Here is a 57,671-nt window from a genome sequence, read left to right as displayed (position 1 = left end):
TCCATTCTAAACCAATTGCCACAAGACGCTGTTTTGTATTCTAGTCCATTGCAACGCTGTGTTATTTTGGCAAATCATATTTTAGAAAACACCAAAATCGATTCCATTATTGAAGATTCAAGACTAATGGAAATGAATTTTGGTGATTGGGAATTAAAAAGTTGGGATGCCATTCCTCAAGAAGTTTTAGATCCTTGGATGGAAGACTTTGTCAATGTACGTGTTCCTAATGGAGAATCATTCGTTGATTTGAATGACCGAATTTTAGATTTTTTGGAAAACAAACTAACAAAAGGGATTGAAAAACCAGTGATTATCGTAGCGCATGCTGGAGTTATTCGTAGTTTTTTATGTAAAATAAATGATTTACCACTAAAAGATGCTTTTCAGAATAAAGTAAATTACGGAGATGTAATCAAAATTGAAATAGCATAGGTTTTTATTTAAAAATTACTTTAAGTAGTTAAATACTGTTTATTATTCATTTTTTTTTCTAAAAGCAGCGCAAATTTGATTTTTCAATATTTTTAACTTTATATTTGCACCCGAATTAAGGTTGTGTTTTACTTTTTACGAAAACACATTAAAAGGGAAGCAAGTGATTGAGGATTGTAGATTGCAGATTAACGATTTTTGATTTAAATCAGAAATCGTTAATCCTAAATCATAACTCAAAAATCTTGCGCTGTTCCCGCAACTGTAAGCTATTAAGCTTGTTGTTATCTACAAAACCACTGTTTTAAATTGTAGATTTTAGTCCCGATAATTATCGGAACAGATTTTAGATCTAAACTCTAAAATTTTAAATCTAAAATTGTAATGGGAAGGTGAACAACAAGACGCAAGCCAGGAGACCTGCCTTTTTTTGTATTAGTATCAAACTTTCGGGAAAAAAGGTTTGGGTGTGGGTAATTTCATGCTTTTCTCCCATTTTTATCATTAAAAATATTTTATTAAATGAACAACAAAATCGTTCGTATTAGTGCGTTATTCGTATTAATAACTAACTGCATTTTTGCGCAGCAAAAAGACAGTAATGTGTCCAAAATTGAATTGGATGAGGTTGTAATTTCTGACTCTAAATTTGCTTTATCCAAAGAAAAATCAGGTAAAGTAATCACAAAAATCACTTCAGAAGATTTAAAGAAGAAAGTAGGGCAATCTGTAGCGGCTATTTTGAGTACGGTTGCAGGAGTAGAAATTAACGGAAATCAAAGTCGCAACGGTAAGGATTTAGGACTTTACATTCGCGGAGGAAGAAACCACCAAGTTTTAATCTTGATTGATGGTGTTCCAGTAACGGATGCTTCGGGGATTACCCAATCTTATGATTTGCGTTTGCTTCCTGTTGAGCAAATTGAAAGTATCGAAATTATGAAAGGAGCTTCGAGTACCTTGTATGGCTCGGGTGCAGGAACAGGAGTAATCAATATTACTCTTAAAAAGTCTGCCAAAAAAGCAATTGCAGGTAGCGCCTATATGCATGTTGGTACGCAATCAGTGGCCAAACAATCGAGTACTGACGCTTCTGATTTTAATCAAGGTTTTGCGGTAAATGGGACTACCGAAAAAGTGAATTATTTTGCTTCTTTGAACAGCACGGAAACTACGGGTATATCCGAATCAAAATCGGATAGTAAGGCTATTGATTTTGAAAAAGATGCATTCTCTAGAGTGAATTCGTTGATGAAAATTGGATTTACCCCAAATAAAAAATTAAAATTAGATTTCTTCGCGAACTACGACCGAATGAGAAACGATTTTGATGCTGGGCCTTTTGTAGATGATCTTAAAAATTATAGCTTGTCTGAGCAATACAGAGTTGGTTTTTCTCCAAAATACAAATACAATAAAGGAGAGTTTGTTCTTAATTCTGGAGCAAATTTAATGAACAGAACAATGTTTAACTTCAACACATTATATTTTTATAAATCCAGAAGTATCTCTGCTGATGCGTTTAATAAATACGAATTTGGCAAACAGTTTTTTATTGTTACAGGAGCACAATTTCAGTTTCACGAAATGTCAAACGAAAGTCCTTATGATGTTATAACAAAGGAGGTTGCCCAATTTAATATGATTGATCCGTATGTAACTGCCGTTTATAATTCAGATTTTGGATTGAATATTAATACAGGTGCTCGATTCAATATTCATAGTAAATATGGTAATAATTTGGTTTACAATTTTAATCCTTCTTTTGCTTTTCAAGATTTACCATTAAAAGTTTTAGCTTCTTATAGTACTGCTTTTGTTGCACCAAGCTTGTATCAACTTTATTCGCCTTATGGAGATTTGAATTTATCTTCGGAAAAAGATGGTACTGCTGAAGCTGGTTTTGAAGTAAGTTTGATAAATAAAAAACTAAATTTGAATGTAGTTGCTTTTTGGAGAGAAGAGCAAGATGCCATAGGTTTTGATTTAATATCGTCTAAATACTACAATTTAATTGGTAAAAATAAAGCCCGAGGAATCGAAACTATGCTTGCTTACGCATTAAATGATAAGGTTAAGTTTAATGCTAATTATACTTTTACAGAATTAGAAAGACAATCTAGCATCTTGAATCCTAAGCATAAAGTAAATGCAGCTGTTGATGTTCAAGCCACGGCTCGTTTAGCATTTAATGCTTCTTATCAATTTGTTTCAGATCGCTATTTTGAATATACAATCTATCCAGCTCCAACGTATAGCCCTGTGTTGCAATCAGAAATTTTGAAAGATTACCAATTGGTAAATGCAAATGTTCGTTATGAGTTAATTAAAAACACACTCAACATATTTGCGTCAGCAGATAATATTTTGGATAAAGATTTTGTTGAATCTAGAGGATATAGCACCAGAGGAAGAAACTTTAAATTTGGTTTTAATGTTAATTTCTAAAAGTGCATTCAACTACTATTTATTCACGGTTCTGATTTTAAAAAGAGTATCGGTTTTAAACTGATTCGTTTTTTATAAATTGCCGATTTAAAAAGTTTACCATGTAAGAAATATAAGGAAATATAAGTTGTTGTTTACATCCTAACTTAAACTTAAATGAACTTATATTTCTTACATGGATATGATTAAATGCTGTTAGTTATAGTGTACTGTCTAAATTCCATTAAAAAAGGCTTTCATCTCTGAAAGCCTTTTTTAATGGAATTATTTTTTATTTCTGATAAGAAGGAGACTGTATTTTTTGCAACCTCATTTTGTTTGCTATCATTAGTTAAGTACTTTGTTTTAATCCAAAGATTTCAAAAGTCCCGCAGGAACTTTGTCAAGATACATTTGGTTTTGTACTCCGTTTATTGATTTTTTATCTTCAAAATACGGGAATACTATACCTTTGTTTGTTTTAATCATTTTGGCAGTTCCTGTAATTTTTCCGATGGCAGTACTCAGCAAAGGTTCCGTACTTGTACCCAATACACCCAAGTTAGCTACGTTTTCCTTTAATTCGTAAGTTGGAGTTAAGCCATTAAGGTAATCGCCGGAACCAGCTGCATTTACAATTTTTAAAACTAAAGGCTGCATGGCATAACGATGATTAGGGTTTCTGTTTTCTTTTCCGAAAGTAGGGGAGTCATAAATGGTAATTGATCCTACATTTTTCCCAGTAGTATAGTCTCCAATTTGTACTACGTCAATGTAAGGTTTCAAACCGTTAATGACCAATTCACTTGCCGAAGCAGAGCTTTTTGAAGTTAAAATATAAACTTTTGTCATATTCAAACTGTTCAATGGGTCAGCTCCAACTTTGTTTGTAAACAAATTTTTCAAAGCTTCTGGGTTTTCAGATTCGAAATAAGCATTGATTTTGGCATTCCATTGTTGTTTAGAAAACACTTGATCAGTAAATTGTCCAGTTATCATACTAGCCAAACGGGTTGCTGTTTGCACAGACCCACCACCGTTGTATCTTAGGTCTAAAACCAAATCAGTAACGCCTTGGGATTTTAATGTTGCAAAAGCATCATTCAGTTGGGTATCATAATTTGGATAAAAACCGTTGTACATTAAATAGCCTATTTTATGAGTTCCCGATTCAATTACATTATTTATTAAAACTGGATTTTCGGCAAGAACTGTTTTTGTCAAGGTTACTGATTTTCCGTTAGGCGTAATTTTACCATTATCATAATCAGCTAAATTCAATGTGTAATTTTCTGTGTTTAATAAGGTTTGGTAATTACTTTTGTTGAGTTGCGTTCCATTTACTCCATAAAAAACATCTCCTCGCTTAATAGCTTTGGTTGAGGCATCTGAATTGGGTATAATATAACGTACATAACCAAAGATCTCCTCTGAATTTGTAGATTTGAGGTAAAGACCATAATCGACACCATCATTTTTTGAGGTTCCTTGAAGCATACCTTCTAATTCTAGATAATCGCTAACGATCCAACTAAAACGATCAACAGCTTCTCCTTTTTTAGGATATAGACTTACAGGTTTGTATAATAAACTTTCGAATAGTGTTTCTGGTTTTGAGTATCCAGACAAAAAATCATTTAAATCGGTTTGTTTTGCAAATCGATTGTCAGCTAAATTAGGTACATCGGCTTGCCATAAATAATATAAATTAAGACCTTTCCAGATAAAATCATTGACTTCTGAAGAGGCTGGAGGGGCGACATCATCCATATCTTCACAACTCTGAAAAATAAAAAGGCCTAAGAATGCTAAAAGTATAATTTTAAAAGATGTCTTCATATAGTGTTTTATGTTGGTATACAACGCAAAAATACTAACTTTAGTCTTATTTTAAGTTTTTTTGTAACAAATATAATGCTGTGTCGTCTTGATTGTATAACCGAAGTAATAAAAACCGATTTATGAACCAAAATGAATTCGTGCTTTTAATTAATCCATTCAAGGACAAGCTCTTTCGATTGGCCAAGCGATTGCTAGTAAGCACAGAGGAAGCCGAAGATGCTACTCAGGAAATTTTGGTAAAACTATGGAGTAAAAATGAGAATTTAGAAGCGTACAATAGTGTCGAAGCAATGGCAATGACCATGACCAAAAATTATTGTTTGGATCAGCTAAAATCGAAAAGAGCCAGTAATCTTAAAATTGTACATACTAATTATACCGATAGAGAGCCGAGTTTAGATAAAAAAGTAGAAGATAATGATAGTTTAGATTGGGTCGAGAAAATTGTCGATCAATTGCCAGAACAGCAACGATTGATCATTCAATTGCGGGATATAGAACAATGCGAATTTTCGGAAATCGCAAAAATAGTGGAGATGAATGAAACTGCCGTGAGAGTGGCACTTTCAAGAGCAAGGAAAACAATTAGAGAATACATGTTAAAAACACACAGTTATGGAGTTCAATAAAATGGAAGCGCTTTTAGAAAAATACTTTGAAGGAGAAACGAGTATTGCCGAAGAAAACGTGTTGAAAGACTATTTTTCTTCATCGAATGTAGCGGAACATTTAGAGCAGTATCGACCTTTATTCGGATATTTTGCTGAATCAAAAGAACAAAAGCTTACGAATGATGTAGCGCTAATTTCTAAAAAGCAAAAAGTAGCATGGTTGTCGATAGCGGCTTCAATCGTTATGATGTTGGGAATTGGAACGTACAGTTATTTTAATGTGAATACAGTGAAGGAAAATCAAGAATTAGGAACTTATGATGATCCTGAGGAGGCTTTAGAAGCAACCCAAAAAGCATTGGCTATGTTGTCTGATAACGTAAATGTAGGTATCGAAGGGGTGCAATATCTTCAAGTATATGAAGTAACCAAGAATAAAGCATTTGTTGAATAAAAAAAGCGAGAGTGATTCTAGAGCATTCAAGCCGAATAGTTGAATTGAATTTTTAAAAATAATCATTAAATCAAAATAAAATGAAGAAGTTAATAATCACATTAGTAGCAGTATTAGTATCAAGTCCGTTTTTTGCACAAGGAGCGTTTGATAAATTTGACGGACAAGATGATGTAACGTCAATTGTAGTCAACAAAAAGATGTTTGAATTGATGAGTAAAGTAAAAGTAGACACCTCCGATAAAGAGGCACAACAATACATGAACTTAATCAGGAAATTAGATAATTTGAAAGTGTTTACCACTCAAAGTACCAGGGTTGAAAGCGAAATGAAATCGACTGCCGAGAAATACATTAAAACCGCTGGTTTAGAAGAGCTGATGCGTGTAAATGACAAAGGTAGAAACATCAAAATCATGGTGCGTTCTGGAGCCAAAGACACACAAATAAAAGAGTTGTTGATGTTTATTGAGGGAGGAAAAGAGGAAGATACGGTCTTGATGTCATTGACGGGAGATTTCGATTTGAATGAGATTTCGGTCTTGACAGATAAAATGAGAATTCCAGGTGGAGATGATTTGAAAAAAGCAACTAAAGGTAAAAAGTAATATGAGAGTTATTTTGTTTATAACCACGCTGCTAGTTGGTTTGGTTTTTGGAAGCTGTAAATCAGAACCAACTTTACAAAAATACTTTGTTGAAAATACAGAGAACAAAGATTTTGTAGCCTTGGATATTTCATCAAACATTTTGAATGTTGATCAAGCAAAATTGACAGTAGGACAGAAAGAAGCTTTGCATTCTTTTGACAAGATGAATGTTTTGGCTTTTAAATTGAATGATAGAAACAAGGCTCAATTTGAAACAGAACGTGCCAAAGTTAATTTGATTCTAAAAGACACGATCTATCAACAGCTGATGAAGTTTGGTTCTGGGAAACAAGGCGCTTCGGTAAGTTATGTTGGGGCTGATGATCATATTAATGAGTTTGTGTTTTTTGCCAATAAAAACGATGCTGGCTTTGCTGTAATACGAGTTTTAGGAAAAGACATGAATCCAACGAATATTATGAATATGATTTCGGTGCTAAAAGAGTCAAAAATTGATTTGGAACAATTAAAACCCTTGCAGGAATTAATCAAGAAATAAAACTGAATTTAAATTTTAAAAAAATAAAACCTGTCTGAAATTTTTTTCAGACAGGTTTTGTTTTTTATTGGAATTGCTCCAATTTTAAATTGGGCTAAAATTTAATTGATTTATAGCGTTCAATGCTTTTTGGTGAAATTTGAGACAAACTATATTTTTCAAATAATTTGTCGAAGTATAATTTTGATTTTTTAAAATTACTGCATTCGAAATAATAATTTCCTAAATATTCATACATTTCAACGGACTCATAGCCTTTGCTTGTGATTCTTTCATACGTTTTATGAACATCAATCAGTACGTATTTTTGTTTGTTAATGGAATCATAATGGACTTTTTGTGCTTTGGCATTGAATATCGCTAAAAAAACACAGGAGAATGTAAAAAATGGCAATAAATTAGTTTTTGTAGGTTGTGTAGTTTTTTTCATATTTATATTATTTAAGGGGTTGTTAATTAATAAAATATATATTTAAAACAAATTTACATTTTTATTTGTAATAATGGTGTTAATACACTTCGTTTTCAGTTGTTTAGCTACTAATTAATGATGGTTTTTGAAGACGTTGTAGTTTTTTTTAACTTTAAGGGGTTTTTGATTTAATACGATTAGTTTTATTTTGAATGTAATTTCTGTTTTTTAGATCCAAATAGGAGTGTTTTTTTGACGGGGTGTTAGAATAATGTTTTATCGTAACTGATTATTAAACAGTGATTTTAGTGGGGGCTTTATTAGTTTTTAAATAAAAAATCCTGTCTGAAAATTAATTTTAAGACAGGATTTTTTAGTGTAATTGTTTCAATTTTTAATCAACCTAGAGTTTGATTGTTTTGTAACGTTCAATACTTTTTGGTGAAATTTGAGATAAACTGTATTTTTGAAATAGTTTGTCGAAGTATAATTCTGATTTTTTAAAATTTTTACAATCGAAATAATAATTTCCTAAATATTCAAACATTTCAACAGACTCATAGCCTTTGCTTGTGATTCTTTCGTACGTTTTATGGACATCAATTAGTACATATTTTTGTTTTTGAATGGAATCATAATGGACTTTTTGTGAATAGGCATTAGACAGTCCTAAAACTAAAAAGGATAAACTAAAAAACAGTAATAAATTGATCTTTGAAGTCTTTTCCATACGAAGAGATTTTTTATTAAATGGTTAAAGCTATTTGGAGGCGTTTTTATTCTTAATTGTCTCTTAAAATAGTTTGTTTTTTTGGTGCTCTATGGTTTTAAATGTGATTTTGAGTTATTGTGATTGTATTGTTTAAATAATAAATCGGCGGCTAAAGTACACTAATTTAGTTAATTAGCAATTTTATCCGTCAAAATGTTACTCTTATGGTTGGTATGTGGGGATTGAATTGTTAATTGGAGGTTTTTTAAGTTGTTTTTCGGTATGGTCTAAAACAAGTAGAGACGTTGCACTGCAACGTCTCTACTATTTTGTGACCCGACTGGGGCTCGAACCCAGGACCCCATCATTAAAAGTGATGTGCTCTACCAACTGAGCTATCGAGTCTGATNNNNATTTTGTGACCCGACTGGGGCTCGAACCCAGGACCCCATCATTAAAAGTGATGTGCTCTACCAACTGAGCTATCGAGTCATATTCTTTCCTTGAATGCGGGTGCAAATATAAGGACTTTTTTTTGAAGTTTCCAAGCAATTTTATTATAAATTTGTCTTTTTTTAGTAAAAAAACTTAACGCCTTAGTACGTAGGCTCTTATTCAGATGGGAAAAATTATATTATTAGGGTATATGGGTTGTGGCAAGTCCACAATTGCCAATACCCTTTCGAGAATGGTTCAAATTCCGTATGTTGATTTAGATGAATATATCGAAGAAAAAGCAAAACAGACCATAAAAGAGATTTTTGAGACTCATGGGGAAATCTATTTTAGAAAATTAGAGCACACCTTTTTTGTCGAATTATTGAATACGCCAGGAAAAATTATAATCGGTTTGGGAGGAGGAACGCCTTGTTATGCCAATAATCATGAATTATTAAATGGAGAGGGTGTGACTTCTATTTATCTTAAAGCATCAATAGATACCTTATTTAATAGATTAGTGGCTAATAAAAGCAAACGACCGCTTATAGCAGATAAAAACGAAGCCGAAATGAAGGAGTTTATAGCCAAACACCTTTTTGATAGAAGTTTCTATTACAACCACGCTCAACACAAAGTGAGCGTAGATGACAAATCAATAGAAGAGACGGTAAATGATATTTTAAATCTATTGTAAAGGTATTGAAATAAACTATGCGAAATTTGACGAAGTTGTTTTGGTCTTTTTCAAGGCAAAAAATCTTTGAATAGCTGGGCTATTGAAAGGTTTTTTAACGAAGAAAAAGGGCGAAAGAACGAGACAAATTGCAGGGTTTATTTTGATACATTTACTTAGCTTAAACTGGCATAGCTATCGCCATTGGCATCAAAAACAACATCTACATGCTCCAGTAGGGAGGTAGAAAGAGAAATTCCTTTGAAATCGGCTTTTATGGGGAATTTTTTGTGGTTTCTATCTACAAGAACAACTGTTTTAAACTTTTTTAAAGGAACGTCTAGAAAATGTCTTACCGCATATATTAATGTGGTTCCAGAACTCAATACATCGTCAACAAGGATTAAGCCTTTATTGCTGTATTGTTTCTTTGTTAAGGAAGTGGTTATAGGTAGTTCTGGTTTTTGTTTGTTGATGTGAACCTCGCAAAGCGAAATCTTGATAGGTGAAATAGTAGCCAATACTTGAGCAATCTTTTCGGCAAACGTATAGCCATTAGAAGTGATTCCTGCTATCACAATCTCTTCTTCCTCTACAAAGGTTTCGTAGATTTGGTAAGCAATTCTCTTGATGGTGTGTTCTATTTGTTGATTGGTAAGGATGATATTTTTGCTCATGGAAATTATAGATTTTTGATTTTAGATTAACGATTTCTGATTTTAGATTTTTTTAGAATCCTCTAAATTATAAATTTAAGTTTTATTTTTAAATTTATTTGGCTTTCTACCTAATGTTATTAAGTTAAGAGATTTTAGATTAACGATTTGTGATTTATGATTTGGTGTTGGTAAATATTAAGATTTTAGATTTTACGGGCTCTATCACATCTGCAATCAAAAATCGTTAATCAAAAATCTTAAATAATTTACAGATTATCTCTTAACTTAATGACATTGCCCTTCTTCCTTCTTCCTTTTTAAATTTAATCCTATTCCTCCGTTTTAATTTCATTGCCAAATTCATCAATATCCCGTCGGTCTTTTTTGGTAGGTCTGCCGGTTCCGGTTTTTCTATAATGTTCTTTCGATAGTTTTAATAATTCTAAGTGGGCATATACTTCGGCTGGTGTTTCGTTTTTGCGATACATGTCAACGAGTTTAGCGCCTATGCGATTATCTGGAATGTCTAGAACGGTAATGATTTGAGTGATTTGGTCTTTTCTAAACGTAATTTTATCAGTAGGAAAAACTTCCTTGGATGGTTTGGCAACAATACCATTTACGGTAATGTGGTTTTTTTTGCACGCCTCGGTTACCATGTTTCTGGTTTTGTAATACCGAACGCACCATAAATATTTGTCTATTCTCATGAATTTTCTAAAATCGAAGTTAAATACTTTACAAAAGTAAATCATTAATGTATATTTGCGACCTAAACCGTACCTATAATGAGCAAAATTAAGTTTTATTTTATTTTATTGATTGCAACAGTCGTTACAATATGTTCGTGTAATAAAGATGATGATAAAGATACTCCTAATGTACCGGCTAAGCCCTTTGCTGAGCAATACCCTATAGATAGTCTGGCTATACACAACTATTTGAAAACGCATTCTATTGTTGTTACCGAGAAACCTGGAGAAACTGCTGATCAAGATGTGAAAATTGACGCGATACTAGTTGGGGGAACTAAGCCTTCTATATGGTCTTATTTAAATAGCCCTACTTTTCCAAAACTTTTATATAGAAATGTTGAACTTCATGGTATAACTTATAAATTATACTATTTAGTAATACGTGAAGGAATAAAAGATGTTAGTGGTGTTGGAGGAGAATCACCTTCTAATGTAGATGCAGTATTTGCCGCTTATAAAGGAACCTTACTTGATGGTACTGTTTTTGATTCTTCGGATAATGGACAGAATCAATTTAATCTTGACGGATTTAAAGCACATGACGGTGGTGCGCCTGTGATAACAGGATGGTCGGAAGCTTTTCCTAAATTCAAAACAGGGCAACTTGTGTCAAATACTAATGGAACTGTGGCGTATGCTAATTTTGGATCTGGGATGATGTTTCTTCCTTCGGGATTGGGGTATTATAATAAGGCTGATACAAAAATCCCCGCTTATTCTCCTTTGGTGTTTAGTGTTAAATTGTACTCCGTAAAAAGGTTTGACCACGATGCAGATGGTATTCCTTCTTATCAGGAAGATGTAGATCCTTTTCATGATGGTTATATGTATGTTTTTGCAAAGGGTGTTGAGAATAAAGATGATACCGATAAAGATGGGATTCCTGATTTTTTAGATTTTGATGATGATGGTGATGGCTATGCGACAAGAGGGGAAATCAAGGATGCCAATGGGAAGTATTATCCATATGACGGTGCTTTAGTAGATGATCCTTCAACTCCTAATATTAATGAAACTTATGGGATTCCTAGAAAGTATAGTCTTAAATATCCAAATTTGCCTGAGTCTGAAACTAATCCGAGAGAACCTAAACCTGAGGATTTTACAGATCCAGCAAGATTAAGAAGGCATCTTGATCCGACATGTTTTCCGCCGTATCAAAAGTAAAAATAAAAAATTCCCGTTTAATCAAACGGGAATTTTTTTTGCTATCTATTCGTTTAGTTCTGAATTAGGGATGCATAAAAAAATCCCATCTCATTTTTTACAACGAGATGGGATTTTATATTTATAGAGAAAGATTACTTTCTTTTGATCACTTTTTCTACAGCTTCAACAATCGCTTGATTGTTTAATTTGTATTTCTCCATTAATTGCTCTGGTGTTCCAGACTCTCCAAAGCTATCATTTACCGCTACAAACTCTTGAGGAGCCGGAGTGTTTAATGCTAATACTCTAGAGATGCTTTCTCCAAGACCGCCAAGAATGTTATGCTCTTCGGCAGTAACGACACATTTGGTTTTTGCCAATGATTTCAGAATCGCTTCTTCGTCTAATGGTTTAATGGTATGAATGTTGATTACTTCAGCAGAAATTCCTTTGGCTTCCAATGCTTCGGCAGCAATAAGAGCTTCCCAAACTAAATGTCCCGTTGCAACAATTGTTACATCGGTACCTTCACTTAAAAGAATTGCTTTTCCAATTACGAAAGGTTCGTCAGCTGGCATGAAATTAGGCACCACCGGACGACCAAAACGCAAATATGCTGGACCATGATGATCAGCAAGGGCTAATGTAGCGGCTTTAGTCTGATTGTAATCACAAGTGTTGATTACAGTCATTCCAGGTAGCATTTTCATTAATCCAATATCTTCCAGGATTTGATGTGTAGCTCCGTCTTCTCCAAGAGTTAATCCTGCGTGAGAAGCACAAATTTTTACATTTTTATCTGAATAGGCTACTGATTGACGAATCTGATCGTAAACTCTTCCTGTAGAAAAGTTAGCGAAAGTTCCTGTAAATGGAATTTTCCCTCCAATAGTTAATCCTGCAGCGATTCCAATCATGTTTGCTTCTGCAATACCAATTTGGAAAAAACGCTCTGGGTGATTTTTCTTGAAATCATCAAATTTTAATGATCCAATTAAATCAGCACAAAGTGCCACTACGTTTTCATTCTTTTGACCCAATTCAGTCATTCCCGCTCCAAAACCCGAACGAGTATCTTTACTTCCTGTATTTGTATATTTTTTCATTTGTTTCTTTTGAGGTTCTGAGTTACTAAGACTCTAAGTTTTTAAAATCTAAAATCAGAAATCGTTAATCTTCAATCTAAAATCTAGTAGTCAATCTCGTCTTCACAATAGTTTTGGCTTAAAGCCTCAGCAAGTTGAGCATCATTAGGCGCTTTTCCGTGCCATGCATGAGTATTCATCATGAAATCTACACCATTACCCATTTCAGTATGCAATAAAACACAAACCGGTTTCCCTTTTCCTGTTCTTGATTTTGCATCTGTCATTCCGGCAATAATAGCCTCGATGTTGTTTCCTTCTGTAATTTCAAGAACATCCCAATCAAAAGCTTCAAATTTTGCACGGATACTTCCCATACATAAAACTTCGTCGGTAGTTCCGTCAATTTGTTTTCCGTTAAGGTCAATAGTTGCAATAAGGTTGTCTACTTTTTTGGCAGAAGCATACATGATCGCTTCCCAGTTTTGACCTTCTTGCAATTCACCATCTCCATGAAGAGTGTAAATAATGTGGTTGTCACCGTTTAGCTTTTTAGCCTGTGCAGCACCAATTCCTACAGATAATCCTTGACCCAATGATCCAGATGCGATACGCACTCCCGGTAAATTATCATGAGTTGTTGGGTGTCCTTGTAATCTTGAATTAATAAGACGGAAAGTTGCTAATTCCTTTACTGGGAAATAACCGCTTCTTGCCAAAACGCTGTAAAATACAGGTGAAATGTGACCGTTTGAAAGGAAAAAAAGATCTTCCCCAATTCCGTCCATGTCAAATCCTTTTTTGCGATCCATAAGGTTTTGGTACAAGGCTACTAGAAATTCAGTACATCCTAGAGATCCTCCTGGGTGACCTGAATTGACAGCATGAACCATTCGAAGAATATCTCTTCTTACTTGGATAGTTAAATCGTTTAATTGTTGTGTGTTAGGCTTCATTGTGTGTATAAAAGTTAAACTGCTGCAAAAGTAATTTTTATTTTGGCGTAAGACAAATGATTTCAATAGCAATTTCAATGACAATGGCAATTTCGATAAGAAAATTCAATTTCAAGGGCAATTTTGTATTCGAAATCATCTGGGCGTGCCACCATAAGAAAAAGGGGCTGACTAATGTTACCGCTTAGTCGCCCCTTTTCCTTATGCTGTCGGGCTATCCGCACTACTTTGGTAGCTAGCTTTTATCCCTCACGCAAACCGTTAAATTAGATGTTTAGTGAATAGTTTTAATCCCTCATTTTTGAATTGCTAATTAATTACTAAGGACTTTTCACTAATCATTATAAACTATATTTTACTTTGAAGACTTCTCCATCCATCACCATTATGGACATCCATATAACCATGCGTTTTAAGGATATTTTTTGCCCTTGCGCTTCTCATTCCCGAGGCACAACAAGTGATAATGGATTTGTTTTTGTCTTTTAATTGAGACAAACTATTTTTTAAAATATCGACAGGGATATTTAGAGAACCTTCTATATGTCCACTGGCATATTCTACCTTGCTTCGTACATCTAGGATGATGGCACCTTGTTTTACGAGTGCTGCATAATCCACAGTAGATCCGAAACCGAATATTTTTTTTAGTTTGTTTAACATCTTATTTTTTATTTGGATTGATAATAATTGACGTCTAACCACGAACCTCCATTGTGACAGTCGATTCCATTCTGGGAAAGGTATTGTTGCGCTTGCCCGCTTCGGTTTCCCGATGCACAACAAAGCACTAAGGGCGATTTTAGGTTTTGCATTTCTTCGATTCGATTTTGTACTTCTCCCAAAGGAATATTTATGGATCCCACAACATGGCCTCCCATAAATTCCTCCCGTGTTCGCACATCTATAATCGTACCTAGTTTTTCTTTGATTATATTCTCTAAAGTCATAAAGATTAGTTTTAAAGAGTGTTGTTTTATAATGCAAAATTACAAAATCAATTAGGTTTGACTGTAACTTTTGTTACACAAGTTCTTTTATGCAAAGTTGTTGCTTAGAAAGCAGTAGGTTTGGCTGTATTGTTTGAGAGGTGAAGAAAAAAACAAATGGTGTGGAAATAAAGAAAGGTAGCATTTTTTTATAAAAGAAAGAACTCGAAGAGAATGATTCCCTATAAATACTAAGATTAACCCAACTTGCAGGATTGAACGACAATGAAAGTTAATTATTTGTTAAATAAGTCATTTTCTTAATCGTCTGTTTATATTTTTTATCTTAAAAATTGTGTTTTTATATATGCGAAACAAGTGTTTTTTAGTCAAATTCCGTTTTAATGTTCAATTTAATGCAAACTGTTCAATAGAACTTCAAGAGTTCAATTTCTTCCAAAATAAGCAAATACTTTATAATAAAAATAGATTAATAAAAAAGCAAAGTAATGGGAAGAATTGCATTATAAAAAAAAAAAAAAAAATAAAGATGACTTTTTATTTCAAAAAATCATCTTTTTTGTACGCTGGATTAGGGTATTTGTAAAATCCTTCACCTGTTTCCACGCCTAGTTTACCTTTGGCAATAAAGTTTTCTTTTAAATATTCTACAGTTTTAATTTTTATTGGATCTTGTGTAGCATCCGCATCCATTTTGTTGATGTTATAAGCAGTTGTGATACCAACAACATCTAAAATTCCAAAAGGACCAACAGGCGCTCCTGTTGCTACCATCCAGGTTTTATCAATTGTTTCCACATCAGAAACTCCTTTTACCAATAAATTGGTTGCTGCATTTAATAAAGGTACTAACAGGGAATTTACAATGTAACCAGGTTGCTCTTTATATAACGGTAGTGCTACCATTCCTATAGTTTTTGCAAATGCTACAACAGCGTCAAAAACTTCGGTCGCAGTTCTGGGATGTCCCATTATTTCTGCCGTATTGTGTTTCCATATTTCATTTGCAAAATGCAATGCTACAAATTTTTCGGGACGTTTGGTAACTTCTGCAAATTGGCTTGGTAACATGGTAGAAGAATTAGTAGCAAATATGGTTTTAACAGGAGAAACTGCGGCTAATTTTTCATAAAAGTCAATTTTGATTTTTGGGTTTTCAGGAACGGCTTCAATCAATAAATCAGCATCTTTTACGGCTTCTGCTAAATCCGAAGAATAACTTAAATTGGCAAAAGTTGCCTCTAATTGTTCTTTTGTTGCCTGCAAATCGTTTTTATAGGCTTCACTTAAAATACTGAATTTTGCTTTTGCTTTGTCCAAAACTTCTTCATTAATATCATATACGGTGACATTAAATCCGTGAAAAGCAGTTTGAAAGGCAATTTGATAACCCAAAACACCGCTTCCAGCTACAGTTATATTTTTAAAGTTCATGATTTTTTATTATTAAAATTATTTATTTTGTAAAGACTTATTTCCTTAACCTAAAGTAGGTTCGTATGTTATTAAATCTGCTCTTAGCCAATCTGGGATTTCTATAGACTTTCCCTTTGTTGTATCAATTAATACTTGGATGCTTTTTCCTTTAGCATGAATGATTTCGTTGCCGTCTTTATCTAAACTGGTAATTAAATATTCAATTTCAAAACTTTTAAAACCAATGGAGGAAGTTCTTATTTTAATGGAGGGTTTTATGGCGGTTATCTTTATTTCTTTGAAATAATCACACTCAATATGTGCGATGACAAACATATTTTTTGTCCAGTCCCATTGTTTACTGGCTGTAGGCATATAATATCCTCTTCCAATTTGAAAATATTCAAAATAGTAGACATTATTAACGTGATTTAAAGGATCTAAATCATTCCAGCGAATATTTAAAGGCAATGAATATTTAAAATCTTGAAGTTCGATGTTTTGCATTATGTCTTTTCAAAAATTATGGTTGTTAATAAAACGAAACCCGTTACGATTGAAAGTTTCAATAGACAATGAGTAAAGTTAACTATTTAATTGAAATTATTGGTTTTTCATTAAATGTTTTTTTCAATAGAAACAGAAGATCCGAGGGATTTAATGAAAACATTTGATACCCTAACTAAACACGAAAAAAGCCTGCATTTGGCAGGCTTTGTATCAAAAAGAGAAACCGTAATTACAATTAAGGTTACAGTCTACTATTTGTAATGGAATTTGCCCCTGAAGCATTAATATTGATGTTAGATTGAGCAATTTCGTTCAAAGTAGCATCTGCTTTTTTTGTTCATCTAGCGTCATCGCGAGCAAATTAGCGGCCTTATTTTCGCCAAGAGTATTGGCATAAGCTTGTAAAGTATCATAGGTAGTAATTTCATATTGTTTTACCTTTTGTCCTGTGTAATAATTCTGGCATCACGTATATTGCCTATTTCTGTATTTGCGATTATGCCTCTGCTTACATTTATTAATCCTTCGATAGCTTCACATTTTTTTGCGGTGGCTTTAATACCCGTAGTTTCAAATATTTCCTCCAAGCAAGAAACATGTTCTTTCGTTTCGTTTAAATGACTTTTTAAGGTGTTGGCTAATTCTATTGATGAAGCATTTTCCACCATATTCGGTAAGGTTTTAATCAATGTTTTTTCTGCGCAGTAAATATCTTTCAACCCAACTTCACATAAGTCTCTTAAACTTAGTGCTGCTTCTAATTTTGCTTCCGCAACTCCTTTAGCTTCTTGTTTTCTATATGCAGTTCCCATGATTGTTGTTTTTTAATATTAATTTTTGAATAAGACAAAATCGTTCGTAACGTCTTATAAATTCACAATTTTATTTTTGTTATAATTTTAAAGTTCATAGATTCGGGCTTTACTATTTATATAATGTGAATTCAAGTAAATTGTGTACTAAATAGCTGTTAATTAACTAATTGAAAACGCGAATAGCGTGATTGTAATGAGGGGATACAGAATAGTAAGGCCATGAGAATCGGATGGTTTTATCCATGAGATTAGTGCTTTTTTTATTCAGGATGATAGGTTAGGAAAGATAATTAGTATTTCGATTTATCGGAAGGTGTTTTTATAAAGTTACTGTGTAACTTCTTTGAAATGTTTGGTTTATACCGAAAGAGATTTGCTAAGTTGTGATCGTTAGATTTGTTTTTAAAAAACAGAAAAAGTACATTAGCAATGAATTTGTTACAAATAAAATTATCATGAAGTCAATTAGTGTTTTTGGTATTCTGACCATTCTTTTTTTGTCGTTTGGTATAGAAACAAAAGTTTTTTCACAGGAGGATAAAAATAGCCAATGGTATAATTCGGCGAATCGCCATAAAGACAACAAAGCCCCCGTTAAGGATGTTTACCAACAAAAGGGACGTGTGGTCTTGGAGCCGACCGGGATAGATTCAACTTGGCAAAAAATGAAAGTAGGTAACGTACTTTCTTCATTTGGGCACATGGTAAAACCCGAAGGCATTACCATTGAATTAGAAAAAGGGGATCGCATAATGAGTTTGGTTTTAGCCCAAAACAAGAAATTTTTGGTGCTGAAAACGGACAGTCATTTATCCGTTGTCGATGCCGATAATTTTAATCTACTAAGTCAAAACATATTTCCCGATAAAGAGGATGGTGGTTCAATGTATGGACTTGCCTTGGCTAATGATGATACTACAGTTTATTATACGGGCATGCAAAAAAACATGTATATAGGAACCGTAAGTAAAAACGGAACTTTCTCACACACAAAGACTATTGATTTATCCATAGATAAAAAGTTTACTAATCCTTTGGGCATTGGCTTGTGCAATAAGTCTAATATTGCTCTAGTAGCTTTGGCAATAGCCAATCAGGTGGCGGTGGTCGATTTGAAAACCGCTAAAGTAGTGCGAAACATTCCCGTTGGCGTTTGCCCGTATGCCGTTGTCATAAGTAGTGATGAACAGACTGCTTATGTAAGTAATTTTGGAGGGCCAATTCCAGGCAGAGGCGATAGGACCGAAAAATCGGCAGGATCGGACGTGGCGGTTGATGAAAATTCTATAGCCTTGCGGGGGTCTGTTTCTATAATCGATATAAAAAACAAAAAAGTGATTGCCGAAATTAATACCGGAATTCATCCCGAATCGATGGTTTTGTCTCCAAATGGGGAACTTTTATATGTAACCGATGCCAGCGGTGATGGTATCAGTGTGATTGATGTTGTGAAGAAAAAAGTGATTTCTACAATTGATACCAAACCGAACCCAAGTTTGCCCTACGGTAGTTTAACAACTGCACTGGAGTTTAGCTCGGACGGGAAAATCCTGTTTGCGGCCAACGCCGGGAATAACGCCATTGCACTAATCAACCCGAAAAAACCACAAGATGGGCCGTATGGATTTATTGCTGCAGGCGGTTTTCCCGGAGCCATTTGTGTTGAAAATAACAACCTGTTTATTGGGAATGTTGTCCCGTTGAGGGGTGCCTTGCAAAAAGTAACAGTACCATCGAGCAAAACCGAATTGGATAAATACACCCAGAATGCCGAAAAAGGTTTTCACCTCATCGATATCATCAGGGCGCAGGCTGTGGCTCAATCTGATGTGGCTCCAAAACCTGTACCTACCCGAGTTGGGGAACCATCGGTAATTAAACATGTCGTTTATATAATCAAGGAAAATAAAAAATTCGATCAAGTACTCGGAGACATCGGAAAAGGAAATTGTGATTCTACCCTAGTCGAATTTTCAAAAGAGGTAACCCCAAATACGCATGCTTTGGCAAACCAATTTGTATTGCTGGATAATTATTATTGTAATGGGATTCAATCCAATGATGGGCATCAATGGGCAATACAAGGAATAACGACACCTTACCGCGAGAAAGATTATGCGAGTGTTCATTGTTCATACGATTTTGGTACGGATCCGCTTTGTTATGCTGCAAGTGGTTTGATTTGGGATCACCTCCTTAGAAAAGGAATATCTTTTAGAAATTTTGGGGAACTTGATTATCCAGTTTTAGTCAAAGGGAAAACTTGGACAGACTTTTACTCCTCATGGGCAAACAAAACAAATACGGCCGAATTTGAATGTGTGTATTCATCGGACATGCTACGAAAGTACAGTGATTTGCGTTTCCCTGGTTGGCAAATGAACATTCCCGATCAAGTCAGGGCAGATGCTTTTATCAATGCCTTATCAGAATATGAAAAGGCGGGTAGTTTACCTGAATTTATTGTGATTTACATGCCCAACGATCATACCAATGGTCACAGCACAGCCAATCCAACTCCCAGAGCCTACGTGGCTGATAATGATTTGGCAACGGGACGGGTGGTCGATGCGCTTTCTAAAAGTCCATTTTGGAAAGACATGGTGGTTTTTATCAATGAAGACGATCCACAAACGGGTACGGATCATGTCGATGGACACCGTTCCTTTTGTTTGCTGGCGGGACCTTATGTAAAACGCGATGCCCTAATAAGTAATTTTTACAATCAATCTTCGGTATTGCATACGATTTGTCAAATATTTGGAGTTCAGCCTATGAATCAAATGGTGGCCCTGTCTCCGCTAATGACAGAATGTTTTCAGGATACGGCCAATTATGAAGGTTATACCTTTCTTGGGTCAAACATCGCTTTAAACGAAATGAATCCTGAAAAGAAAGCCATGAATTCTAAAACTCAGTCGCGTTTGGCTCCTAAAACTGAAAAATTAGATTTTTCCGGACCAGATCGTATAGATAAGGATGCTCTGATGTTTAGTAAATATGTGTGGTCTACCATTCATGGAGATAAACCTTTTCCATCCCAATATTTTGGGGATCATGGGAAAGGCCTCAAGCAACTGGGTTTAAAAACAGACCCTAATGCTAAGAAGGATTTGGATGATTAGAAAGTTTCTGTTGTTTTAGTTTTTTGTTATTTCTAAATTGGACAGCGTAAACGCGTTTAAAGTTTTTCGCGACGAATTTTACGAATTTCATCTGTTTTTAATTGAATTTGTGAAATTAAAACGTATGATTTTTCGTGTAAATTTGTGTAATTCGTGGCGGACTTTTTTTAAAAGCGTTTGTCCTGCTAAATTGGATGTTTTTAGGATTAATTGGGTAGATATTTGTTATGAAGAATAATTATATACTAAATCGTAATTCTTAAATTTTAAATAAATTATCTTTGCCGTCCCGAACGGTCGGGAGAAAAAAGTATTTATGAAGTTTGATTTATTAAAAACAGATCCTCAATCGAAAGCTCGTGCGGGAAGCATTACCACAGATCACGGTGTGATTGAGACACCAATATTCATGCCTGTGGGTACGGTTGCCTCTGTAAAAGGGGTGCATCAAAGGGAATTGAAACAAGACATAAACCCTGATATTATTCTAGGAAATACATACCATTTATACTTGCGTCCACAAACCGAAATCATCGAGAAAGCGGGTGGATTGCATAAATTCATGAATTGGGATCGTAATATTTTGACCGATTCTGGAGGGTATCAAGTGTATTCTCTTTCGGCAAATCGTAAAATTAAGGAAGAAGGAGTAAAGTTTAAATCGCATATTGATGGTTCGTATCATTTTTTCACACCAGAGAATGTAATGGAAATTCAACGTACCATTGGCGCCGATATTATTATGGCTTTTGATGAATGTACGCCTTATCCGTGTGATTATCGCTATGCACAACGCTCGATGCACATGACCCACCGTTGGTTGGATCGTTGTATCAATCACTTGGAAAAAGTGCCTGTGAAGTACGGTTATGATCAAACTTTTTTCCCTATTATACAAGGGAGTACGTATAAAGATTTGAGAAGACAATCGGCGGAATATATTGCCAATTCTAATCAGCAAGGAAACGCTATTGGTGGCCTTTCGGTGGGGGAACCTGCAGAAGAAATGTATGCCATGACCGAAGTAGTTTGTGAAATTCTGCCTGAAGACAAACCACGTTATTTGATGGGAGTGGGAACGCCAATTAATATTCTGGAAAATATCGCACTTGGAATTGATATGTTCGATTGTGTGATGCCTACGCGTAACGCTAGAAACGGAATGTTGTTTACCGCCAACGGAACCATTAATATCAAGAACAAAAAATGGGAAGCCGATTTCTCTCCTGTAGACGAAATGGGAATTACCTTTGTTGATACCGAATATACCAAAGCGTATTTGCGTCACTTGTTTGCTGCTAATGAATACTTGGGGAAACAAATTGCAACCATACACAATCTTGGTTTCTATATGTGGTTGGTTCGTGAAGCCAGAAAACATATTTTAGCCGGTGATTTTGTGACCTGGAAAGAAATGATGGTGAAAAATATGAACCAAAGATTATAAGAATTGAAGCGGGAAGTTTGAAGCGGGAAGTGTTTGACGGTTAAAATTTGTTTTTTATCCTAAACTTCCATCTTCCATCTTCCATCTTCCAACTCCTACATTATGAGATTAACAATAATAGACAAATACATACTTAAGAGATATTTAGCCACTTTTTCGGTGATGCTTTTGTTATTTGCACCTATTGGGATTATTATAGATATTTCGGAGAAGATCAATAAAATGATTGAGAATCAAGTGCCAGTTTTGAAAATTGCCATTTATTACTATCATTTTACGATTTACTTTATGAACAATCTTTTTCCAATATTTTTGTTTATATCGGTCATTTGGTTTACGTCGAAGTTAGCGAATGATACAGAGATTATTGCTATTTTAAGCTCTGGAATTTCATTTACGCGGTTCATGAGACCTTATATAATTGGGGCATCCATAATATCTGTTTTTGTTTTGCTGATGGGGTTTTATGTGATTCCAGTTTCTAGCGAAGGATATAATAATTTTAGATACACTTATCTAAGAAACAACGGTAAGGAACTCATGCGGGGCAATAATACGGATGTGTATAGGCAAATAAGCGACAATGAGTTTATCTATGTAAATAGTTTTAATAATGAGTCTCAAATGGCTTTTAATTTTTCTTTGGAAAAGTTTAAAAAAGAAAAATTAGAGTATAAAATTACAGCCAGTAGAATCAAATGGAATCCAAAAGACAAGACTTATTCTTTATATGATTATACCAAAAGAAGCGTAGGTATTGAAGGCGATGTGATTGAAAAGGCACCCGAAAAGAAGATGAAATTTAGTTTTGATCTGGAAGATTTGGCGCCAGTGGTTTATATCGCAGAAACATTAAGTTTAGGAGACTTGAATGCTTTTATAGATAAAGAACGAAAGAGGGGATCGTCTAATATTAATGTCTATTTGGTTGTTTTGTATAAAAAATACAGTGTTCCTGTATCGGCATTTATTCTAACAATCATAGCCGTTTCTGTATCTTCAATGAAACGAAGAGGAGGGATGGGAGCTAATCTAGCCATTGGAATAGCAGTGGCATTTTCATTTGTGTTTTTGGATAAAATATTTGGTGTATTGGCCGAGAAATCATCGTTTTCGCCACTTTTGGCGGTTTGGTTGCCTAATATTGTTTTTGGAATTTTAGCTATTTATTTATTACGAAATGCAAAACGATAATTTAAAAAGTTACCTTAGTTTACACTTCATTGTTTTTATATGGGGTTTTACGGCTATTTTAGGTGCGTTAATAACGATAGATTCTGATTTTTTGGTTTGGTATCGAATGTTTTTTGCCGCAGTTTTTATAGCTGTTTTTATAGGAATCAAAAAGAAATCTTTTCGAGTATCTCCTAAATCTTTTTTAAAACTGATTGTTGTAGGCTTACTAATTGCTTTGCATTGGATTTTCTTTTTTGAAGCCATAAAAATTTCGACGGTTTCTATAACTTTATCCGTTTTCTCCTTGGGGGCATTTTTTGCATCACTTTTGGAACCTCTTTTTTTTGGAAGAAGAATACTTTGGTATGAAGTGTTTTTTGGTATGATAATAATAGCTGGTTTGGGACTGATTATGCAAGTAGAGATTCATTATTTGAACGGAATGGTATTGGCTTTGGTGTCTATAATACTGGGTGTTTTATTCACTTTAATGAATGGTAAATTAATTAAAGATCATGATCCTTCGGTAATTTCGTTTTATGAATTTTTAGCTGGATTTTTCTTTATCACAATTTATTTTTTATTTCAAGGTAAATTCACGTCTGACTTTTTTGTGATGACAACAAAAAATTGGATTCTGATTTTAATTCTGGCTTCAGTTTGTACGGCTTATGCTTTTACGGCTTCGGTTATGGTAATGCGACAACTTTCTCCTTATACAGTGATGTTAACTACAAATTTAGAGCCTGTCTACGGTATTGTGTTAGCTTTTTTCATTATTGGAGGAAAAGAAAAAATGAGCACGGCATTTTACATTGGTGCAGTCATAATTGTCATAACAGTTATATTAAATGGGGTAATTAAACACTATAGAAAAGAAGATCAATTAGAGTAAAGAGTTGATATTATTTTTACACTTTTAAAAAAAACAAGTATAGAACGATATTAAATTTTATATTTGCAGTTCCAAAACGAAAAATTAAAACAATAATAAAACCGCACAAATACTATGGAATATTTAGATTTTGAGCTTCCAATAAAAGAACTTGAAGAGCAATTAGATAAATGTGTTGTTATTGGTCTGGAGTCAGATGTTGACGTTACAAATACCTGTAAGCAAATCAATAAGAAATTAGAAGATACCAAAAAGCAAATTTATAAAAACTTAACGGCTTGGCAACGGGTACAGTTATCAAGACATCCTAGTAGACCTTATACTTTAGATCATATCAGAGGGTTGTGCGGTGAAACTTTTCTGGAGCTACATGGCGATAGGGGTTTTAAAGATGATAAAGCCATGATTGGTGGTTTGGGTAAAATAGGCGGTCAATCTTTCATGATTATTGGTCAACAAAAAGGATACAATACCAAAACGCGTCAGTATAGAAATTTTGGAATGGCAAATCCAGAAGGATATAGAAAAGCCTTGCGTTTAATGAAAATGGCTGAGAAATTTGGTGTACCGGTAGTTACTTTAATTGATACTCCGGGAGCTTATCCAGGACTGGAAGCCGAAGAACGTGGTCAAGGAGAGGCCATTGCCAGAAATATATTCGAAATGGTACGTCTTAAAGTGCCTATTATTACAATTATTGTTGGAGAAGGTGCTTCGGGAGGCGCATTGGGAATAGGTGTTGGAGATCGCGTTTATATGCTTGAAAACACTTGGTATTCTGTAATCTCCCCAGAGTCTTGTTCTTCTATTTTATGGAAAAGTTGGGACTATAAAGAAAAAGCTGCAGATGCATTAAAGTTAACTTCTGCCGATATGAAAAAGCAAAAATTAGTCGATGATATTATTCCGGAACCTCTTGGAGGAGCTCATTATGATAGAGAGACTACTTTTACTACAGTGGAACAATATATCATGAAAGGATACAATGAACTCAAAGATTTATCAACAGCCGAATTAATTGCTCAAAGAATGGATAAATACTGTAAGATGGGTGAATACAAAGAGTAAAATCTTTTTTTATAATCTTAATCCGTTTCCTCTCGTTCTAAAAATGGGATGAGACGGATTTTTTTTTGGGTTATAAACAATAAACAAGTATTTATAAACAATTAATAGTAATAACTCAATAGCCATCTTTTTATAATTTTAGTTACTTTCGCTACATGGAAAATTTCAAGAATATAAGTCCAGTTAAAGTGGATAAAACAACTATAATAAACCTTGAAAAAGGAAAATTACCCCCACAAGTACTAGATCTGGAAGAGGCAGTACTTGGTGCAATGATGATTGATAAAAAAGGAGTAGATGAGGTAATTGATATCCTGCAACCTGATGCTTTCTATAAGGAAGCACACAAACATATTTTTGAAGCCATAGTTCAATTGTTTACCGATACACAGCCAATCGATTTATTGACCGTTTCGGCTCAACTTAGAAAAAATGCCAAATTAGACCTAGCGGGTGGCGATTTTTATTTAATTCAGCTTACGCAAAAAATTTCCTCTTCGGCTCACATTGAGTTTCACTCTAGAATTATTCTTCAAAAGTTTATTCAACGGAGTTTGATTCGGATATCCTCTGAAATTATCGAAGATGCGTATGACGAAACCACCGATGTATTTAATTTATTAGACCAAGCAGAGTCAAAATTATATGAGGTTACTCAAGGAAACATCAAACGTAGTTCTGAAACAGCTCAAAGCTTAGTTTTACAAGCCAAGAAACGTATTGAAGAAATTAGCAAACAGGAAGGACTTAGTGGTGTTGAGACTGGTTTTACTAATTTAGACAAGCTTACCTCAGGCTGGCAACCTAGTGATTTAATTATTATTGCCGCGAGACCCGCAATGGGAAAAACAGCATTCGTACTTTCTATGGCTAGAAATATAGCTATCGACTACGGACATCCAGTTGCCTTGTTCTCTCTAGAGATGGCATCTGTACAGTTGATTACTCGTTTGATTTCGTCTGAAACAGGCTTGTCTTCAGAAAAATTACGTACAGGAAAATTAGAGCCACACGAATGGACAATGTTGAGTACCAAAGTGAAAAATCTAGAAAAAGCCCCGCTTTTTATTGATGATACCCCTTCTTTATCCATTTTTGATTTAAGAGCAAAAGCAAGACGTTTGGTGTCACAACACGGTATCAAAATCATAATTGTCGATTATTTGCAATTGATGACGGCAGGAGGAAACGGAAAAGGTGGAGGAAATAGAGAGCAGGAGATATCGACTATCTCTCGAAATTTAAAAGCATTGGCCAAGGAATTGAATGTTCCTGTAATAGCCCTTTCCCAGTTATCGCGTGCTGTAGAAACGCGTGGTTCTAGTAAAAGACCTTTGCTTTCGGATCTTCGTGAATCTGGAGCGATTGAGCAAGATGCCGATATTGTTTCATTTTTATACCGTCCCGAATATTATAAAATTGATGAATGGGATGATGATGAAGCGTCTCCAACTGCTGGACAAGCCGAGATTATGATCGCCAAACATAGAAATGGTGGTATAGAAAACGTTCGTTTGAAGTTTATTGGACATTTGGGTAAATTTGATAATTTAGATGATCACAGCGGTGGTTATGATGATTTACCATCTAGTATGAACCATGACGAAAGTTCGTTTGTTACCAAAAATCTTCCTTCGGCAAATGAGGCTTTCGGAAGTAACTTTAATAATGATGACGATGATGATGGGGATGTTCCTTTTTAGGAAAAACAAAAAAGGCTGCCTAGATGGACAGCCTTTTTCATTTTTAATTTCTGCAACTTCTATTCAGTTCGTTTTCAGAATTACTTTGTAGTTAATTCTGAAAACTATAGCTGAATAGTAATAATTCCTTTTATTATTTTTTAATAATCAGTTTTTTAGAAACAATCTTAGTTCCGTTGGTTGCACGTAAATAATAAGCTCCATCGCTTAGGGACTCTATATTTATGCTGTTGTAATCACTGTTCAATACTTTGAATGTTTTTACAGTTTTTCCTAGTTGATCCGTGATTATGAAAACTCCTTCAAAATCAGATTTGATATTCAAGATTCCTTTGTTTGGATTAGGGTAAATAGTTAAAACTTCTTCTTTCTCAAAGATATCTTTTCCTAATATGGTTACAGTGACACAATCGGAAGTTGCTAAACAGCCATTCAAACTTATCCCAACAGCATAAGAACCCGTACTTGTTGGAGTAATACTTTGATTTGTTTCTACTGACAATAGTTCACTAGGGCATTTGAACCATTGGTAACTAGCTCCAGTTTGATTTGCCATTAGTGTGTTTCCTGTTTGTGTAATTGTTTTATTTATTACTGTAATTGAAACTGATACTTCAGTTCTGATGCTTTCGCATGAGTTTAAAGTTTGCGAAACATAATATTTATTTCCAGAAACCAGAACGGTTGAACTGGTCAATAAATTCCCATTGTTTGTGGCATCGTACCATTTGGTATCTGTTCCTGTTGCTACTAAATCAGCAACAATAGCCGAACTACAAAATGGTTGTGTCGCTGTAGCTGTTGGAGCTGCTGTCTCATTTACAGTTACCGCAGCAGTTGGATCAGATACGCAACCCGTACTAGTTTTAGTAAAAGTAAAAGTAGCCGATCCATTAGATACACCAGTTACAACTCCCGCATTGGTAACGGTTGCTACTGCTGTATTACTACTCGCCCAAATTCCGCCTGTTGTTGGTGAAAGAGCCGAAGTAGAACCTACACAAATAGGATTTGAACCCGTAATAGTTGCAGCTGGTAATGCATTTACAGTTACCGCATCAGTCGGATCAGATACGCATCCCGTATTGGTTTGAGTAAATGTAAAAGTAGCTGAACCATTAGCAACACCAGTTACAAGACCCGCATTAGTAACGGTTGCTACTGAGTTGTTGCTACTCGCCCAAGTTCCGCCAGTATTTGGCAAAACAGTCGAAGTAGTACCTACACAAATAAGATTTGTACTTGTAATAGTTGCAGTTGGTAATGCATTTACAGTTACCGCAGCAGTTGGATCAGATACGCATCCCGTATTGGTTTGAGTATAAATAAAAGTAGCAGATCCATTGGTGACACCAATTACTGTACCTGCATTGGTAACAGGTGCAATAGCTGTATTACTACTCATCCAAGTTCCGCCTGTTGTTGGCGAAAGAGTAGTAGTAGAACCCACACATATAGCATTTGTACCACTAATAGTAGCAATTGGTAATGCATTTACGGTTATTGCAGCAGTTGGAGCAGAGTTGCATCCAGTACTTGTTTGAGTAAAAGTAAAAGTTGCTGATCCATTAGATACTCCAGTTACAAGACCCGCATCGGTAACCGTTGCTACAGCTGTATTGCTACTAGTCCAAGTTCCACCCGTTGTTGGCGAAAGAGTAGAAGTACCATTAACACAAATAGTATTTGTTCCAGTGATGTTAGCCGTTGGTAATGCATTTACAGTTACCGCAGCAGTTGGAGCTGATACGCAACCAGTGCTTGTTTGAGTATAAATAAAAGTAGCCGATCCATTAGTAACACCAATTATTGTACCTGCATTGGTAACAGGTGCAATAGCTGTATTACTACTCATCCAAGTTCCGCCTGTTGTTGGCGAAAGAGTAGTAGTAGAACCTATACAAATAGCATTTGTACCAGTAATGTTAGCCGTTGGTAGTGCATTTACAGTTATTGCAGCAGTTGGAGCAGATACGCATCCCGTACTAGTTTTAGTAAAAGTAAAAGTTGCCGATCCATCAGATACTCCAGTTACAAGACCCGCATCGGTAACCGTTGCTACAGCTGTATTACTACTCGCCCAAGTTCCGCCTGTTGTTGGAGAAAGAGTAGTAGTAGATCCCATACAAATAGCATTTGCACCAAGAATAGTTGTAGTTGGTAATGCGTTTACAGTTATCGCAGCCGTTGGAGAAGATGGGCAACCCGTACTTGTTTGAGTAAAAGTAAAAGTAGCGGATCCATTGGATACTCCCGTTACGACACCCGCATTGGTAACTGTTGCTACAGCTGCACTGCTACTTGCCCAAGTTCCGCCTGTTGTTGGAGAAAGGGTAGTAGTCGATCCCACACAAATAGCATTTGCACCGAGAATAGTTGTAGTCGGTAATGCTTTTACAGTTATCGCAGCCGTTGGAGCAGAGCTACATCCAGTACTATTTAGTCTAAAAATAAAAGTAGCTATTCCATTAGTAACACCTATTGTTGTGCCTCCATTGGTAACAGGTGCAATAGCTGTATTACTACTCATCCAAGTTCCGCCTGTTGTTGGCGAAAGAGTAGTAGTAGAACCCACACATATAGCATTTGCACCAAGAATTGTAGTAATTGGCAGTGCATTTACAGTTATCGCAGCCGTTGGAGCAGATGGGCAACCCGTACTAGTTTGAGTAAAAGTAAAAGTAGCCGTCCCATTCGAAACTCCAGTTACAACCCCAGCATCGGTAACCGTTGCTACAGCTGTGTTGCTACTCGCCCAAGTTCCGCCTGTTGTTGGCGAAAGAGCCGAAGTAACACCAACACAAATAGGATTTGCACCAGTAATGCTAGCCGTTGGATTTGCATTTACAGTTACCGCAGCCGTTGGAGCAGATGGGCAACCCGTACTAGTTTGAGTAAAAGTAAAAGTAGCCGTTCCATTCGAAACCCCCGTTACAACCCCAGCATCGGTAACTGTTGCTACAGCTGTATTGCTACTTGCCCAAGTTCCGCCTGTTGTTGGCGAAAGGGTAGTTGTGGATCCCAGACAAATAGCATTTGCTCCCGTAATACTAGTAATTATAGCTTGTGGTTCAATGATAGTAACATTTTTAGTAATGCTACACAAATTAATATCAGTAATTGTACAAACATAAGGTGTTGCCGAAGCCGCTAATCCTGTTGCTGTTGCCGTTGTTTGTACAGGATTTGTATTCCAAGAATAGGTTAGAGTTCCTGTTCCGCCAGTAGCACCTACTACAGTTGCTGTACCATTGCTTCCTCCATTGCAACTCACACTAGTTTGTGTAGTTGTAGCAGTTATCGCTGGTGGCTGAGTGATATTAAAATTTTTGATAATAGAACACGTATTCGGAGCAGTTATACGACAAGTGTATGGGCCTGCAGCCAATCCTGAAGCTGTAGTTCCAGTTGCTCCTGTTGACCAAAGGTAAGAGAATGGACCAGTTACATTAGTAGGATCTACTACAGTAGCTGTACCATTGCTTCCTCCATTGCAAGTAGCAATAGTACTTGAAATTGATGCATTCAATGGCGGAGTCTGTGAGACAGCAATAGATCCCGTTGTAAATTGAGTTAATTCGCTATCTGTTATAGTACAGGTATAGGGTCCTGCCGTTAATCCAGTTGCTGTAGCTCCCGTTCCCCCAGATGACCATAAATAACTATAAGGAGGCGCACCGCCCGAAGCAGTTACCCAAGCCGTACCATTACTACCTCCATTACAAGTTACATTAGTTTTGTTAGTGATTGCCGATAATGCAGCACCGGTTGTAAAACTCAAATTAGCACCATAACTTGTCCCTCCAGAATTGATGGCATACGCTCTGTAATTGACAGTAGTGCCAGCAGGTAAAGAAGATACTAAACCACTAAAAACACCTGTCCCGGTGCCGTTTGTTATTTTGGTATTTGCCGTTGTTGGGTTTGCTGTTGTTGCCCAAACAATACCTCTTTCGGTTACTGCTGCACCAGCATCTGCGGTAACATTACCACCCATAGTGGCTTTTACAGCACCTACGCCTGTTGCGGTGGTGGTGGTTACCGTTGGTGTGGTTGCAACTGCACAATTGATAACGGGAGTTGCGTAATTACTGGGTAGTATTCCTAATGTTGCAGTAGTAGAATTTCCCCAGTTGGCGACATTATTGATACTGGCTCTAATTGCTGCAGCAGTGCCTGTAAGGGTACCTGTGTATTTATTGTATCCTGGTTCAGTGGGCTGCCCTTTTGAAAAAAGAGAGATACAATCTACTCCATTGGTAAGTCCTAATGGCACAATACTCTCGGAGCCTGCTACTGCTTGAGTGGACCATTTAGTACTGTCATTATAATTTACTGCATCTGCTTCAGCATGTACGCCAGCAATGAATGTAGGGTTGGTAGGTCTTACTCCTGTCGCGCTTTGGTATGCCAGTATTTGATCGCCAGAACCACCCAATTGGAATCCAGGACCAGCTGGTTTATAACCATATGTTACTGCTCCAGTCGCTCCTGTTATGGTGAAGGTATCTACAGCTGTCTCAACAATCGAAATTATAGTACCACAAGCAATACCTCCAGCGGGAATGGTCCATTGCAAATGAGTTTCTAAAGTATTCCAAACGTTTCCAGTGTGCCAACCTTCTTCTGCAAAATAGAGTGTCTCTCCAGCAGGAAGTGGTTTTAGGGCAATGAAGGAAAATCCATCAGAACCAGCAAAGTCAAGCCCTACAAAAGCAATATCTCCTGCTTGAAGGGTTTGTGCTTTTGTGCTCTCAAAACTAAAAAAAGCACAGCATAAGAATAGATAAATAAGTATTGTTTTTTTCATTTTTTTTCATTTTTGATTCGGAATGCTTTCACGTATTTGTAAAAGTATTTTTAGAATCGTGTTGAAGTTTGTCCTTAAATGAGGTGTTCTCTTAAACAAACTTTAAATTTTTCTTTTTGAATTTAATTTTGCAGTTATTTCATACGTTCTTTTTAAGTTAATGACATAAATAAGCATTTTGCCAGCCTCCAGCCTTAAGAGGTGCAGGCATATTTATGATTTTTTTTATAAAATTTCCTGTATTGGTTAAAGTTTCTGTTTTTATCAGGCAAGGTAAATCTGTATCACTTTTACAAACAGTATAGATATAATGGTCAAAGTTGGTTCGTTGAGTCTCTGGATCAAACCGTATTGTCCCTCTTGGCCCTGCAACGTGTAAGCGGTTCATGGTTGCAATAAGCAAAGGAGTAGGTGTATTTTGCGGAGTGTTTTCTAGTAGTGCTTTTATAATCAAACCACTTTCGTAGCCTAAAAGCGAAAAAACAGTAGGCAATTCGGAATGGTTTTCATGGTAGTTGGTAATAAATTCAAAATTTGTAGCACCTTCCGAAGTTGTAGTCGAGCAGTTTTCGTTTCCTAGCCAAGAACCCACTACAAAAAGATGGTCTTTGTTCGCTTCATTTTCTAATTCAGAGTCAAAACAAAAAGCCGAGAGGTAGTAAGGATATTTTTCGAGTAATTTATTTTCGTTCAAAAAGCGAGTGTGCTCTTGAGTATATAGCCCCGAATGAAAGGCACATATTACCTCGGGTTTATAGCTTTCAATGTCCTCTAGCATGAGTTGGGTTTCGGTTTCTCTAGGCAAAAAAGGAGTAATATAATGTCCCGAAAACGAGGTTTTGTTTTCTTCAAAGGCCTGTGTTAGGGCATCCAGAAAACCATAGCCCGCATCGTAGTAAGAACTAGAACTCACGATGCTTTTGTATTCCCGCTGCTGCAAAAATTTTCCGAGTAAGTAGCTCGACTCGTGAAGTCCGTACGAATTGCAATACACTCCTTTTAGAGTAGGCAATTGGTAGGGTAGGTTCGCCCCCAAATCGGATGCAATAAGCAATATGTCGTGGTTGGAGGCGTATTCAAATACATCCGAAAGCTTGTGGTGGCCAAAAAAACCAATGATTATCGAGACCTCTTCCTGATAATGGAGTTTTTGCATTTTATCTATAATCAATCTTTCGTCTGCACCCAAACTTATACTCTCTATGCGATAGGACACTTCTAGGGATGGCAATTTAAGGCCTCGAATAAAATCACGGTCTAGGGTTTTGAACTGCTTAGATTGTGGGAGTAAAACCCCTATTTTAGGTAGCATAGCCATCGTTGTTTGCTGTTATGAAATGGTTTCTGATTGTAAATTTGAAACTTTATTATTTGTTTAATGCCATTTAAAGATTATTCTTAAAAAAAATGCAAAGACAAGTTGATTTTTTCTAAATTTTTCTCTCACAAACAGGGCAAACGCTTTTAAAAACAGAAAAAAAGTAGCCACGAATTTCACGAATGAACACGAATTTTATACTTTTCAAATTACACTAATTTATTCAAAAACACAGAGAAATTCGTGTTATTTAATTTTTATTCTTTTTAGATTTGTGTTCATTCGTGAAATTCGTGGCTAAAAATTTTTAAAAGCGTTTGCCCTGCTATCACAAATAGAAAACCCCTTCATTTAAATACTTCAAAAAATAAATAAATGTGGGTTTTTCAAAAAAGTAGTATTAGTCCCTAGAAGGAAAAATACCATACAATGCAATACTAGTATAGATTCCTAAATATGGATTTAAGAGGGATACGGGCGCACTACCTCCTACTAGCGAAGTAGAACCGCTAATAGTTGAGCTAATACCCGAAAACTTATCGGCAGACAAAGGGGCTTCGCTATACATATTTGGAAATCCAGAACCAGCACCCAAACTGTTTTCTCCATTTTCGGTTGTGTTTGAAGCACCATTATGGCCCACATTGATTACCGTATTTACGAAAGCTGTTCCTGCCAAGCCGTGATTGTGTATTGGCATGTTAGTTTGAGTAAGCACTACTGTTTGTGCCCCCCCTTTTTCTCCCCATAGTACAGGATTAGTAAGTCCAGTTCCTTGTCCAGGGTGTACAATAGTTCTGCCTCTTAGGTCGGGCAACCCAAAATTGGTAATACCATCACCACCAAAAGTGATTCCTAATAAAGAGTATAATGCCGTATTTTGTGAAATAGAGAGTAATTGGCCGTTGCAAAATGCCCAACCCCTTGGGGTGAAGTTAAATCCAAAAGCTTGAATTTGTCCAATAAGTTGTTCCATAAAGTTTTTTTTTAAAAGTTTTTTTTAAAGTTTGAATCGGTTGTATTATTTTATATTAAAACACGTATAAATACCTGTTTTTATATGATTTCTAATTCCAAATTTTACTGTTGAAAATAGAATTGAGGATAGTAATCTATAACTGTGTCCCAATGAGCGTTTGATTACAGAGAATTATCTCTGTTTGTAAAACTAAGAAACTGTATTTTACATATATATAGAAATGGCATCAAGCCCTTTTTTTATGTCATGAAAGGGAAAAATTAAGGTTTGAAAAAACAAGCGTAACTATTGAATAAAATAGTTGAGATTCTAAGTCGCTAATTTAATAAGATTTATGAATATAATTTAAAAAAGAGCAAAATAATTATCTTACTTATTGTATAATAAAATTTATTTTTATTAGGAAAATGACTAATTGTTATTTACATTTGACTGTGTAATTCATTTAAAAGCGATAAAATGCTTGTTTTTAGACGAAAAGGGAGATAATTACTACGTGATTTGTATTTCTTTTGTTAAGCAATTAAAATAATTTTATAAAATAGATAAGGGATAGTTACTCATACTTTATAATGTAAGAATTATGGAAAAGAAATTTGAACTTAATAATTTAGATATTGTATTTAAAAACAGTATGTTATTTTCGGTAATGCGTACGTTAGAATCCGACAGGAAACGGATTGCGCATGAATTGCATGACGATATAAGTTCAAAATTGAATGTTATTTCGCTGAATTGCCATCTTCTAAAGATTCCTAATTTGTCTGCAACAGAAAGGGAAGAAATCATGAAAAACATCATTGATTACACCTCGAAAGCATTGAATAGTTCTAAAAAAATGGCGCATAGTTTGCTTCCTCCAGTATTGGATAAATTTGGACTTCATGCAGGAATAGAAGAGTTGTGTTCCGATTTTAGCAACAATGAATCGGTCACTATTGAATATGAAAACAAACTAAAATTTAATTTTGAAGAAAACGAATCTCATATACATATTTTTAGAATTTTGCAGGAGTTGTTAGCTAATTCGATACAGCATGGAAAAGCGACTGCTATTTCTGTTCTTTTTGATAAAATAAATGGAAAAAGAACTTGTATTTATTCAGACAATGGAATTGGTTTTGATTTGAATCAAATAGAAAATCATAGTGGTTTTGGGATGAAGAATATTGCAAGCAGGATAGTCATACTACAAGGAAATATCAAGATTGAGTCGGAATTGAATAACGGAGTTTCTGTGATTTTTAATTTTTAAACTGACCGCGATTCCAAATCACAATTGAAAAGCATCAAATTCTATATCGCAAATAAAAAACAATAAATATCTTCAAAATGAATGAAACTATAAAAATAATTTTGGTCGATGATGAAGTCTTATTTAGGAAAGGGATTTCGTTTTTATTAGGACGAGAAAAGAATATTAAAATCATTTTTGAGGCTTCAAACGGGAAAGAGCTTATTTCTTTTTTAAAGAACAGCAATCAGTTGCCTGATATTATTATAATGGATTTAAAAATGCCATTGATAAACGGAATAGAAGCTACCAAGATTATCAATAAAGAATTTTCGGAAATAAAGATTATTGCTTTAACTAGCTATGATTCAAGATCATTTATTGCTAATATGATTGATGTGGGGGCTGTTTCTTATTTGATAAAGAAAGCGACACCTCAAGAATTAGTATCAACCATCAAGGAAGTAGCTAGAAAAGGTTTTTATTATTCAGATCATGTTATGAGTATTATTCAGAATGACATTGGTGCAAATAAGAAATCGAAGTGTAGTTTTGATTCCAGTTTTATTACTTCTCGAGAACTAGAAGTGTTGCAACTCATTTGCAAACAAAAAAGCACCATAGAAATTGGCGAAAAATTATTTATAAGCCCCAGAACGGTTGAGGGGCATAGAAATAATTTATTGATAAAAACGGAGTCTAAAAACATTGCAGGATTGGTGGTTTATGCCATTCAAAATGCAATAGTTTTTCTAGATATTTAATTAGAAGTATATTAAAAAGTTTTACTTTGCATGATTATAAAAGGTAAAAAAGGAATATTTCAGTTCGCTTCCCCTTATCTTTACTTTAAAATAGTTTTAAAATGACACGCAAAAGACTGCTTTTTATATTTATTTTTCTTTTATCGATTTCATCCAAAGCATCTTTTGTTTTGTTGCCAATGGATGAAACTACACAACAAAATCATCTAAAAGCGTATGGAATTACCTATTGGTGTCTAGCCAAAAACTACAAAGCCAGTTGGTTACTTAATTACCGTGGAGGTTCTTTTTTATTGCCCGATGCCGAAGAAATTAGAAAAGAATGCCAAATACGAGGCGTGAGTTTTGAAGTGATTTCGGATGCTGAGCAAACCGCTATACTGAACGAAATTTCTAGCCCTTCGCAAAATATGGAGACCGTAATTCTAGAAAAAGCTCCAAAAATTGCAGTTTATACTCCAAAAGGAAAGCAACCGTGGGATGATGCCGTAACTTTAGTTTTAACGTATGCCGAAATTCCGTTTACTCCTATATATGATGAGGAAGTTTTGAGTGATCAATTGCTGCTTTATGATTGGTTGCATTTGCATCACGAAGATTATACAGGACAATATGGTAAGTTTTATTCGGCTTACAAAAATGTGCCTTGGTACATAGATCAAAAAAGAGATGCTGAGGCTTTGGCCAAAAAATTAGGATATGAAAAAGTGTCTCAAGAGAAAGGGGCTGTTGCCAAAAAAATACGAGATTTTGTAATAGGAGGAGGTTTTTTATTTGCCATGTGTTCAGCCACGGATAGTTTTGATATCGCTTTGGCAGCAGATGGAGTTGATATATGCGAACCTATGTTTGACGGGGATCCAAGCGAAGCCAATTACCAATCGAAACTAAATTATGGAAGTACTTTTGCTTTCAAAAACTTTACTTTAGAACGAAGACCAGAACAATATGAGTTTTCGGATATTGATATGACATCAAAAAGAAAGATTCCCATGGAGAAAGATTATTTTACTTTAATGGAATTTTCGGCCAAATGGGATTTTATTCCCAGTATGCTGTGCCAAAATCATACGCAATTAATCAAAGGATTTATGGGGCAAACTACGGCATTTGATTCGGAATTGGTAAAGTCGAATGTTTTGGTAATGGGAACTTGCGAGCTTAATGGTGAATCACGGTACATACATGGCGAAAAAGGAAAAGGTATGTTTACTTTTTATGGAGGCCATGATCCGGAAGATTTTCAGCATCAAGTGGGAGATCCTCCAACGGTTTTGGACTTGCATGCCAATTCTCCAGGCTATCGATTAATCTTGAATAATGTATTGTTTCCGGCGGCGAGAAAGAAAAAACAGAAGACTTAATTTTTTTATAAACACACATTTGCTTGGAAACGATTAACTACAACACAATTTTACAAGAAGTATTTCAAGAAGTAAAAATACTACCAACTATTGGAAATGTTTCTACTTCAATACCGGAATTGACTAAAGTTGACCCCGATAAATTTGGTATCCACTTGATAACTATTGGAGGAGAGGATTTTGGAATTGGTGATAGCAACGAAAAATTTTCTATTCAAAGTGTTTCAAAGGCTCTAACTGTTGCTTTAGCTTTTTCATTTTTGGACGAAAAAATTTGGGAAAGAGTAGGAGTTGAACCTTCAGGAAATGCTTTTAATTCATTAGTGCAATTAGAATACGAAAAAGGAATTCCACGTAATCCTTTTATTAATGCAGGAGCCATTGTGATTGCGGATATGTTGGTTACACACTTGAATAACCCAAAAGAGGATCTTTTAGATTTTATAAGAATGATTTCGGGAAGCCCAACAATCGATTTTAATTTAAAAGTGGCACAATCCGAAAAAGAAACGCGTTTTAGAAATGCTGCTTTAGCTAATTTTTTGAAGTCGTTTGGTAATATAGAAAATGATGTAGAAACGGTTTTAGACTTTTATTTTCATCAGTGTTCCATAGAAATGACATGCGAAGAACTAGCCCATTCATTTTTCTTTTTTGCTAATGAGGGGATTACCAAATCTGGCAAACAAGTTTTGACCAAAAGCCAAGTAAAAAGATTGAATGCTTTAATGCAAACCTGTGGATTTTATGACGAATCTGGGGAGTTTACCTACAAAGTAGGCTTACCAGGAAAAAGCGGAATTGGCGGAGGTATCGCTGCTTTATACCCTAAGAATTTTGTGGTTGCAACATGGAGTCCGAGACTTAATGAAAAAGGAAACTCGGAGTTGGGAATGAATGCTTTAGAATTATTGACAACCAAAACCGGAATGTCTATTTTTTAGAGACAAGAAGTCGTCTGTTTTTTATAGCATAATCAATTCAAAGAGAACTCAAACCAAATAGGAATGTGATCGGATACTTTTCGAGCTTCTTTTAAGGAAACGAACTTTTCATAAAACAAAATTACGTCTGATTTAATGTAGTTTATGGAATTGGTTTTATAAAACATATTGTCAAATTCAGATGCCAAGCAATTATCTCCTTTACGGTTTAATTTTAGAGATGTTTTTTGATTTTCTAAAATAGGAGCATAGCCCATTTTCTTTAAAGGATTAAAAACGGAATGCGATTGGGGACAATTAAAATCACCCGCAAAAAGTAAATTCAGATTGGGATATTCTTGGGGTAATAATTTGAAATGTTTTATTTCTGTTTCGGGTTGTTTGTTTTTGGTGATGGCATGAAATGAGGCAACAGTAATACTTTTTCCTTTAATTTCAAAAGTGGCAAAATACGGTTCACGTTCTATTTCCAAATGATATTTTTGCTCCAACCAGGGTTTGCCTTTTAGTTTTAAGGTACTCGTTTTCCAAATAAAGGCGTAACGTTCCGTTTTATAGGCGCTGCTAGATGTTGGATCACTTATTCGATAATCCCATTTCGTCCCTTTTCGATTGAGTTCATCTGCCAATCGTGCTACAGCTTGTGCCCCACCATTTCCTGCGACTACTTCTTGAATGGTGACAATGTCATAATCTTTTATCGTATTGGCTATAAAAGCAATTTCTTGATCGGATTTGGATTTGCCAAAATTCGCTATATTCCAAGATAGCAGTTTGGTTTGGGAAAATGCAATTGAGGATGTAAATAAAAGGAATACGACTATAAAATGGATTTTCATTACTTAGAATTTGGTTTAGTTTGCAAATGTATTCCATTTAGAATATTTACGATTATTTAAGTGATGTGATAATTATCATATTCATTAAGCAAATTGAAAAGTAATTTTACAAGATAAAGTTTTTAATCTTTTTTTTAATTAATTTTAATACATATTTATCCGGCTACTATTTTGAAAAACATATCTACAATTCTAGTTTTATTATTTCCCTTTTTAGTATTTGGGCAAGCACCGCAAGTAAAAGAGGTAAATCAACAAGTGCAAACTTGGGTTTCTTTGAATACGGTAACAAAGTTTAGTGGCCATTGGGGGATAGTTGCTGACGCCCATATTCGTGAAAATGGAGTTTTTGAAAGCAATAATTTTTATTTTCTAAGAAGCGGACTTTCTTATATGCCCAATACGTCTGTGACATTAACGGGAGGTTATGCCCACATGTGGTTGGCGTCAAGCAAAGAAGGATGGTCAACCTACGCAGATGAAAATAGAATATACCAGCAAGCCCAGTTAGTTACCAAAGTTGGAAAAGTTAGTGTTCTTCAACGATTGCGAAATGAACAACGATGGCAAGAAAAAATGGCCAACGACGAACCTACCGGAGAATGGCGATTTACAAATAGAGTGCGTTATTTAGCCAGTTTTACCATCCCAGTATTCAATAACAAAAAATTACCTTCTTTAGTTTTAGCCGATGAGTTGTTAATTCATTTTGGTAGGGAAGTAGTCTATAATACATTCGACCAAAACCGTATTTTTATTGGAATAAGGCAAAATATCAATCCCAAATTGAGTTACGATTTTGGGTATATGAATGTCTATCAACAAAAATATTCCGGCTATCAATACGATATGAATCATACCATACGCTTATTTTTTTATCTAAATTCGGCTATAAAACACAATACACCTAAAGCTCCAGAACATCATTCTGGAGATGAGTAATTTTTATTTTTGAGTAATTTTTGTATTCCATTATATGACTGTCCGTAACCCATACCAAGAGTCTAAATATTGAAAAATAAATTTTGCGTCTCTGCGACTTTGCGTGAAATTGGGCTCGTAAAGTCGCAGAGACGCAAAGAACAGAAAGGATAAAGTTTGTGAAAACATGCAACAACTAATTTATTCTGTGAAATGGTACTAGTCACGGATAGTCATATTCCATTAAAAAGAAATAAGGTGTACAGTCTTATTTTTCTGTAGCTAAATTGTAAGAAGATTATTTTATAAATATGGTTTAATTGTTTAGATTTGGGTACTTTAGTAAATTTATAACTTAAACATAAAGAAGAATAGTAATTTTATTTTTTGGAATGTGGTTTTTCTTTAGAATATTTTTTTAGTATTAAGAGTAGTAATTATAGGGATGAAATAAAAGTTTCAGACAAATCATAAATAAGGACTAATTAAAAAAGCATATTTAATGGAGGATAATACCGGTTATTCGATTTTACGTAATCCACGTCTCAATAAAGGAACAGCTTTTACTTACGAAGAAAGAGAAAAATATGGATTATTAGGAATGCTACCCAATGCGGTTGAAACTATAGAAACTCAGATTTTTAGAATTACAGAACAGTTAGAGAATTTTACAAAGCCCATAAACAAATACATATACCTTATGCAGTTGTTAGAAAACAATGAAACGTTGTTTTTTAAAACGATTGCCAGTGAACCCGCTAAATTTTTGCCGTTGGTTTATACACCTACAGTTGGTGAAGCCTGCCAGAAATTTGGGCAAGTCTCACGAAGGCCAAGAGGTTTGTATATTTCGATTACTCAAAAAGATAATATTAAAGAAATTATTAAAAACTGGCCAGAAAAAGACGTTCGATTTACCGTTGTGACAGATGGCGGACGTATATTAGGATTAGGCGACTTAGGGATTTTTGGTTTAGGAATACCTATAGGGAAATTAATTTTATATACTAGTTGCGGAGGAGTTCCTCCAGAATATACATTACCCATTATTTTGGATGTAGGGACCAATAACGAAGAGTTTTTGAATGATCCGCTTTATCCGGGTTTAAAATGCAAAAGAATTCGAGGCAAAGAATTTGATGATTTCGTTGAAGCTTTTGTAGTTGCAATGAATGAAGTTTTTCCAAAAATATGCATCCAATGGGAAGATTTTCCTGGAGTAGATGCTATCCGTATTTTGAATACGTACAGAAATAAAGTATGCACTTTTAATGATGACATTCAAGGAACTGCGGCCATTGCTACTGCGGGTTTTATCTCGATAAGTCGTTTGACGAAAAAATCATTTATAGACCAACGTTTTTTGTTTTTAGGAGCTGGAGCAGCAGCTTTCGGCATAGCCGATATGTTGGTCGAAAAATTTCAAAGAGACGGTTTGACCAAGGAAGAAGCCTTAAGTCAAATTTGGATGTTTGATGTAAATGGATTATTGGTGAATAGCCGAAAAGACCTAGCTGATCATCAATTGACATTTGCTCACGATAGTGAACCCTCTGATAATTTTGCAGAAGTTATACTAAAAATTAAGCCCACCGCAATAGTAGGAGTAAGTACCGTGGGCGGTGCATTCAATCAACAGGTTATCGAGAATATGAGTGCCGTCAATGAGAGACCTATTATTTTCCCCTATTCCAATCCAACATCACATTCCGAATGTACGGCAGAGCAAGCATATACTTGGAGTAAAGGAAAGGCGATTTTTGCCAGCGGTAGTCCATTTGCTCCAGTGCAATACCAAGGAAAAACATTTACTCCAGGGCAGGGGAATAATGTCTTTATTTTTCCAGCTTTAGGTTTGGCTATTTTTGCAACAGAAGCCAAAAGAGTTACTGATGATATGTTGTTGACTGCGGCGGAGGCAGTGGCAGAGCAAGTAACTCAAGAGGATTTTGAAAACGGATTAATCTATCCAAATGTGAATGATATTTTAAAAGTCTCTATTGCAGTTGCTATTACGGTAACAGAGAATATTTTTAACAGCGGATTAGCAGGTGTAGAAAAACCAGAAAACATCAGTGATTTCATCAAAAGTAAAATGTACATTCCGGAGTATAAGTAATGAAAAAGGGTTGTTATAATTTAAACTGGTTTAATTAAAACGGTGTTGTCGTGTTCGAATATAAAGTGTTGCTATAAATAACAGGGATTAACCCAAAAGTAAAATAGGTATATTTCTTAACTTGTTTAGTTGTTGATTTTCAGTATGATATAGTCGATACCGTTCTGCGTGTTAAATGTAAAATAGAGAAAAAAAATTTTTTTCCCTGATTTTTTAAAATATTTAGTGTTAAATTTAATGCTAATTTAGAATTCTCAATTTTTAAAATATTGAAAAAATGGTTGTTTGATTCAATTTATTATTTATAAATTTAATTCCAATTACTATGACAAGTTTTACAAAGATTTTACAAGAACATCCGGAATTAGCTGTTTTTTTAACACTTGCATTTGGCTTTGCATTAGGACATATAAAAATTGGTACGTTTAAAATTGGGGTTGTCTTGGGAACCTTGTTTGCAGGAGTTTTAATAGGTCAATTAGATATTCAAGTTCCTTCTATAGTAAAAGTCATTTTCTTTGATTTTTTTCTTTTTGCTACAGGTTATAAAGTTGGACCTCAATTTTTTCAAGGTCTCAAGAAAAATGCATTCCCTCAATTAATGTTAACGGTAGTTATTTGTGTTTCTTGTTTGTTAATAGCTTTCGGGGTTTCTAGGCTCTTTGGTTATGACACTGGAACTGCTGCAGGACTTTTGGCGGGTGCTTTTTCAGAATCTACACTTATTGGTACCGCTTCAGAAACAATTAATAAACTTCCTATCTCTGAAATCGAAAAAGCCCGATTAATAAACCACATGCCTGTTGCCTATTCTGTAACGTATCTCATAGGCGCAACTTCCTTTGTTTTCTTTTTAACTACAATCGCCCCAAAATTATTGGGAATAAATTTAATAGAAGAAAGTGAGAAATTGAGCGAGACATTAACAGGCGAAACAGAGCATGAACCGGGGATACAATCAGCTTACCAAAGATGGATTATACGAGCTTACCAAATAACGAATGAGAAATGGGTTGGTCTGACTATTTCAGAATTTGAAAAAAAGAATAAGGATCTGAGATTAGTCATACAGCGAATGAGACATAATCAAGAATTAATAGAACCTTCACCCAAAACAATTATTGACAAAGACGATGTTTTGGTAATTATGGCTCAACATGGAATTATTTTGAATAGTCTCTCACATATAGGGCCCGAAGTTCTAGACGAAGAATTGCTGAAATTTCCATTGGCTCACATGGACATCACAATCACAAATAAAGACATAGCTGGAAAAACAATACGCCATTTACGTAAACGATTTGGGAATGGTTTGATGTTGGATAAGATTACTAGAGAATACCAAGAAATTCCTTTTAATTTAAATACTGTTTTGCTAAGAGGTGATGTTTTGAAAGTTACGGGTAAAATGGTTTTAATAGAAAAAGCGGCCAAGGAAAGTGGGTATTTAGATCGACTTAGTTCTGCTACGGATATTGTGTTTATAGGTTTAGGTATTTTTTTGGGAGGACTTTTCGGACTACTTTCGGTTACTGTTTTCGGAATATCAATTACCTTAACAACCAGTGGCGGTGCATTGGTGATGGGATTGATTTTTGGTTGGTTGCATTCAAGAACACCTGTATTCGGAAGTATTCCGGAAGCTGCTTTGTGGATTTTTGATAACGTGGGATTGGCCACATTCATTGGACTAGTAGGACTTGCAGCTGGTCCAACTTTTATATCAGGTCTTAAAGAAATGGGCTTTAGTATTATTTTGGCAGGTTTAGTCGTTGCAATAGTGCCGCATATTATTGGATTGTATTTTGGGAAATATGTTCTTAAAATGAATCCAATAATTTTATTGGGAGCTCAAACAGGTGCAGGAACATCAACCATAGGACTGAAAGCAATTCAAGACGCATCGGCTAGTAAATTCCCTGTTTTGGGATACACAATTCCCTATGCTTTAGGGAATATACTTCTAACAGCTTGGGGACCAGTTATAGTGTCTATGATGAGTTAGGGGAAATATGTTTTATTAAAAAATATATAAATATAAGTTATAATCCAATGATAATTGTCATTATTATTTTTGAAAAATAGCATAAAATTTGTATGAGGAATTTTAATTGAAATAGGTTACTACAATAAAAACAAACATCAAATAAATACCATGGAAAATACAAGAAAAGAACACGATTTTTTAGGAGAATTAAATATTCCAGATCATTTGTATTATGGAATACAAACTTTTAGAGCGGTAGAGAATTTTAATATTACAGGGATTCCAATTTCAAAAGAGCCCTTATTTATAAAGGCTTTGGGATATGTAAAAAAAGCCGCAGCGATGGCAAACAAAGACTGTGGCGCGCTAGATGCAAAAATTGCCGAAGCGATTTGTTATGGAAGTGATCAGCTTATTGCAGGTAAATTTGATAAAGAATTTGTTAGCGATTTAATACAAGGAGGAGCTGGAACATCTGTTAATATGAATGCCAATGAAGTAATTGCAAATATTGGTTTAGAATATTTAGGACATAAAAAAGGGGAGTATAACTTTCTGCATCCTAACAATCATGTTAACTGTTCTCAATCTACCAATGATGCTTATCCATCAGCTTTTAGAATAGCGCTGTATTTAAAGATGAATCATTTCATTAAAACATTAGAAAATCTAGAAATTGCTTTTTCTGCCAAAGGAAAAGAATTTAATAGGGTTTTAAAAATGGGGCGAACCCAATTACAAGATGCCGTTCCTATGACTTTAGGACAAGAGTTTCATGCTTATGCGACCACTATTGGGGAAGACATTAGAAGAATAAAAGATGCCCAAAGTTTAGTTTTAGAAATAAATATGGGAGCCACTGCAATTGGAACCAAGGTAAATGCGCCAGAAGGATACCCAGAAATTTGTGTAAAATATTTGGCACAAGAGGTTGGTATTCCTTTAACATTATCGCCAGATTTAATTGAAGCAACGGTAGATACAGGTGCCTATGTTCAAATAATGGGGACATTAAAACGAACTGCGGTTAAAGTTTCTAAAATTTGTAATGATTTAAGATTATTAAGTTCAGGGCCAAGAACAGGTTTTAATGAAATTAATTTGCCAGCACGTCAGCCAGGTTCTTCGATCATGCCTGGAAAAGTAAACCCTGTTATTCCAGAAGTTGTAAATCAAACGTGTTTTTATGTTATAGGCCAGGATTTAACAGTAACTATGGCAGCAGAAGCAGGTCAGTTACAATTGAATGTAATGGAACCCGTAATTGCTTTTGCAATGTTTACTTCTTTAGACTATTTGTCGAATGCAATAGAAACATTAATAGATAAGTGTATCAATGGCATTACTGCAAATGAACAACACTGTTACAATATGGTAATGAACAGCATTGGTATTGTAACCCAGCTAAACCCAATTCTAGGATATGAAGAAAGTGCTAGTATAGCAGGAGAGGCCTTAAAAACGGGTAAAAGTGTGCACCAAATTGCAGTTGTAGAACGCAAATTAATTACTCAAATAAAATGGGATGAAATTTATTCGATTGAAAATTTAATCAATCCTAAATTTATTACCTCTTAAATATTTGTTTAGGATTTAAACGAGTCCTATAAACATATTAACCAAATAAAAAAAAGATGAAAAGAATTGTTATACTAGTAATGATGTCTGTTTTTGTATTACAAATACAGGCACAAAATCAACCAGTAAAAATAGCGCCAAGAATAATTATTTTGGCAACTGGTGGAACTATAGCTGGGGCAGGCGCATCAGCAACAAAAGCGGCATATACAGCTGGAAAAGTACCTATCGATGATTTGTTAAATGCAGTACCTCAAATTCATGATTATGGAAAAATAACAGGGGAGCAAATAGCTCAAATTGGTAGTCAAGACATGAATGTTGTTACATGGTTGAAGTTATCCAATAGAATCAATCAAATATTCAAAGAAAATTTAGCTGATGCGATTGTGGTTACTCACGGTACTGATACTCAGGAAGAAACTGCTTATTTCTTGGATTTAACAGTAATGTCTGATAAACCAGTAGTTTTAGTAGGCGCAATGAGACCATCTACTGCGATGAGTCAGGATGGAAATAGAAATTTATTAGATGCCGTAATGGTGGCCGCGAGTCCTAAAAGTCAAGGAAAAGGTGTAATTGTTGCTATGGATGAAAAGATTTATGACGCCAGAGATGTGACTAAAACCAGTACTACAAATTTGGAAACGTTTCAATCTCGTAATTTCGGTCCCATTGGTTTAATTTATGATGGGAAAGTAAATTACTACTATCAATCTTTAAGAAATCCTTCTAAAAAGTTTGATGTTACTAAACTGACAGTATTACCTCAAGTAGAAATAGTTTATGGATATGCCGATGCGAGTCCAGTGTCTGTAACTTGTATAACAAATTCACGTGTAAAAGGAATTGTTTATGCAGGAATGGGAAATGGTAATTTTGGTGAGCCGGTTGGAAAAGCATTGCTCGAAGCCTCTAAAAAAGGAATTTTGGTATGCCGTTCAATGAGAGCTGGTTCTGGTAGAATTACTCTGGAAAATGAAGTAAAAGATGCCGAACTTGGTTTTGTAGTATCAGATGATTTAAACCCACAAAAAGCGAGAGTGTTATTAATGTTATCCTTAACAGAAACATTAGATAGGGTCAAAATTCAACAAAATTTCTTTGAATATTAATTGTTTAAAAAAGGGAATCTTGATAAATGCAAAGATTCCCTTTTTTAATTTTAAACTAAATGGTAGTAACCTTAAAAAAATCTGTATATGATTTGGCTTGAATTTACTGTTCTCATTGCAATGATTCTCATCGGATCACAAATGAAAGGAATTGGACTAGGAGTTATGGGAATGGTTGGTTTGTTTATATTTATTTTTATATTCAAAATGAAACCAACAGACCCTCCTCTTGATGTCATGTTGATTATTATGGCCATTGTAACAACCGCCGCAACCTTGCAAGCATCTGGGGGATTAGACTATCTCGTGAGCTTAGCTGAAAAAATTATTAGAAGCAATCCTTCAAATATTACATTTATAGCCCCTTTTACGGTTTACTTTTTATGTTTATTTGCAGGAACTGCCCATATTGTCTATTCCTTATTACCAATTATTTCGGAGGTATCCGCAAAGAAGCGAATTCGTCCAGAACGACCGTTAAGTATTTCGGTTATTGCATCTCATTTAGCTTTAACAGGAAGCCCTATGAGTGCTGCAACCGCAGCTATGGTTGTAATATTGGGTTATCCAGGAGCATTGGTAGATATTATGATGATTTGTATTCCGGCCTGTATTATCGGTATATTAATTGGTTGTTTTGCTGTTTTCAAAAAAGGAGTCGAATTGAATGATGATCCTATTTTTATTGAAAAAATGAAAGACCCTGAATTTGCATTAAGTATGCAATCGGATATAGAAGGGGAAGAAAAACCATTAAAACCGGGAGCCAAAACGGCTGTTTTAATATTTACAGTTGCGATTGTTTTGATTGTAATTGCGGGAGCTTTCCCAAATTTAGTACCCAGTTTTGAACCAGGTGACAAAACACTTGCTGTTGCTGCCAATGGTTCTTTGTCTATGGTTACGATAATTAGTGTAATCACACTTACGGCTTCTGCTGCTATGATGTTAATTACCAAAACAAGTACCACGGAGGTTACTAAAGCCAGTTTATTTACCTCGATGGCGTCTGCGGTGGTGTCTGTATTTGGAGTGGTTTGGATGAGCTCTACCTTTATGCATGCCAATAATGCTGTAATACAAGAAACTTTAGGAGGTATTGTTACTGCTTATCCTTGGACTTTTGCTATAGCTGTTTTTATTATGGGTATTTTGATGTTTAGTCAAGCAGCCACGACAAAAACAATGATGCCGCTCGGTTTGGTTTTAGGAGTAGCTAATCCTGCACTTATAGCCATATTTCCTGCGGTAAACAGTGATTTTGTATTGCCGGGCTACCCAACACTTTTAGCAGCAATTAACTTTGACAGAACTGGTAGTACCAAAATAGGGAAGTTTGTAATTAACCATAGTTTTTTGGTCCCAGGCCTTGTTGCCATTAGTGTAGCAATTGCTGTTGGATTCTTGTTAGGATCGTTTTTATTATAAATTTAAAATTAGATGATTATGAAAAAATATTTTGTTTATTTAATGATTGGTTTTTTACCAATTATAACGTTTGGTCAAGTAGAAAAACAAACAAACGAAGGAGGTTTTGTTATCCAGGACTCCTTAAAATCTTTAATACCGATTTCAAAACAATCTTTGTTAAGGGATGTTGATGTGATTTTTAATTCGCGAATGGCTTATAATAGTAATTTTGTAGATGGTAGTCATACCATTTCGGACTTTAATGTAAACCAACTTCGATTTGAAATGAAAGGAAAAATTCATGATAAAGTGTATTTTAGATTCCGTAATAGATACACTAGAGAACCTATCCCAGGGAATCTTGATAACATTAGTCGATCAATCGATTTAGCTTTTATAAGAATTGATTTGTCTCCCAAAACCAATTTTTCTTTTGGAAAACTATGTGCTGATTGGGGAGGATTTGAGTTTGATTTTAATCCAATTGATATCTTAACGTATAATGATGTGATTGAGAATGCGGATAATTTCTTAGTAGGTGCCGGAATATCACACACTTTGAATGATGGAAAAAATTCATTTTCTTTTCAAGTATTAAATTCAAGAACAAAAACGTATGAAGAACAATATGGAACTTCTGCACCACCAAACATTAACCCTTCAGAATACCCTTTGGCAATGGTGGCTAACTGGAGAGGTAGTTTTTTTGATGGTAAATTTGAAACTACCTATAGCTACAGTTTTTTTAATGAAGCCAAAGGTGCTCACATGAATTATTTTGCATTAGGGAATAAGTTTAAATCTAAAAATTTCGTGTTGTATTATGATTTTCAATATAGTGACGAAGGGCTTGATCGCAAAGGTATAGTTTCGGGTATTATTAGCAGTCAATATCAATATGCAGCACAAAACGCTCTTTATGTTGAAAACTGGGTGCGAGCAGAATATTTGGTAGCCCCTAAAATCAATTTGCTTTTAACGGTAATGAATAGCAATCATTCTTGGAAAGATAATCCAGATCCAAATGGTAACTCAAAACTATCGATGAGTTATGGACTTATCCCAACGGTTCAGTATATGCCTTTCAAGGATTTCAACATAAAATTTTATGTAGCTTATACGGCTAGAAAGTATGATTATACTCGATATGCTGAAAATGCTTTTGGTGTTAAAGATTATACCACTGGTCTTTTAGGCTTTGGATTCATTGCGCCATTGTTGGTTTTATAGTTTGCCAAGTTTAATAAAGCAAAAAACCCAATCGAAAGATTGGGTTTTTTTATACGTAAGTAATTCTAAATTGAGTTTGTAAAACATTACTTCCTTTATTAACTACTTCTTTGAAAGCTTCTGAGTGATTGGTTGTTAAACCTGCGTTCGATATTGATCTTGTAGTTTTTACTTTACGTGTTAATTAAGGAAAGACATTCCTTAATTAAAATTCTTTTTCACATCGTTTTCTTAAGATATAAATATGTTTCGAAGTTGAAGAGAATTTAATTTTGCTTGTAAATTATATCTTTTTGTCTGAAAAACAGGTATTTATACGTTATGTGGGGTGGTTTAATTGTTATTTCTTTATTCTTGTTTAATTGATGCTGATAAATAACAATTAGGGGTTGTCAAAAAATATTGATAGTATAAAATCCATGGGGCAACGATTGTACCCACATTAGTTTTGCAGGAACACACAGATATTTACTCCCTACATTTAGTTTTTAAACTATTCTTTTCGCCTTCGAAAGCACCATTACAACATCTGAAAGAGTAGTGAAACATCTAATTGTAATTTTGATAACGATCCCATATTGATATACTCTTTATTCGGAGAGGAAAAACACATGGAGTTATCAGAGGATACGTGTTTAACTTCTTAAAAATATTTTAAAAGCAACTGATTTTTTAGATTAGTTAAAAACCATAAATGATATAAACAAACAGTAAGATATACATAAATGGACTTTTTATTTAATAATTTTAAAACAATCAACAATGAATTTTAAACAAAAATTAAAGCAAGTTGGCGAACAGCCAGACATGATTCTTATTATTACAGATGAGCAACGCGCCACACAACATTTTCCGCCTGGATGGGAAGAAAAAAACCTTCCTACTCTTACGTTCCTTAAAAAGAATGGATTCAGTTTTGATAGGGCTTTTTGTAACACTTGTATGTGTTCTCCAAGTCGCTCAACTTTATTTACAGGGGTATATCCTGCTAAACATGGGGTTAGCCAAACTTTAACAGAAGGAGGGCTTTTATCACCTCAAGAACCAACACTAGCTAATACTGTGCCGAATATAATGAATACGCTTTGGGCAGATGGATATGATGTACAATACAGAGGTAAATGGCACATGAGTAAAGGAGTTGCTCCCAATGGGACTAAGACCAATTACGGAGATCTAACTGCGGCAGATATTTCTTTATTTGGTGCAATGGGTTGGATAGCTCCAGATGCTGGGGAAGATGTTAATCCACTAAATTTTGGGGGAGGATATGCGAACCATGATGCAAGGTATACTGCTGAAGCAATACAATACTTGAAAGAAGTAAAGGCAAAAAGAGCTAAAGGAGATCATAAACCTTACTGTCTTATTCTTTCGCTTGTTAATCCACATGATGTTCTAGCTTATCCAAACACTGCAGGTACTTCAGGATACCATCCGGATAGTTGGTCGGGTAGAGAAATTGGACTTCCTGCTACAGTAAATGAAAATTTGCTTGAAAGCAAAAAGCCCATGGCTCAAGAACAAATTCTAATTAACATGGCTCTAGGTTTAGGCGCTATAGCTACTCCAGAAGAAAAACTGAATTACATTAATTTCTATGGTTATTTATTAAGCCATGTTGACAAGGAAATTGGCTATTTGATTAAAGAATTATACAAAGAAGATGAGAATGGAGAAAAATTAGCGGATTCTGCAATTGTTACTTTTACATCAGATCACGGTGAAATGGGACTTGCTCATGGTGGATTGCGTCAGAAAACTTTCGTGGCGTACGAAGAAGCATTAAGAGTACCGCTAGTAATTTCGAATCCTATTTTATTTAAAGACCACGGTATAAAGCAATCTATGGCATTAGCCACACTGGCAGATATTATGCCAACATTCATTGATATAGCAAATGTATCAAATCCACCTACAGGACTTGCCGGTACTAGTTTACTACCTATAATGGAGGATGGTACGTCTGTTCAGGATAGCATATTGTTTACGTATGACGACATTAAGGCGGGTTCGAATAGCAATTGGACAATCGTAAGAGCTGCTAACCGTATTCGTTGCATCAGAACTGAAAAGTGGAAATTCGATTATTATTTTGATGCATCAACTGCTTATTTTAAACAGTACGAACTGTATGATTTGGTAAACGATCCATTAGAAGTTACCAATCTTGCTTATGATCCAGCATACAGTGAAATTAGAAGGGACTTAGAACGACAATTACATGAACTTGAAGTAGAAAAACTATGGGTAAATGCTCCTTCAGATGTTTTTAGTACCGTGAAATTTAACTAGAATATTCAAAGAGAAATTTGAAAATCATTAACGTTAAAAAACAATACATTATGTCACAAAATATAGATCAAGAAGTTAATACCGTAAATTATCAGGATTTCAATAATCCTGCCACTGGACAAACAACCATTCAAGGAATAAGAGGTGTTTCAGAGTCGGAAAATGTATATATTTCAGGTAGCTTGTTAGGCCAAAATAATGTTATGCAGGGATTAATTTATAAGGGACCACTTAAGGGTAACGGTAAAGATGGGGAATGGCATGTCGTTAATTTTCCGAGCATAGGATCTGAAATAGTTACCAATACTTCATGTTATGGGCCAAATAACGGGCCGAATGGAGCCATACAATTAGTTGGCTCGTATAAAACAACAACAGCTACTGGTAAAGCGCCAAGTGGGAACCTAGGGTTTTATTATGAAGGGCCTATAGATGGTTCTGGAACTTGGATACAGGTATCTCCTAATGGAGGGAATACAAATAACGTTTTTGTTCATAGCATAATGGGAGGATTGGCCGTTGGTAACTATGATGTGGAGAATGATAAAAACGGTTACGCTTTTATATATGATGTTGCCACTAAAGAATACACTGAATTTATATTGCCAGATTCAATAACCAACACATTGTATGGGATCTGGCATAATGGAGGCAATAGCTATACATTAGCAGGAGGCTATTCCAGTCTTAAACTTGGTAAATTGAGCCAAGCATTCCTCGTGGATTATGATGCTAAAACAAAAAGTATAAGTAATTTAAAATCGTTTAGTTATAACAATGAAACAATTTTGTCTATAATTACCCATTTTGAAGGAATTACAGTTTCGCAAGATAAAGGGTATAATATGCCAGCTGATTGGTTAGCCGTAAGTGGAGAGGGTAGTGGTGCTTCGTTTGTCTCTGTAAATCGAAATTCTGACGGATCATTCGGGGAAGCAAATTGGACTGATGTTGATTTTCCTAACTCAGGTATTACAAGTGCGAACACAGTGTACAGAAATAATGTATTAGGAATTTATGGAACTAAAAGTGACTCTGATACCACGGTAATTTCTTCATTTACTGCAAAGGTAGTTATTGATAAATAGCTTATTTAGAACTACAGCTTTTGAACGTTCAATTATTAGAAACAAAAAACCCAATCGTGAGATTGGGTTTTTTTATAAGTAAGTAATTATAAATTGAGTTTATAAAACGTTTATTTTACTTTATTAAGTACTGCTTTGAAAGCTTCTGGGTGATTCATCGCTAAATCTGCAAGAACTTTACGGTTCAATTCGATTCCGTTAGCTTTTACTTTACCCATGAATTGAGAATAAGACATTCCTTCCAATCTAGCTCCAGCGTTGATACGTTGAATCCATAATGCACGGAAATTTCTTTTATTCACTTTTCTATCACGGTAAGCGTAGCACATTGCTTTCTCTACCGCATTCTTAGCAACTGTCCAAACGTTTTTACGTCTACCAAAGAAACCTTTGGCTTGCTTCATTATTTTTTTTCTTCTTGCTCTTTTTGCAACTGAATTTACCGATCTTGGCATAATTGTATTGTTTTTTTTGTAGCAGGCGTCCTGAATTAAATCAAAGGAACTTAAAAGCCATACTCCAAGGTTATTAAATTTGTTTTAACCTAAAGAATTTTTTAGTGATTAGAAAATAGTGATTGGTGATTAGCTTGAAGCTAATTACTAATGGCTAATTACTAGTTACTAATTTAGATAATTCTTAATTGTTGTTTGATGCTTTTCATATCTGTTTTGTGAACTAACGCTGAGTGAGTCAAAGCTAATTTACGTTTTTTAGATTTTTTAGTCAAGATGTGACTTTTAAAAGCATGCTTTCTTTTAATCTTTCCAGAACCAGTAACTTTAAAACGTTTCTTGGCGCTAGATTTGGTTTTCATTTTAGGCATTTTTTCCTAGTGTTTTAATTTATTCTTACTTACTTATTTTTTAGTTTTCAGTCTCGATCCTCAGTTTACAGTCTGAAAACTGAAAACTGCGACTACCAACTTCTTACTTCTTTTTCTTAGGAGCAATAAACATAATCATTCTCTTTCCTTCAAGAACAGGCATAGCTTCAACTTTACCATACTCTTCTAAGTCAGTAGCCAATCTTAATAACAAGATTTGCCCTTGATCTTTGTAGATAATCGAACGTCCTTTAAAGAATACAAAAGCTTTTAATTTAGCTCCTTCTTTCAAGAATTTTTCAGCATTCTTTCTCTTAAATTCGTAATCATGCTCATCAGTTTGAGGACCAAAACGTATCTCTTTCACCACTACCTGAGTAGATTTTGCTTTCAGGACTTTATCACGTTTCTTTTGTTCGTAAACAAATTTCTTGTAATCCATGATTTTACAAACTGGCGGCTCTGCGTTTGGCGAAATCTCAACTAAATCCAATTCAAATTGGTCAGCTAATCTTAAAGCTTCTGCAAGTTTAAAAACTCCAGGCTCAATGTTTTCACCCACAAGTCTTACTTCTTGTACACCACGAATAAAATTATTTATTCTGTGTGCATCCTTTTTTTCTACGCGAGGTTGATAACCTCTGTTGCTTCTTATTGCTATGACTTTATAATTTAAGTTAAACTGTAAATACTTTTAATGTTTTTTTGATTTCCTCGTCAACAATCGAAGCAAATTCCTCTATTGTAACGCTGATATTGCCTTTTCCTTCTTGACCATGACGACGAATAGAAATGGTTCCGTTTTTCTCTTCTTCCTCACCTACAATCAGCATGAACGGGATTTTCTGCATTTCTGCATCTCTAATTTTCTTCCCTATTGTCTCACTTCTGTTGTCAATTAGGGCGCGAATTTCGTGATTTTCTAGCAGATTTAAAACTTTTTTCGCATATATTTCATATTTCTCGCTCAAAGACAGTATAATTGCCTGCTCAGGCATTAACCAAAGTGGGAAATTTCCTGCTGTGTGTTCTAATAAAATGGCAATAAATCGTTCCATAGATCCAAATGGAGCTCTGTGAATCATCACAGGCCTATGTAATTCATTATCAGATCCTTTGTAAGTCAATTCAAAACGCTCTGGTAAGTTGTAATCTACCTGTATTGTTCCTAATTGCCATTGTCTGCCTAAAGCATCCTTTACCATGAAATCCAGTTTTGGACCGTAGAAAGCAGCCTCGCCGTATTCTACAACAGTACTTAGTCCTTTGTCGGCAGCGGCATTGATAATCGCATTTTCGGCTTTTTCCCAATTCTCGTCAGAACCGATGTATTTATCTCTGTTTTCTTTGTCTCTTAATGAAATTTGAGCGGTAAAGTTTTCAAAACCTAATGAACCAAATACATAAAGTACCAAGTCAATTACTTTTTTAAACTCTTCGTCCAATTGCTCCGGAGTACAAAAAATATGTGCATCATCCTGAGTAAACCCACGTACACGAGTCAAACCGTGTAATTCACCACTTTGTTCGTATCTGTAAACGGTTCCGAATTCAGCATAACGCTTCGGTAAATCTTTGTACGACCAAGGTCTTACATTGTAGATTTCACAGTGATGAGGGCAGTTCATCGGTTTCAATAAAAACTCTTCTCCTTCAGCGGGAGTATTGATCGGTTGAAAACTATCCGCTCCGTATTTGGCATAATGCCCAGAAGTTACATACAATTCTTTCTGTCCAATATGTGGGGTAACAACTTGCTCGTAACCTGCTTTTTTCTGTGCTTTTTTCAAAAATTGCTCCAATCGATCTCTCAAAGCAGCTCCTTTTGGTAACCATAATGGTAAACCAGCACCAACTTTTTGTGAAAAAGCAAACAATTCCAGTTCTTTTCCTAGTTTTCTATGGTCACGACGTTTCGCTTCTTCAAGTAATTCTAGGTATTCAGTTAAGTCTTTTTGTTTCGGGAAAGATGTTCCGTAAACGCGAGTTAACTGTTTATTTTTTTCATCACCTCTCCAATAAGCTCCGGCAACACTCATCACTTTCATTGCTTTGATGATTCCTGTATTCGGAATATGACCTCCACGGCATAAGTCAGTAAAGGTAGAATGATCACAAAAAGTGATAGTTCCGTCTTCAAGATTGGTTATCAGTTCTGTTTTGTAAACATTGTCTTTGTATATTTCCAATGCCTCTGCTTTAGAAACAGGACGTAATTTAAATTCGTGTTTTCCTCTTGAAATTTCAAGAACTCGGTCTTCAATTTTCTTAAAATCAGCGTCCGAAATCTTTTGGTCTCCAAAATCTACATCATAATAGAAGCCGTTCGAAATCGCAGGCCCAAGAGTTAATTGTATTCCGGGATATATTTCCTCAAGTACTTGCGCCATAACGTGCGAAGTCGAGTGCCAGAAAGCTTTCTTGCCATCAGCATCATTCCAGGTGTACAATGTAAGGCTGCCGTCCGTCGTCAATGGTGTTGTTGTTTCAATAGTTGTACCGTCAAAAGAAGCCGAAATCACATTTCTGGCAAATCCTTCACTGATGCTTTTTGCAACATCCATAGGAGTTACTGCGGGAGAAAACTCTTTAACTGACCCGTCGGGCAAAGTAATCTTAATCATTGTTTTATATATTTAAGAGTGCAAATATAAAGTATTAGCAAAACACACACAATAGATATATAAGGTTTGTTTTATATATAGGTGTAAAAACCGATTTGGGTGCTAAATGTGTACTGGAATGTAAAGCCGAATTTAAATGATTAGGAGCTATTTCCTGCTATTCGCTTGTATCTTTTTTTGAGGCGAAGAAAAATCGCCTCAAAAAAAGGATACCGCTTCTATCAGGGCTAGGGCATGAGTTCTTATAAGAAAGTTGACTGTAAAAAAGATGTACTATATATAGGAGAGTATGAAAAAGCTACACCTTATATATAGGGGAAGCAATTTTGAGTAAAAATCCGCGCCCATCCGTGTTTTTGCTTTAGTGAATCCGCAAAATCCGCGTCCCATCCAGACTCCGGTAAGCCTAGTCCAATCCTCAAACCCAAGCAAAACGGATCGAATTGTCAAAAACGGCTACAAAACAATCGTAAACTCTTAAAAGTACCATTTGTAACCTCCAACAAACCAGCCGCTTAAAAACAACTTTACGAAAAGCTTAAAAAAAGGTTGTGAAAAGTATTGTTTACGCGAATAAACCCACTACTTTTGCACCCGCAACAACGCATACGTTCATTAACAGATTGACAAGCCAAACGAATTAATACTGGAAATTTATTTTCAAAAAAGATTTCAAAAAGCTTGTGAGATTCGAAAATGAAAGTTACTTTTGCACCCCGCTAAACGCGCAACGTTCCTTGATAGACTGCTAAGAAAACGAGAAGAAAACGAAATTAAATTTTCAAAAAAAAACTTCAAAAAGTTCTTGCCAGTTAGAAATAGAAGTTGTAGTTTTGCACCCGCTTCGAGAAACGCACAATGTGAGTTAAACGAGACGAAAAATAAAAGACAAAAAGAAATTATCCGAAAGGTGTTTGAGCTTGTCGAAAACACGTTCCTAGACATATTGAATTGACAGCCGTCTCGTCCAAAAGACGAGACAAAAGAATAAGAGTAATAGAATCGAGAGATTAGAAAAAACCACTAGACCTTCAGTCAAATACAAAAAGAATTAAATTTATTTAGTTCGCATAATATACGATGAAGAGTTTGATCCTGGCTCAGGATGAACGCTAGCGGCAGGCTTAACACATGCAAGTCGAGGGGTATAAGTCTTCGGATTTAGAGACCGGCGCACGGGTGCGTAACGCGTATGCAATCTACCTTTTACAGAGGGATAGCCCAGAGAAATTTGGATTAATACCTCATAGTATATTGAGTTGGCATCAACACAATATTAAAGTTACAACGGTAAAAGATGAGCATGCGTCCCATTAGCTAGTTGGTAAGGTAACGGCTTACCAAGGCTACGATGGGTAGGG

General features: G+C 35.1%; 46 protein-coding genes, 2 tRNA genes, 1 rRNA gene, 1 pseudogene and 1 riboswitch (1 of these 51 running past the window's edge). Of the genes and pseudogenes, 28 read left to right on the top strand and 22 right to left on the bottom strand.

Going from position 1 to position 57,671, the window contains the following annotated elements:
* Both cobC and FNW52_RS07410 read left to right on the top strand, forming a co-directional pair.
* On the top strand, positions 1–435 hold the 3' portion of the coding sequence (gene cobC, locus FNW52_RS07415) for an alpha-ribazole phosphatase (RefSeq protein ID WP_143376826.1). It extends 105 nt beyond the left edge of the window; only the last 435 of its 540 coding nucleotides appear in the window; its start codon lies beyond the left edge, outside the window; the stop codon is at positions 433–435.
* A gap of 101 nt (positions 436–536) precedes the next feature.
* Positions 537–878, top strand: a riboswitch (cobalamin riboswitch).
* Between the two features lie 79 nt (positions 879–957).
* Positions 958–2,883 carry a TonB-dependent siderophore receptor gene (locus FNW52_RS07410; RefSeq protein WP_185965935.1) on the top strand — a complete coding sequence of 642 codons (1,926 nt, stop codon included), beginning with the start codon at positions 958–960 and terminating at the stop codon, positions 2,881–2,883.
* A gap of 345 nt (positions 2,884–3,228) precedes the next feature.
* On the opposite strand, the gene FNW52_RS07405 is transcribed toward FNW52_RS07410, so the two are convergent.
* Positions 3,229–4,701, bottom strand: coding sequence for a S41 family peptidase (locus tag FNW52_RS07405; protein ID WP_143376825.1), 1,473 nt, complete (start codon positions 4,699–4,701; stop codon positions 3,229–3,231).
* Between the two features lie 122 nt (positions 4,702–4,823).
* On the opposite strand from FNW52_RS07405, the gene FNW52_RS07400 reads away from it, so the two are divergent.
* The 4 genes from FNW52_RS07400 (at position 4,824) to FNW52_RS07385 (ending at position 6,918) form a co-directional block, all read left to right on the top strand.
* Positions 4,824–5,333 (top strand): RNA polymerase sigma factor, encoded by a 510-nt coding sequence (locus FNW52_RS07400; RefSeq protein WP_143376824.1) that lies wholly within the window; start codon positions 4,824–4,826, stop codon positions 5,331–5,333.
* Positions 5,320–5,769, top strand: coding sequence for a hypothetical protein (locus FNW52_RS07395; RefSeq protein ID WP_143376823.1), 450 nt, complete (start codon positions 5,320–5,322; stop codon positions 5,767–5,769). The genes FNW52_RS07400 and FNW52_RS07395 overlap by 14 nt, the downstream gene beginning before the upstream one ends.
* Positions 5,770–5,849: 80 nt before the next feature.
* A complete protein-coding gene (locus FNW52_RS07390) occupies positions 5,850–6,377 on the top strand; it encodes a DUF4252 domain-containing protein (protein ID WP_143376822.1) in 528 nt (175 codons plus the stop codon).
* 1 nt (position 6,378) lies between these two features.
* Complete coding sequence (locus FNW52_RS07385) at positions 6,379–6,918, top strand: DUF4252 domain-containing protein (protein ID WP_143376821.1); 540 nt, start codon at positions 6,379–6,381, stop codon at positions 6,916–6,918.
* 94 nt (positions 6,919–7,012) lie between these two features.
* Here FNW52_RS07385 and FNW52_RS07380 read toward each other — a convergent pair whose 3' ends face one another.
* The 4 genes from FNW52_RS07380 to FNW52_RS07365 form a co-directional block, all read right to left on the bottom strand.
* Positions 7,013–7,348: a hypothetical protein gene (locus FNW52_RS07380; RefSeq protein WP_143376820.1), complete on the bottom strand. Its 336-nt coding sequence runs from the start codon at positions 7,346–7,348 to the stop codon at positions 7,013–7,015.
* 385 nt (positions 7,349–7,733) lie between these two features.
* A complete protein-coding gene (locus FNW52_RS07375; protein WP_143376819.1) occupies positions 7,734–8,060 on the bottom strand; it encodes a hypothetical protein in 327 nt (108 codons plus the stop codon).
* 314 nt (positions 8,061–8,374) lie between these two features.
* A tRNA-Lys gene (locus FNW52_RS07370) sits at positions 8,375–8,447 on the bottom strand.
* Positions 8,448–8,461: 14 nt separating this feature from the next.
* Positions 8,462–8,534: transfer RNA gene (locus FNW52_RS07365), tRNA-Lys, on the bottom strand.
* Positions 8,535–8,661: 127 nt separating this feature from the next.
* Here FNW52_RS07365 and FNW52_RS07360 point away from each other — a divergent pair.
* Entirely contained in the window at positions 8,662–9,177 is a 516-nt protein-coding gene (locus FNW52_RS07360; RefSeq protein ID WP_143376818.1) for a shikimate kinase, read from the top strand.
* Positions 9,178–9,332: 155 nt separating this feature from the next.
* Here FNW52_RS07360 and FNW52_RS07355 read toward each other — a convergent pair whose 3' ends face one another.
* Both FNW52_RS07355 and FNW52_RS07350 read right to left on the bottom strand, forming a co-directional pair.
* On the bottom strand, positions 9,333–9,833 hold the full coding sequence (locus tag FNW52_RS07355; protein WP_143376817.1) for a phosphoribosyltransferase family protein: 501 nt from the start codon (positions 9,831–9,833) through the stop codon (positions 9,333–9,335).
* Between the two features lie 311 nt (positions 9,834–10,144).
* Positions 10,145–10,525: an RNA-binding S4 domain-containing protein gene (locus tag FNW52_RS07350; protein WP_143376816.1), complete on the bottom strand. Its 381-nt coding sequence runs from the start codon at positions 10,523–10,525 to the stop codon at positions 10,145–10,147.
* Positions 10,526–10,603: 78 nt separating this feature from the next.
* On the opposite strand from FNW52_RS07350, the gene FNW52_RS07345 reads away from it, so the two are divergent.
* Positions 10,604–11,737, top strand: coding sequence for an FKBP-type peptidyl-prolyl cis-trans isomerase (locus FNW52_RS07345; RefSeq protein ID WP_143376815.1), 1,134 nt, complete (start codon positions 10,604–10,606; stop codon positions 11,735–11,737).
* Between the two features lie 134 nt (positions 11,738–11,871).
* Here FNW52_RS07345 and FNW52_RS07340 read toward each other — a convergent pair whose 3' ends face one another.
* The 7 genes and pseudogenes from FNW52_RS07340 to FNW52_RS07310 all read right to left on the bottom strand — a co-directional run bounded on the left by FNW52_RS07340 (position 11,872) and on the right by FNW52_RS07310 (position 17,448).
* Complete coding sequence (locus FNW52_RS07340; RefSeq protein WP_143376814.1) at positions 11,872–12,825, bottom strand: transketolase family protein; 954 nt, start codon at positions 12,823–12,825, stop codon at positions 11,872–11,874.
* An 83-nt stretch (positions 12,826–12,908) separates the two neighbouring features.
* The gene (locus FNW52_RS07335) at positions 12,909–13,760 is read right to left on the bottom strand and encodes a transketolase (RefSeq protein WP_143376813.1); all 852 of its coding nucleotides are present in this window, start codon (positions 13,758–13,760) and stop codon (positions 12,909–12,911) included.
* A 348-nt stretch (positions 13,761–14,108) separates the two neighbouring features.
* Entirely contained in the window at positions 14,109–14,423 is a 315-nt protein-coding gene (locus tag FNW52_RS07330; RefSeq protein WP_143376812.1) for a rhodanese-like domain-containing protein, read from the bottom strand.
* Positions 14,424–14,431: 8 nt separating this feature from the next.
* Positions 14,432–14,710: a rhodanese-like domain-containing protein gene (locus FNW52_RS07325; protein ID WP_143376811.1), complete on the bottom strand. Its 279-nt coding sequence runs from the start codon at positions 14,708–14,710 to the stop codon at positions 14,432–14,434.
* A gap of 537 nt (positions 14,711–15,247) precedes the next feature.
* Complete coding sequence (locus tag FNW52_RS07320) at positions 15,248–16,144, bottom strand: 3-hydroxyacyl-CoA dehydrogenase (protein WP_143376810.1); 897 nt, start codon at positions 16,142–16,144, stop codon at positions 15,248–15,250.
* Positions 16,145–16,189: 45 nt separating this feature from the next.
* Positions 16,190–16,633, bottom strand: coding sequence for a thioesterase family protein (locus tag FNW52_RS07315; protein ID WP_143376809.1), 444 nt, complete (start codon positions 16,631–16,633; stop codon positions 16,190–16,192).
* Positions 16,634–16,948: 315 nt separating this feature from the next.
* Positions 16,949–17,448, bottom strand: a pseudogene (locus tag FNW52_RS07310) (DUF892 family protein).
* A 458-nt stretch (positions 17,449–17,906) separates the two neighbouring features.
* Here FNW52_RS07310 and FNW52_RS07305 point away from each other — a divergent pair.
* From FNW52_RS07305 to dnaB, 6 genes are all read left to right on the top strand, one after another.
* A complete protein-coding gene (locus FNW52_RS07305; protein ID WP_143376808.1) occupies positions 17,907–20,576 on the top strand; it encodes a bifunctional YncE family protein/alkaline phosphatase family protein in 2,670 nt (889 codons plus the stop codon).
* A 316-nt stretch (positions 20,577–20,892) separates the two neighbouring features.
* On the top strand, positions 20,893–22,023 hold the full coding sequence (tgt, locus tag FNW52_RS07300) for a tRNA guanosine(34) transglycosylase Tgt (protein WP_143376807.1): 1,131 nt from the start codon (positions 20,893–20,895) through the stop codon (positions 22,021–22,023).
* Between the two features lie 102 nt (positions 22,024–22,125).
* The gene (locus FNW52_RS07295) at positions 22,126–23,217 is read left to right on the top strand and encodes an LptF/LptG family permease (RefSeq protein ID WP_143376806.1); all 1,092 of its coding nucleotides are present in this window, start codon (positions 22,126–22,128) and stop codon (positions 23,215–23,217) included.
* Positions 23,204–24,094: a DMT family transporter gene (locus tag FNW52_RS07290; protein ID WP_143376805.1), complete on the top strand. Its 891-nt coding sequence runs from the start codon at positions 23,204–23,206 to the stop codon at positions 24,092–24,094. The genes FNW52_RS07295 and FNW52_RS07290 overlap by 14 nt, the downstream gene beginning before the upstream one ends.
* 114 nt (positions 24,095–24,208) lie before the next feature.
* On the top strand, positions 24,209–25,162 hold the full coding sequence (locus FNW52_RS07285) for an acetyl-CoA carboxylase carboxyltransferase subunit alpha (protein ID WP_143376804.1): 954 nt from the start codon (positions 24,209–24,211) through the stop codon (positions 25,160–25,162).
* A 155-nt stretch (positions 25,163–25,317) separates the two neighbouring features.
* Positions 25,318–26,865, top strand: a complete 1,548-nt coding sequence (gene dnaB / locus FNW52_RS07280) for a replicative DNA helicase (protein WP_143376803.1) — start codon at positions 25,318–25,320, stop codon at positions 26,863–26,865.
* A 133-nt stretch (positions 26,866–26,998) separates the two neighbouring features.
* Here dnaB and FNW52_RS07275 read toward each other — a convergent pair whose 3' ends face one another.
* From FNW52_RS07275 to FNW52_RS07265, 3 genes are all read right to left on the bottom strand, one after another.
* Positions 26,999–31,675, bottom strand: coding sequence for an Ig-like domain-containing protein (locus tag FNW52_RS07275; protein ID WP_143376802.1), 4,677 nt, complete (start codon positions 31,673–31,675; stop codon positions 26,999–27,001).
* 157 nt (positions 31,676–31,832) lie between these two features.
* Positions 31,833–32,987 (bottom strand): ABC transporter substrate-binding protein, encoded by a 1,155-nt coding sequence (locus tag FNW52_RS07270; protein ID WP_185965934.1) that lies wholly within the window; start codon positions 32,985–32,987, stop codon positions 31,833–31,835.
* A 406-nt stretch (positions 32,988–33,393) separates the two neighbouring features.
* Complete coding sequence (locus tag FNW52_RS07265; RefSeq protein ID WP_143376800.1) at positions 33,394–33,969, bottom strand: phage tail protein; 576 nt, start codon at positions 33,967–33,969, stop codon at positions 33,394–33,396.
* A 586-nt stretch (positions 33,970–34,555) separates the two neighbouring features.
* Here FNW52_RS07265 and FNW52_RS07260 point away from each other — a divergent pair.
* From FNW52_RS07260 to FNW52_RS07245, 4 genes are all read left to right on the top strand, one after another.
* Positions 34,556–35,227, top strand: coding sequence for a sensor histidine kinase (locus FNW52_RS07260; RefSeq protein ID WP_143376799.1), 672 nt, complete (start codon positions 34,556–34,558; stop codon positions 35,225–35,227).
* Positions 35,228–35,304: 77 nt separating this feature from the next.
* Complete coding sequence (locus FNW52_RS07255) at positions 35,305–35,970, top strand: response regulator transcription factor (protein ID WP_143376798.1); 666 nt, start codon at positions 35,305–35,307, stop codon at positions 35,968–35,970.
* A gap of 101 nt (positions 35,971–36,071) precedes the next feature.
* Entirely contained in the window at positions 36,072–37,334 is a 1,263-nt protein-coding gene (locus FNW52_RS07250; protein WP_143376797.1) for an asparagine synthetase B, read from the top strand.
* A gap of 32 nt (positions 37,335–37,366) precedes the next feature.
* Positions 37,367–38,278, top strand: coding sequence for a glutaminase (locus tag FNW52_RS07245; protein WP_143376981.1), 912 nt, complete (start codon positions 37,367–37,369; stop codon positions 38,276–38,278).
* A gap of 32 nt (positions 38,279–38,310) precedes the next feature.
* Here the strand turns inward: FNW52_RS07245 and FNW52_RS07240 are convergent, their stop codons facing one another.
* The gene (locus tag FNW52_RS07240) at positions 38,311–39,117 is read right to left on the bottom strand and encodes an endonuclease/exonuclease/phosphatase family protein (RefSeq protein WP_143376796.1); all 807 of its coding nucleotides are present in this window, start codon (positions 39,115–39,117) and stop codon (positions 38,311–38,313) included.
* A gap of 171 nt (positions 39,118–39,288) precedes the next feature.
* On the opposite strand from FNW52_RS07240, the gene FNW52_RS07235 reads away from it, so the two are divergent.
* From FNW52_RS07235 to FNW52_RS07195, 9 genes are all read left to right on the top strand, one after another.
* Positions 39,289–40,059: a DUF2490 domain-containing protein gene (locus FNW52_RS07235; protein WP_185965933.1), complete on the top strand. Its 771-nt coding sequence runs from the start codon at positions 39,289–39,291 to the stop codon at positions 40,057–40,059.
* Between the two features lie 481 nt (positions 40,060–40,540).
* Positions 40,541–42,157, top strand: a complete 1,617-nt coding sequence (locus FNW52_RS07230; RefSeq protein WP_143376794.1) for an NAD-dependent malic enzyme — start codon at positions 40,541–40,543, stop codon at positions 42,155–42,157.
* A 325-nt stretch (positions 42,158–42,482) separates the two neighbouring features.
* Positions 42,483–44,162: an aspartate-alanine antiporter gene (gene aspT, locus FNW52_RS07225; RefSeq protein ID WP_143376793.1), complete on the top strand. Its 1,680-nt coding sequence runs from the start codon at positions 42,483–42,485 to the stop codon at positions 44,160–44,162.
* 150 nt (positions 44,163–44,312) lie between these two features.
* The gene (gene aspA, locus FNW52_RS07220; RefSeq protein WP_143376792.1) at positions 44,313–45,722 is read left to right on the top strand and encodes an aspartate ammonia-lyase; all 1,410 of its coding nucleotides are present in this window, start codon (positions 44,313–44,315) and stop codon (positions 45,720–45,722) included.
* Between the two features lie 56 nt (positions 45,723–45,778).
* Positions 45,779–46,837 carry a type II asparaginase gene (locus FNW52_RS07215; RefSeq protein WP_143376791.1) on the top strand — a complete coding sequence of 353 codons (1,059 nt, stop codon included), beginning with the start codon at positions 45,779–45,781 and terminating at the stop codon, positions 46,835–46,837.
* A gap of 87 nt (positions 46,838–46,924) precedes the next feature.
* The gene (locus FNW52_RS07210) at positions 46,925–48,265 is read left to right on the top strand and encodes an anaerobic C4-dicarboxylate transporter family protein (RefSeq protein WP_143376790.1); all 1,341 of its coding nucleotides are present in this window, start codon (positions 46,925–46,927) and stop codon (positions 48,263–48,265) included.
* An 18-nt stretch (positions 48,266–48,283) separates the two neighbouring features.
* Positions 48,284–49,477 carry a porin gene (locus tag FNW52_RS07205; RefSeq protein WP_143376789.1) on the top strand — a complete coding sequence of 398 codons (1,194 nt, stop codon included), beginning with the start codon at positions 48,284–48,286 and terminating at the stop codon, positions 49,475–49,477.
* Between the two features lie 762 nt (positions 49,478–50,239).
* A complete protein-coding gene (locus tag FNW52_RS07200; RefSeq protein WP_143376788.1) occupies positions 50,240–51,772 on the top strand; it encodes a sulfatase-like hydrolase/transferase in 1,533 nt (510 codons plus the stop codon).
* 50 nt (positions 51,773–51,822) lie between these two features.
* Positions 51,823–52,860, top strand: a complete 1,038-nt coding sequence (locus tag FNW52_RS07195) for a hypothetical protein (protein ID WP_143376787.1) — start codon at positions 51,823–51,825, stop codon at positions 52,858–52,860.
* A 110-nt stretch (positions 52,861–52,970) separates the two neighbouring features.
* Here the strand turns inward: FNW52_RS07195 and rplT are convergent, their stop codons facing one another.
* From rplT to thrS, 4 genes are all read right to left on the bottom strand, one after another.
* Positions 52,971–53,315 carry a 50S ribosomal protein L20 gene (gene rplT / locus FNW52_RS07190; RefSeq protein WP_035633036.1) on the bottom strand — a complete coding sequence of 115 codons (345 nt, stop codon included), beginning with the start codon at positions 53,313–53,315 and terminating at the stop codon, positions 52,971–52,973.
* A 173-nt stretch (positions 53,316–53,488) separates the two neighbouring features.
* Positions 53,489–53,686, bottom strand: a complete 198-nt coding sequence (gene rpmI, locus FNW52_RS07185; protein WP_022827375.1) for a 50S ribosomal protein L35 — start codon at positions 53,684–53,686, stop codon at positions 53,489–53,491.
* A gap of 103 nt (positions 53,687–53,789) precedes the next feature.
* Entirely contained in the window at positions 53,790–54,347 is a 558-nt protein-coding gene (infC, locus tag FNW52_RS07180; RefSeq protein WP_370511568.1) for a translation initiation factor IF-3, read from the bottom strand.
* A gap of 16 nt (positions 54,348–54,363) precedes the next feature.
* Positions 54,364–56,310, bottom strand: coding sequence for a threonine--tRNA ligase (thrS, locus tag FNW52_RS07175; protein ID WP_143376785.1), 1,947 nt, complete (start codon positions 56,308–56,310; stop codon positions 54,364–54,366).
* A gap of 1,077 nt (positions 56,311–57,387) precedes the next feature.
* Between thrS and FNW52_RS07170 the strand changes: the two genes are divergently transcribed.
* Positions 57,388–57,671 (top strand): 16S ribosomal RNA (locus FNW52_RS07170); the annotation flags it as partial.

Origin of the sequence: Flavobacterium sp. ZT3R18 (assembly GCF_007097385.1) — a bacterium.
Lineage (GTDB): Bacteria > Bacteroidota > Bacteroidia > Flavobacteriales > Flavobacteriaceae > Flavobacterium.
The sequence above is the reverse complement of the archived record's forward strand: the minus strand, read 5'-3'. Positions and strand labels throughout refer to the sequence as shown.

What these genes read in the sequence shown, in the direction of transcription:
- FNW52_RS07410 (WP_185965935.1), top strand. Translation starts at nt 958, where the DNA reads ATGAACAACAAAATCGTTCGTATTAGTGCGTTATTCGTATTAATAACT.
- FNW52_RS07405 (WP_143376825.1), bottom strand. Translation starts at nt 4,701, where the DNA reads ATGAAGACATCTTTTAAAATTATACTTTTAGCATTCTTAGGCCTTTTT.
- FNW52_RS07400 (WP_143376824.1), top strand. Translation starts at nt 4,824, where the DNA reads ATGAACCAAAATGAATTCGTGCTTTTAATTAATCCATTCAAGGACAAG.
- FNW52_RS07395 (WP_143376823.1), top strand. Translation starts at nt 5,320, where the DNA reads ATGGAGTTCAATAAAATGGAAGCGCTTTTAGAAAAATACTTTGAAGGA.
- FNW52_RS07390 (WP_143376822.1), top strand. Translation starts at nt 5,850, where the DNA reads ATGAAGAAGTTAATAATCACATTAGTAGCAGTATTAGTATCAAGTCCG.
- FNW52_RS07385 (WP_143376821.1), top strand. Translation starts at nt 6,379, where the DNA reads ATGAGAGTTATTTTGTTTATAACCACGCTGCTAGTTGGTTTGGTTTTT.
- FNW52_RS07380 (WP_143376820.1), bottom strand. Translation starts at nt 7,348, where the DNA reads ATGAAAAAAACTACACAACCTACAAAAACTAATTTATTGCCATTTTTT.
- FNW52_RS07375 (WP_143376819.1), bottom strand. Translation starts at nt 8,060, where the DNA reads ATGGAAAAGACTTCAAAGATCAATTTATTACTGTTTTTTAGTTTATCC.
- FNW52_RS07360 (WP_143376818.1), top strand. Translation starts at nt 8,662, where the DNA reads ATGGGAAAAATTATATTATTAGGGTATATGGGTTGTGGCAAGTCCACA.
- FNW52_RS07355 (WP_143376817.1), bottom strand. Translation starts at nt 9,833, where the DNA reads ATGAGCAAAAATATCATCCTTACCAATCAACAAATAGAACACACCATC.
- FNW52_RS07350 (WP_143376816.1), bottom strand. Translation starts at nt 10,525, where the DNA reads ATGAGAATAGACAAATATTTATGGTGCGTTCGGTATTACAAAACCAGA.
- FNW52_RS07345 (WP_143376815.1), top strand. Translation starts at nt 10,604, where the DNA reads ATGAGCAAAATTAAGTTTTATTTTATTTTATTGATTGCAACAGTCGTT.
- FNW52_RS07340 (WP_143376814.1), bottom strand. Translation starts at nt 12,825, where the DNA reads ATGAAAAAATATACAAATACAGGAAGTAAAGATACTCGTTCGGGTTTT.
- FNW52_RS07335 (WP_143376813.1), bottom strand. Translation starts at nt 13,760, where the DNA reads ATGAAGCCTAACACACAACAATTAAACGATTTAACTATCCAAGTAAGA.
- FNW52_RS07330 (WP_143376812.1), bottom strand. Translation starts at nt 14,423, where the DNA reads ATGTTAAACAAACTAAAAAAAATATTCGGTTTCGGATCTACTGTGGAT.
- FNW52_RS07325 (WP_143376811.1), bottom strand. Translation starts at nt 14,710, where the DNA reads ATGACTTTAGAGAATATAATCAAAGAAAAACTAGGTACGATTATAGAT.
- FNW52_RS07320 (WP_143376810.1), bottom strand. Translation starts at nt 16,144, where the DNA reads ATGAACTTTAAAAATATAACTGTAGCTGGAAGCGGTGTTTTGGGTTAT.
- FNW52_RS07315 (WP_143376809.1), bottom strand. Translation starts at nt 16,633, where the DNA reads ATGCAAAACATCGAACTTCAAGATTTTAAATATTCATTGCCTTTAAAT.
- FNW52_RS07305 (WP_143376808.1), top strand. Translation starts at nt 17,907, where the DNA reads ATGAAGTCAATTAGTGTTTTTGGTATTCTGACCATTCTTTTTTTGTCG.
- tgt (WP_143376807.1), top strand. Translation starts at nt 20,893, where the DNA reads ATGAAGTTTGATTTATTAAAAACAGATCCTCAATCGAAAGCTCGTGCG.
- FNW52_RS07295 (WP_143376806.1), top strand. Translation starts at nt 22,126, where the DNA reads ATGAGATTAACAATAATAGACAAATACATACTTAAGAGATATTTAGCC.
- FNW52_RS07290 (WP_143376805.1), top strand. Translation starts at nt 23,204, where the DNA reads ATGCAAAACGATAATTTAAAAAGTTACCTTAGTTTACACTTCATTGTT.
- FNW52_RS07285 (WP_143376804.1), top strand. Translation starts at nt 24,209, where the DNA reads ATGGAATATTTAGATTTTGAGCTTCCAATAAAAGAACTTGAAGAGCAA.
- dnaB (WP_143376803.1), top strand. Translation starts at nt 25,318, where the DNA reads ATGGAAAATTTCAAGAATATAAGTCCAGTTAAAGTGGATAAAACAACT.
- FNW52_RS07275 (WP_143376802.1), bottom strand. Translation starts at nt 31,675, where the DNA reads ATGAAAAAAACAATACTTATTTATCTATTCTTATGCTGTGCTTTTTTT.
- FNW52_RS07270 (WP_185965934.1), bottom strand. Translation starts at nt 32,987, where the DNA reads ATGCTACCTAAAATAGGGGTTTTACTCCCACAATCTAAGCAGTTCAAA.
- FNW52_RS07265 (WP_143376800.1), bottom strand. Translation starts at nt 33,969, where the DNA reads ATGGAACAACTTATTGGACAAATTCAAGCTTTTGGATTTAACTTCACC.
- FNW52_RS07260 (WP_143376799.1), top strand. Translation starts at nt 34,556, where the DNA reads ATGGAAAAGAAATTTGAACTTAATAATTTAGATATTGTATTTAAAAAC.
- FNW52_RS07255 (WP_143376798.1), top strand. Translation starts at nt 35,305, where the DNA reads ATGAATGAAACTATAAAAATAATTTTGGTCGATGATGAAGTCTTATTT.
- FNW52_RS07250 (WP_143376797.1), top strand. Translation starts at nt 36,072, where the DNA reads ATGACACGCAAAAGACTGCTTTTTATATTTATTTTTCTTTTATCGATT.
- FNW52_RS07240 (WP_143376796.1), bottom strand. Translation starts at nt 39,117, where the DNA reads ATGAAAATCCATTTTATAGTCGTATTCCTTTTATTTACATCCTCAATT.
- FNW52_RS07230 (WP_143376794.1), top strand. Translation starts at nt 40,541, where the DNA reads ATGGAGGATAATACCGGTTATTCGATTTTACGTAATCCACGTCTCAAT.
- aspT (WP_143376793.1), top strand. Translation starts at nt 42,483, where the DNA reads ATGACAAGTTTTACAAAGATTTTACAAGAACATCCGGAATTAGCTGTT.
- aspA (WP_143376792.1), top strand. Translation starts at nt 44,313, where the DNA reads ATGGAAAATACAAGAAAAGAACACGATTTTTTAGGAGAATTAAATATT.
- FNW52_RS07215 (WP_143376791.1), top strand. Translation starts at nt 45,779, where the DNA reads ATGAAAAGAATTGTTATACTAGTAATGATGTCTGTTTTTGTATTACAA.
- FNW52_RS07210 (WP_143376790.1), top strand. Translation starts at nt 46,925, where the DNA reads ATGATTTGGCTTGAATTTACTGTTCTCATTGCAATGATTCTCATCGGA.
- FNW52_RS07205 (WP_143376789.1), top strand. Translation starts at nt 48,284, where the DNA reads ATGAAAAAATATTTTGTTTATTTAATGATTGGTTTTTTACCAATTATA.
- FNW52_RS07200 (WP_143376788.1), top strand. Translation starts at nt 50,240, where the DNA reads ATGAATTTTAAACAAAAATTAAAGCAAGTTGGCGAACAGCCAGACATG.
- FNW52_RS07195 (WP_143376787.1), top strand. Translation starts at nt 51,823, where the DNA reads ATGTCACAAAATATAGATCAAGAAGTTAATACCGTAAATTATCAGGAT.
- rplT (WP_035633036.1), bottom strand. Translation starts at nt 53,315, where the DNA reads ATGCCAAGATCGGTAAATTCAGTTGCAAAAAGAGCAAGAAGAAAAAAA.
- rpmI (WP_022827375.1), bottom strand. Translation starts at nt 53,686, where the DNA reads ATGCCTAAAATGAAAACCAAATCTAGCGCCAAGAAACGTTTTAAAGTT.
- thrS (WP_143376785.1), bottom strand. Translation starts at nt 56,310, where the DNA reads ATGATTAAGATTACTTTGCCCGACGGGTCAGTTAAAGAGTTTTCTCCC.